Origin of the sequence: Lachnoclostridium sp. An118 (assembly GCF_002160985.1) — a bacterium.
Taxonomy (GTDB): Bacteria; Bacillota; Clostridia; order Lachnospirales; family Lachnospiraceae; genus Claveliimonas; species Claveliimonas stercoravium.
In genome coordinates this window covers 1-56766 of the sequence record NZ_NFLQ01000014.1, presented here as the reverse complement: position 1 = coordinate 56766, position 56766 = coordinate 1, and the positions used below count along the sequence as shown (strand labels likewise).

The 56766-nt window shown below is 49.9% G+C and carries 56 protein-coding genes and 7 tRNA genes (1 of these 63 only partly in view); 7 read left to right on the top strand and 56 right to left on the bottom strand.

Translation table 11 applies throughout. The annotated features are described in order from the left end of the window. Both B5E62_RS12145 and B5E62_RS12140 read right to left on the bottom strand, forming a co-directional pair. Positions 1 to 258 carry the 5' end (the start) of an ABC transporter ATP-binding protein gene (locus tag B5E62_RS12145; RefSeq protein ID WP_087174815.1) on the bottom strand. It extends 468 nt beyond the left edge of the window, so the window shows 258 of its 726 coding nt (coding positions 1-258); it begins with the start codon at positions 256 to 258; the stop codon falls past the left edge of the window. Further along, positions 251 to 1237, bottom strand: a complete 987-nt coding sequence (locus B5E62_RS12140) for an AraC family transcriptional regulator (RefSeq protein WP_087174814.1) — start codon at positions 1235 to 1237, stop codon at positions 251 to 253. Before B5E62_RS12140 ends, B5E62_RS12145 begins: the two co-directional genes overlap by 8 nt. 192 nt (positions 1238 to 1429) lie before the next feature. Here B5E62_RS12140 and B5E62_RS12135 point away from each other — a divergent pair, with 192 nt between their 5' ends. Further along, positions 1430 to 2059: a YczE/YyaS/YitT family protein gene (locus B5E62_RS12135; protein ID WP_087174813.1), complete on the top strand. Its 630-nt coding sequence runs from the start codon at positions 1430 to 1432 to the stop codon at positions 2057 to 2059. A gap of 33 nt (positions 2060 to 2092) precedes the next feature. Here the strand turns inward: B5E62_RS12135 and yfcE are convergent, their stop codons facing one another. Genes yfcE through B5E62_RS12120 form a run of 3 tightly spaced genes read right to left on the bottom strand, consistent with a single transcriptional unit; the run spans position 2093 to position 3428 of the window. After that, the gene (gene yfcE / locus B5E62_RS12130; RefSeq protein ID WP_087174812.1) at positions 2093 to 2638 is read right to left on the bottom strand and encodes a phosphodiesterase; all 546 of its coding nucleotides are present in this window, start codon (positions 2636 to 2638) and stop codon (positions 2093 to 2095) included. After that, the gene (locus B5E62_RS12125) at positions 2635 to 3243 is read right to left on the bottom strand and encodes a hypothetical protein (protein WP_087174811.1); all 609 of its coding nucleotides are present in this window, start codon (positions 3241 to 3243) and stop codon (positions 2635 to 2637) included. The genes yfcE and B5E62_RS12125 overlap by 4 nt, the downstream gene beginning before the upstream one ends. Beyond that, complete coding sequence (locus B5E62_RS12120) at positions 3243 to 3428, bottom strand: hypothetical protein (RefSeq protein ID WP_087174810.1); 186 nt, start codon at positions 3426 to 3428, stop codon at positions 3243 to 3245. Before B5E62_RS12120 ends, B5E62_RS12125 begins: the two co-directional genes overlap by 1 nt. A 340-nt stretch (positions 3429 to 3768) precedes the next feature. Between B5E62_RS12120 and B5E62_RS17685 the strand changes: the two genes are divergently transcribed. From B5E62_RS17685 to B5E62_RS17760, 3 genes are all read left to right on the top strand, one after another. After that, positions 3769 to 4920 (top strand): IS91 family transposase, encoded by a 1152-nt coding sequence (locus B5E62_RS17685; RefSeq protein ID WP_087174852.1) that lies wholly within the window; start codon positions 3769 to 3771, stop codon positions 4918 to 4920. Positions 4921 to 4960: 40 nt separating this feature from the next. Continuing rightward, the gene (locus B5E62_RS17075) at positions 4961 to 5137 is read left to right on the top strand and encodes a hypothetical protein (RefSeq protein WP_164488446.1); all 177 of its coding nucleotides are present in this window, start codon (positions 4961 to 4963) and stop codon (positions 5135 to 5137) included. Positions 5138 to 5250: 113 nt separating this feature from the next. After that, complete coding sequence (locus B5E62_RS17760; protein WP_087174851.1) at positions 5251 to 5526, top strand: helix-turn-helix domain-containing protein; 276 nt, start codon at positions 5251 to 5253, stop codon at positions 5524 to 5526. A gap of 30 nt (positions 5527 to 5556) precedes the next feature. On the opposite strand, the gene nspC is transcribed toward B5E62_RS17760, so the two are convergent. The 42 genes from nspC to B5E62_RS11900 all read right to left on the bottom strand — a co-directional run bounded on the left by nspC (position 5557) and on the right by B5E62_RS11900 (position 42510). Further along, positions 5557 to 6702, bottom strand: coding sequence for a carboxynorspermidine decarboxylase (gene nspC, locus B5E62_RS12105; RefSeq protein WP_087174809.1), 1146 nt, complete (start codon positions 6700 to 6702; stop codon positions 5557 to 5559). Positions 6703 to 6711: 9 nt separating this feature from the next. After that, entirely contained in the window at positions 6712 to 7914 is a 1203-nt protein-coding gene (locus B5E62_RS12100) for a saccharopine dehydrogenase family protein (protein ID WP_076780416.1), read from the bottom strand. A gap of 30 nt (positions 7915 to 7944) precedes the next feature. Further along, the gene (gene speB, locus B5E62_RS12095; RefSeq protein WP_087174808.1) at positions 7945 to 8805 is read right to left on the bottom strand and encodes an agmatinase; all 861 of its coding nucleotides are present in this window, start codon (positions 8803 to 8805) and stop codon (positions 7945 to 7947) included. Continuing rightward, positions 8795 to 9646, bottom strand: coding sequence for a polyamine aminopropyltransferase (gene speE / locus B5E62_RS12090; RefSeq protein ID WP_033124701.1), 852 nt, complete (start codon positions 9644 to 9646; stop codon positions 8795 to 8797). The genes speB and speE overlap by 11 nt, the downstream gene beginning before the upstream one ends. 3 nt (positions 9647 to 9649) lie before the next feature. Then, positions 9650 to 11116, bottom strand: coding sequence for an aminotransferase class I/II-fold pyridoxal phosphate-dependent enzyme (locus B5E62_RS12085; protein ID WP_087174807.1), 1467 nt, complete (start codon positions 11114 to 11116; stop codon positions 9650 to 9652). A gap of 472 nt (positions 11117 to 11588) precedes the next feature. Beyond that, positions 11589 to 12212, bottom strand: coding sequence for a DUF47 domain-containing protein (locus B5E62_RS12080; protein WP_087174806.1), 624 nt, complete (start codon positions 12210 to 12212; stop codon positions 11589 to 11591). A 31-nt stretch (positions 12213 to 12243) separates the two neighbouring features. Continuing rightward, positions 12244 to 13296, bottom strand: coding sequence for an inorganic phosphate transporter (locus tag B5E62_RS12075; protein WP_087174805.1), 1053 nt, complete (start codon positions 13294 to 13296; stop codon positions 12244 to 12246). A gap of 25 nt (positions 13297 to 13321) precedes the next feature. After that, on the bottom strand, positions 13322 to 13984 hold the full coding sequence (locus B5E62_RS12070) for a potassium channel family protein (protein ID WP_033124697.1): 663 nt from the start codon (positions 13982 to 13984) through the stop codon (positions 13322 to 13324). Between the two features lie 16 nt (positions 13985 to 14000). Then, entirely contained in the window at positions 14001 to 15314 is a 1314-nt protein-coding gene (locus B5E62_RS12065; RefSeq protein WP_087174804.1) for a TrkH family potassium uptake protein, read from the bottom strand. A gap of 28 nt (positions 15315 to 15342) precedes the next feature. Beyond that, complete coding sequence (locus tag B5E62_RS12060; protein ID WP_143468866.1) at positions 15343 to 15756, bottom strand: hypothetical protein; 414 nt, start codon at positions 15754 to 15756, stop codon at positions 15343 to 15345. 176 nt (positions 15757 to 15932) lie between these two features. Continuing rightward, positions 15933 to 16012, bottom strand: a tRNA-Leu gene (locus tag B5E62_RS12055). Between the two features lie 40 nt (positions 16013 to 16052). Further along, positions 16053 to 16125 (bottom strand) — tRNA-Lys (locus B5E62_RS12050). A gap of 10 nt (positions 16126 to 16135) precedes the next feature. Then, positions 16136 to 16207: transfer RNA gene (locus B5E62_RS12045), tRNA-Gln, on the bottom strand. Positions 16208 to 16225: 18 nt separating this feature from the next. After that, positions 16226 to 16299: transfer RNA gene (locus tag B5E62_RS12040), tRNA-His, on the bottom strand. Between the two features lie 97 nt (positions 16300 to 16396). Further along, positions 16397 to 16470, bottom strand: a tRNA-Arg gene (locus B5E62_RS12035). 42 nt (positions 16471 to 16512) lie between these two features. After that, positions 16513 to 16583: transfer RNA gene (locus B5E62_RS12030), tRNA-Gly, on the bottom strand. Between the two features lie 8 nt (positions 16584 to 16591). After that, positions 16592 to 16666 (bottom strand) — tRNA-Pro (locus B5E62_RS12025). 104 nt (positions 16667 to 16770) lie between these two features. After that, positions 16771 to 17253 (bottom strand): metallophosphoesterase family protein, encoded by a 483-nt coding sequence (locus B5E62_RS12020; RefSeq protein WP_087174802.1) that lies wholly within the window; start codon positions 17251 to 17253, stop codon positions 16771 to 16773. Then, positions 17231 to 17869: an RdgB/HAM1 family non-canonical purine NTP pyrophosphatase gene (gene rdgB / locus B5E62_RS12015; RefSeq protein ID WP_087174801.1), complete on the bottom strand. Its 639-nt coding sequence runs from the start codon at positions 17867 to 17869 to the stop codon at positions 17231 to 17233. The genes B5E62_RS12020 and rdgB overlap by 23 nt, the downstream gene beginning before the upstream one ends. Positions 17870 to 17900: 31 nt before the next feature. Further along, positions 17901 to 19055, bottom strand: coding sequence for a THUMP domain-containing class I SAM-dependent RNA methyltransferase (locus tag B5E62_RS12010; RefSeq protein ID WP_087174850.1), 1155 nt, complete (start codon positions 19053 to 19055; stop codon positions 17901 to 17903). A 115-nt stretch (positions 19056 to 19170) separates the two neighbouring features. Then, positions 19171 to 19386: a hypothetical protein gene (locus B5E62_RS12005; protein WP_087174800.1), complete on the bottom strand. Its 216-nt coding sequence runs from the start codon at positions 19384 to 19386 to the stop codon at positions 19171 to 19173. Between the two features lie 209 nt (positions 19387 to 19595). Next, positions 19596 to 21371, bottom strand: a complete 1776-nt coding sequence (locus tag B5E62_RS12000) for an IS1634 family transposase (protein ID WP_087174799.1) — start codon at positions 21369 to 21371, stop codon at positions 19596 to 19598. Between the two features lie 463 nt (positions 21372 to 21834). Further along, positions 21835 to 22278, bottom strand: a complete 444-nt coding sequence (locus B5E62_RS11995; protein WP_087174798.1) for a DUF1700 domain-containing protein — start codon at positions 22276 to 22278, stop codon at positions 21835 to 21837. A gap of 151 nt (positions 22279 to 22429) precedes the next feature. Beyond that, positions 22430 to 24541 carry a glutamine synthetase III family protein gene (locus B5E62_RS11990; protein ID WP_087174797.1) on the bottom strand — a complete coding sequence of 704 codons (2112 nt, stop codon included), beginning with the start codon at positions 24539 to 24541 and terminating at the stop codon, positions 22430 to 22432. A 104-nt stretch (positions 24542 to 24645) separates the two neighbouring features. Continuing rightward, a complete protein-coding gene (gene fba, locus B5E62_RS11985; RefSeq protein ID WP_087174796.1) occupies positions 24646 to 25509 on the bottom strand; it encodes a class II fructose-1,6-bisphosphate aldolase in 864 nt (287 codons plus the stop codon). A 255-nt stretch (positions 25510 to 25764) separates the two neighbouring features. Then, positions 25765 to 26733: an aldo/keto reductase gene (locus B5E62_RS11980; RefSeq protein ID WP_033124806.1), complete on the bottom strand. Its 969-nt coding sequence runs from the start codon at positions 26731 to 26733 to the stop codon at positions 25765 to 25767. A gap of 14 nt (positions 26734 to 26747) precedes the next feature. Beyond that, a complete protein-coding gene (gene ptsP, locus B5E62_RS11975) occupies positions 26748 to 28475 on the bottom strand; it encodes a phosphoenolpyruvate--protein phosphotransferase (RefSeq protein WP_052083825.1) in 1728 nt (575 codons plus the stop codon). Between the two features lie 5 nt (positions 28476 to 28480). Beyond that, complete coding sequence (locus tag B5E62_RS11970; RefSeq protein WP_033124687.1) at positions 28481 to 28741, bottom strand: HPr family phosphocarrier protein; 261 nt, start codon at positions 28739 to 28741, stop codon at positions 28481 to 28483. A 17-nt stretch (positions 28742 to 28758) separates the two neighbouring features. Then, positions 28759 to 29622, bottom strand: a complete 864-nt coding sequence (locus B5E62_RS11965; RefSeq protein WP_087174795.1) for a class II fructose-bisphosphate aldolase — start codon at positions 29620 to 29622, stop codon at positions 28759 to 28761. Positions 29623 to 29649: 27 nt separating this feature from the next. Beyond that, positions 29650 to 30918 carry a PTS transporter subunit IIC gene (locus B5E62_RS11960; RefSeq protein ID WP_076780405.1) on the bottom strand — a complete coding sequence of 423 codons (1269 nt, stop codon included), beginning with the start codon at positions 30916 to 30918 and terminating at the stop codon, positions 29650 to 29652. Between the two features lie 14 nt (positions 30919 to 30932). Continuing rightward, positions 30933 to 31247, bottom strand: a complete 315-nt coding sequence (locus B5E62_RS11955) for a PTS sugar transporter subunit IIB (protein ID WP_033124684.1) — start codon at positions 31245 to 31247, stop codon at positions 30933 to 30935. An 18-nt stretch (positions 31248 to 31265) separates the two neighbouring features. After that, positions 31266 to 31907, bottom strand: a complete 642-nt coding sequence (locus B5E62_RS11950; protein ID WP_033124683.1) for a class II aldolase/adducin family protein — start codon at positions 31905 to 31907, stop codon at positions 31266 to 31268. 92 nt (positions 31908 to 31999) lie between these two features. Continuing rightward, positions 32000 to 34048: a BglG family transcription antiterminator gene (locus B5E62_RS11945; protein WP_162610304.1), complete on the bottom strand. Its 2049-nt coding sequence runs from the start codon at positions 34046 to 34048 to the stop codon at positions 32000 to 32002. Continuing rightward, complete coding sequence (locus tag B5E62_RS11940) at positions 33999 to 34496, bottom strand: PTS sugar transporter subunit IIA (protein WP_033124681.1); 498 nt, start codon at positions 34494 to 34496, stop codon at positions 33999 to 34001. The genes B5E62_RS11945 and B5E62_RS11940 overlap by 50 nt, the downstream gene beginning before the upstream one ends. A gap of 160 nt (positions 34497 to 34656) precedes the next feature. Then, complete coding sequence (locus B5E62_RS11935; RefSeq protein ID WP_087174793.1) at positions 34657 to 36009, bottom strand: dicarboxylate/amino acid:cation symporter; 1353 nt, start codon at positions 36007 to 36009, stop codon at positions 34657 to 34659. A 29-nt stretch (positions 36010 to 36038) separates the two neighbouring features. After that, positions 36039 to 36794, bottom strand: a complete 756-nt coding sequence (locus B5E62_RS11930) for a LamB/YcsF family protein (protein WP_087174792.1) — start codon at positions 36792 to 36794, stop codon at positions 36039 to 36041. 57 nt (positions 36795 to 36851) lie between these two features. Next, positions 36852 to 37811: a D-2-hydroxyacid dehydrogenase gene (locus tag B5E62_RS11925; RefSeq protein ID WP_087174791.1), complete on the bottom strand. Its 960-nt coding sequence runs from the start codon at positions 37809 to 37811 to the stop codon at positions 36852 to 36854. Positions 37812 to 37886: 75 nt separating this feature from the next. Continuing rightward, on the bottom strand, positions 37887 to 39230 hold the full coding sequence (accC, locus tag B5E62_RS11920) for an acetyl-CoA carboxylase biotin carboxylase subunit (RefSeq protein ID WP_087174790.1): 1344 nt from the start codon (positions 39228 to 39230) through the stop codon (positions 37887 to 37889). A 14-nt stretch (positions 39231 to 39244) separates the two neighbouring features. Next, on the bottom strand, positions 39245 to 39685 hold the full coding sequence (accB, locus tag B5E62_RS11915) for an acetyl-CoA carboxylase biotin carboxyl carrier protein (protein WP_087174789.1): 441 nt from the start codon (positions 39683 to 39685) through the stop codon (positions 39245 to 39247). A 49-nt stretch (positions 39686 to 39734) separates the two neighbouring features. Beyond that, on the bottom strand, positions 39735 to 40688 hold the full coding sequence (locus tag B5E62_RS11910; protein ID WP_087174788.1) for a biotin-dependent carboxyltransferase family protein: 954 nt from the start codon (positions 40686 to 40688) through the stop codon (positions 39735 to 39737). Positions 40689 to 40691: 3 nt separating this feature from the next. Beyond that, complete coding sequence (locus B5E62_RS11905; protein WP_087174787.1) at positions 40692 to 41426, bottom strand: 5-oxoprolinase subunit B family protein; 735 nt, start codon at positions 41424 to 41426, stop codon at positions 40692 to 40694. 172 nt (positions 41427 to 41598) lie between these two features. Beyond that, entirely contained in the window at positions 41599 to 42510 is a 912-nt protein-coding gene (locus tag B5E62_RS11900; RefSeq protein WP_087174786.1) for a LysR family transcriptional regulator, read from the bottom strand. A gap of 145 nt (positions 42511 to 42655) precedes the next feature. On the opposite strand from B5E62_RS11900, the gene B5E62_RS11895 reads away from it, so the two are divergent. After that, positions 42656 to 43939 carry an aminotransferase class V-fold PLP-dependent enzyme gene (locus B5E62_RS11895; protein ID WP_087174785.1) on the top strand — a complete coding sequence of 428 codons (1284 nt, stop codon included), beginning with the start codon at positions 42656 to 42658 and terminating at the stop codon, positions 43937 to 43939. Positions 43940 to 44021: 82 nt separating this feature from the next. Here the strand turns inward: B5E62_RS11895 and mscL are convergent, their stop codons facing one another. From mscL to B5E62_RS11850, 9 genes are all read right to left on the bottom strand, one after another. Further along, positions 44022 to 44420: a large conductance mechanosensitive channel protein MscL gene (gene mscL, locus B5E62_RS11890; RefSeq protein WP_033124672.1), complete on the bottom strand. Its 399-nt coding sequence runs from the start codon at positions 44418 to 44420 to the stop codon at positions 44022 to 44024. A gap of 236 nt (positions 44421 to 44656) precedes the next feature. Continuing rightward, positions 44657 to 45937 (bottom strand): tyrosine-type recombinase/integrase, encoded by a 1281-nt coding sequence (locus B5E62_RS11885; protein ID WP_242957891.1) that lies wholly within the window; start codon positions 45935 to 45937, stop codon positions 44657 to 44659. Positions 45938 to 46100: 163 nt separating this feature from the next. Continuing rightward, positions 46101 to 47468 carry a DNA primase family protein gene (locus B5E62_RS11880; protein ID WP_087174784.1) on the bottom strand — a complete coding sequence of 456 codons (1368 nt, stop codon included), beginning with the start codon at positions 47466 to 47468 and terminating at the stop codon, positions 46101 to 46103. Next, positions 47395 to 48027, bottom strand: coding sequence for a CHC2 zinc finger domain-containing protein (locus tag B5E62_RS11875; protein WP_087174848.1), 633 nt, complete (start codon positions 48025 to 48027; stop codon positions 47395 to 47397). Before B5E62_RS11875 ends, B5E62_RS11880 begins: the two co-directional genes overlap by 74 nt. A 587-nt stretch (positions 48028 to 48614) precedes the next feature. Beyond that, positions 48615 to 49748, bottom strand: a complete 1134-nt coding sequence (locus B5E62_RS11870; RefSeq protein WP_076780387.1) for a YcjF family protein — start codon at positions 49746 to 49748, stop codon at positions 48615 to 48617. 4 nt (positions 49749 to 49752) lie between these two features. Continuing rightward, positions 49753 to 49944 (bottom strand): hypothetical protein, encoded by a 192-nt coding sequence (locus B5E62_RS11865; protein ID WP_076780385.1) that lies wholly within the window; start codon positions 49942 to 49944, stop codon positions 49753 to 49755. Between the two features lie 47 nt (positions 49945 to 49991). Continuing rightward, positions 49992 to 50933 carry a restriction endonuclease gene (locus B5E62_RS11860; RefSeq protein ID WP_087174783.1) on the bottom strand — a complete coding sequence of 314 codons (942 nt, stop codon included), beginning with the start codon at positions 50931 to 50933 and terminating at the stop codon, positions 49992 to 49994. After that, positions 50934 to 53741, bottom strand: a complete 2808-nt coding sequence (locus tag B5E62_RS11855; RefSeq protein ID WP_076780381.1) for a DNA methyltransferase — start codon at positions 53739 to 53741, stop codon at positions 50934 to 50936. Positions 53742 to 54397: 656 nt separating this feature from the next. Further along, entirely contained in the window at positions 54398 to 54646 is a 249-nt protein-coding gene (locus B5E62_RS11850; RefSeq protein WP_087174782.1) for a hypothetical protein, read from the bottom strand. Between the two features lie 80 nt (positions 54647 to 54726). Between B5E62_RS11850 and B5E62_RS17680 the strand changes: the two genes are divergently transcribed. Both B5E62_RS17680 and B5E62_RS11840 read left to right on the top strand, forming a co-directional pair. Then, positions 54727 to 54945: a helix-turn-helix domain-containing protein gene (locus tag B5E62_RS17680; RefSeq protein WP_087174781.1), complete on the top strand. Its 219-nt coding sequence runs from the start codon at positions 54727 to 54729 to the stop codon at positions 54943 to 54945. Positions 54946 to 55071: 126 nt separating this feature from the next. Then, complete coding sequence (locus B5E62_RS11840) at positions 55072 to 56700, top strand: IS1182 family transposase (protein WP_087174780.1); 1629 nt, start codon at positions 55072 to 55074, stop codon at positions 56698 to 56700. Positions 56701 to 56766: the final 66 nt, after the last annotated feature.

The window sequence follows — 56766 nt, the reverse complement described above, 5'->3', positions numbered from 1 at the left end:
GAACGCAAATCCAATCCCCGCCTTGGCTCTGTGGTCAATGTCGTAGTCTGAAATATCCTCCCCGTCCAGGATGATCTGCCCCGCGTCGGCCTTCTCGATCCCCATCAGCACCTTGGCAAGGGTTGATTTTCCGCCCCCGTTGGGGCCTGTGATGACCAGCATTTCCCCGTTCTCCACGGTGAAGCTGATATCCTTCACGATGCTCCTCTCCACACCGTTTTCGTTCACTTTAAAAGTCAGGTTCTTTACTTCAAGCATCTTCCTGATCTCCTTTCCGCTTTTGCTGCATATTGGTGTATGATCTATCCGCTTTTTCTGCCTCCCGCGCCATGTTCCTGTATTTTCCCGGCGAGACGCCGGTGCTCTCCCGGAACCTTTTTACAAAATAGCTCATATGATTGAACCCGCAGGAAAAACAGATATCTGTGATACTGTCGTCCGTCGTCTCCAGCTGATGCGTGGCCTGCCTGATGCGGTAGCTGTTCAGATAGCTCTTGGGGCTCTGTCCCGTGATCCTCTGAAAGCACCGGAAGCACTCGGTCCGGCTGATGTGCACCTGCCGCGCCACATCCTCCACGGAGATATCCTCCTGGTAATGGTCCTGGATAAACTGCAGGATTTTCCTGGCCCTCTCCTCATAGGCCATCTCGCGGGGCCCTCCGTCCTCTGCCTCCCTCTGCTCTTCCCGGCTTCTGATAAACAGCTCCCAGGCCTGGGAGAGCTGGTTGCGCAGGCGCATCTCTGTGAGCCACCCGTCCTCTCTGCTCATGCAGTAGATCCTCCGCAGGCAGACGAGAAGCTGCTCCTGCCACGGGCTTCCCCGGCGCAGCGGCTCTCCCCGCAGCCCGGCATCCTCCATGACCGGCTCCACAAATTTATGAAAGATAAGGTTCTCCGTTCCACCGGAGAGAAACTGGGGCAGGAAGACAATGGATATACTCTCGCTGTCCTCGTAATTCCCGAGTACCCGGTATCTGTGGAGCACGCCCGAATTCACAAATACGCCTTCTCCCTCCCCGATCCTGTACCGCCGCTCATTCAGCCCGCACTCAAACGCCCCTTTAAGCGCCACCATGAACTCCATCTCGTCATGGCAGTGCCAGTCCTCAAGATGCTCCCGGTAGTGCGGGAAATCATTGAAATATACCTGAAAAGGGAAATCCTTTGTCCCGTGCTTCTGTAATTCATACATGGTCTGATCCACCAGGATACGCTCCTGGCTGCGCAGGTGACTCACGCAGGCTCCCTCCTTTATCACATCTGGTACAAATATTACATGAATTGGTCTGAATCTGACAGACACCGGAGCATTCCGGCACTATAATTATATAGTATGTATCCGGTATGTCAAGTGGGGCAATACAATTGCAGATGCCTCCCAAAAGGATCTCCGGCATATTCCACTGTATCACAAAGGAGCGAACATGCGATGGACAACGAAAAAACAAGACGTATCCTGATGACTGTCTGCGGCATCAGCCTGAACGGCATTGCTGTAGGCATGTTCAATTTTTCTGACTTCGGCATGGACCCCTTCCAGGTCTTCGCCCACGGCCTGTGGAACCTGGCTCCCCTGGGCTTTGGCACATTCTATATGATGCTGAACCTGGTCCTGCTGGCGGGCATGTTCTTTCTGGACAGAGGGAAGATCGGGCTTGGGACCTTTATCAATCTCTTCCTCCTGGGCTACGTGGCAGAATTTTCCGGCTGGGTCTGGGACACTCTCTTCCCCCATCCCGGCCTGGCGCTAAAATGCGTCTTTCTGCTGGCAGGCATCCTGCTCATCAGCCTGGCCGCCGCCCTGTATTTCACGGCGGACCTGGGTGTATCCACCTACGATGTCATCGCTCTGTACCTGGATGACCGCACCCGGTTTCCGTTCCAGTACCTGCGCATTGCCACAGACATCATCTGTGTTGTCATTGGTTTTTCCCTGCATGCCACCGTGGGGATCGGCACTCTGGTGACAGCCTTTTTCATGGGACCTGTCATTGCCTTCTTCCGAAAATATGTGTCGGAGCCTCTGCGGTACGGGAAAGCCGGGGCGGTGTCGGTATGAAAAATGCTTCGCAGACGCAGAAGGGGCAGCGCCCTACAGCGCTGCCTCCCTGTATGCCTTTCCTGTCTCTACATCTTTCCAGGTGAACACGCCGTCCTCCAGCATCATATAGCTGTGGGCGCTGTTCTCCTTGGGAATGGACACAGAGCCGGGATTGATATAGTATTTTCCGTCAAACTCCTCCAGCACCGGCACATGGGTGTGGCCGTGCAGGAGGATGTCTCCCTCTTTCAGCATAGGGGGATGGGTCGTATTGTGCTGATGCCCATGTGTTGCAAAGATCATCCTATTCCCGGTATACAAAATGCAGTAGTCCGCCAGGATCGGAAATTCCAGCACCATCTGATCCACTTCCGTGTCGCAGTTGCCCCGAACGCACAGGATCTCCTCCTTTATATCATTGAGCATGGCCAGCACCTCTTTCGGCGCGTACTCGCGGGGCAGGTCGTTCCTTGGACCGTGATAGAGGATATCTCCCAGAAGCAGCAGCTTATCCGGCTTCTCCTCTCTGTATCTCTCCAGGAGGCTCCGGCAGTAATAAGCGCTCCCGTGTATGTCTGATGCGATCAGTATCTTCATTTCCTGTTTTCTCCTTCTTTCAGCTTGTCATATATTTTCTCTACGTCATAATCCGGGGCATAGTCCGCGGCAACTTCGCAGATTGTGTGAATCACTTCTATTTTCTCTTCCAGTGCACCTGCAATCTCCTCTACACAGATCTTTCTTTTTAACTTCGCACAGACCTGTGAAATCAGTTTTTTCTCCGCCCCGGCTGCAAGTCCTTTTTCTTCCGACTCCCGGAGTTCATCTGCAAACAACTCTCTCAGCGCTTCGCACATATTTTTCTCCTCCTTTACGTTCTCCCAGTTGGCCCTGATGATGAGGTCCATAGCAGCCTGATACCACCTGGAATGACTGTGTTCTTCATAGCGTTTCATCAGTTCCTCAATCTCGTTTCCCCTTTTCAGATTTCCTCTTAAATGCTGCATCCAGTAGTTATTCTCCGGTGACAATCGGGGCGGAATCAGAAGCTGCATGGGAACGGGATCCCCCTCCAGATAGTAGATCCCCTCCTCTATCCTTCTTGCCTTGATTTCCCGAACCTCTTCCAGATGCCGCAGAAATTTCCTTGGAAAACGGCTGCACACAAAGGTCAGTGTCAGATCCTGAGGATGGATCTCCATCACCCTGTCTGTGTCAGACTGATAAACGCAGGCATATCCATCTGTAAAGGCTTCTTAGTCAGCTGAAACTCTTCCCTTATATCCAGACGGCTGAGTTCCTCTTCCAGCTCGATACGCAGGGCAGCGGCAAATGCCGGATGCCATTGCAGCTTTTCGCTGGCTTTTTCGTTTGTCTTCTGCTCCACAGGCCCTCCTCCTTTGTTTTCGCAGGAGGCCCATGTAAGGCGTTTCCTCTTTCCATCCAGAACCTCTCTGCTTATTTTGATCGTGAAAAATAAGCATTAAGATTTCTGACAGAAATGCCGGAGAGTAACCGGCGTTCTTCTTTGACACGGCAGACACCGCATGAGAATATGAGAAAAATAATGCCTGCAAACAGAATAGCATACTTCCCCCGCCGCCGCAAGAATATGTGACATAAAATTTTCTCATGAAAAATAGGCTTCGCCTATTCAGCTCCCCCTGCCCCCCAATCATGAGGGGTTAGGGGTTCCCTTTTGTTACTTTTTCTTGCATAATGGACTTATGAATATCTTACAAAGAATCTTTGCAGACCATTATGAAGAAATTAAATATACTCTTCATCCCAGAAAAACTGAGATGGAAAATATTGATAAGATGCTCAACTACGGTGATCCCTCATTTGGCGGCGCCATGTACTCCTGCCCCCACTGTGGTAATTTCAAGTTTGTTGCTTTTCGTTGTCACAGCCGCTTTTGCCCTTCCTGCGGAAACAAATATGCTATGGAACGCACCACCAGTATGTCTTTTAAGCTCGTCAGCGTTCAACACCGCCATTGCGTTTTTACCATTGATGAAAACCTCCGCAACTTCTTCCTTCAGGACCGTTCCCTCCTCAACTGTCTCTTTCATTCCGTCTCCAGTGTCATATCCCGTATGTTTTTCAATCTGAACCATGCCAAGAACTTCACTCCCGGCTATATCATGGTTCTCCACACTTTTGGCAGAGATCTCAAATGGAATCCTCACATCCACTGCATCCTTTCCGAAGGTGGTTACAGTGATGACGGCTTCTGGCGTCATGTGAAACACTTTAACTTCAACTATCTCCGTAATGCATTCCGCACTGCCCTTCTCAATGAACTGGAAGACAGGATTGGACCTTCTTTTAAAAAAGTAAAAGCGCAATGTTACACTCAACACAAACAAGGCTTCTATGTCTATGCAAAACCCAATCTTTGCGATCCGAAAGTAGTTGCTAAATACATTGGCCGTTATCTTGGCAGGCCCGTCATAGCCACATCCAGGATCGATCGGTATGATGGAGATACCGTTACTTTCCACTATAACCGCCACGAAGATGAGCAGTATGTGGAAGAGACTTTACCTGCCATAGATTTCATCAAACGTCTCATCCGTCACATTCCGGAAAAACATTTTAAAATGATCCGCTATGGCGGTCTGTATGCAAGACACCGTAAGATTGATTCAAAACTGCACCGCGTCATTTCCAGAGAAAAACACAAGATATACCGCAGCTTCACTCAATGGAGGACCTCTATTTTCCTTTCTTTCGGTTATGATCCTCTGTATTGTCCTGAATGTAATCACAAAATGGAGTTCCTGGAACTCTATTACAACCATAAGCGCGTATCCCTCGAAGAAATGTACGAGATAGCCATGTCCAAATCTCGTGGAATGCGTTCCTCTGCATAGTACTGTTATGATATAATCCTCTCAAAGGAGGATGTTTACCATGAAACCAGATATCGAGGAACTGCGCAAAAAATACATAGAAAATCCACCGGAAGGAATGACATCCGAGGACATTCGCCATATGAGCGAGGATGACCTTCTGGATATGGATTATTTTCTAAATGAAGACGATCCTTTTGACGATTTGTTTGGTGAAGAAGGTTTTTATATCTTCTAACCTGACCATCGTCTTATTGTCATTCCCACGCACGTGTTTACCAAGCTCAAGTTTGGTGAACGCGTGTTTCTTTTACTTTCTGGAAAAATCGGAATTTCCTATAAAGTGAAAAAATCCGCATCCAGGACATTGCCGACGAGCTGTACCTGAACGCAAATTATCTGTCCGAGATATTCCGGCAGCACGAGGGTCTCACCATCACGGATTTTATCCTGCGCGAAAAGGTCGGGCTGACAAAAAACCTGCTCTCCTACTCCCCCTACTCCTACAGTGAGATCGCCGCCTACCTGGGCTTTTCTTCCCAGAGCCATCTGGGAAAGACCTTCAAGAAGCACACCGGCATGACGCTGAAGCAGTACAGGGATCAGTTTGGCGTGCGGGAATTCTGAGCTTCCCGCACGGCCACGGAAAAGGCAGGCTTACGAAAGCCTGCCTTTAAAATCTTCATAGCCGAACCGGCGCACCAGTTCCATGCTTCCGTCCTCCCTCTCAAGGACAATGTCCGGAAGGGCCATGCCGTTGAATGTATTGTTTTTTACCATGGAGTAGATGGCCATGTCCTGGAACTCCAGCACGTCCCCGGTCTCCAGGGGCCGGTCAAAGGAGTAGTCTCCGATCACATCCCCTGCCAGACAGGTGGGGCCTGCCAGACGGTATGTGAAGGCTTTCTCCCCGGGAAGGCCTGCCCCGGAAAGGGGCGGGCGGTAGGGCATCTCCAGCACGTCCGGCATGTGGCAGGCGGCGGAGGCGTCCAGGATGGCTGTCTGCACGCCGTTTTCCGTGATCTCCAGCACACTGGTCCGAAGCGTCCCGGCCTGCAGCGCCACCGCCTCCCCGGGCTCCAGATAGACTGTCCCTCCGCAGAGCTTCTGCACCCGGCGGATGCACTGCTTCAGCGTCTCCATGTGGTACCCCGGGCGGGTGATATGATGTCCTCCGCCCAGGTTCACCCACTTCATCTTCGCCATGTACACGCCGAACTTTTCCACCACCGCTTCCAGCGTCACCGCCAGGGCGTCTGCGTCCTGCTCGCACAGAGTGTGGAAATGCAGCCCCTCTATCCCCTCCAGAAGGTCCGGCGTCTCCGCAAGGGCCCTCTCAAGCTGGGAGAGGGTAGTCCCCAGCCGGGAACCGGGGGCGCAGGGGTCGTAGATGGCGTGGCCCTCCTGGGTGGAGCACTCCGGATTGACACGAAGTCCCGGGCTCCTCCCCGCCGCCAGGATCTGCCTCTTGTATCTCCGTATCTGCTGGGGGGAGTTGAGGACTACGTGTCCGCAAAGGGAGAGGATTTCGCCCATCTCCTCCTCCCGGTAGGCGGGGGAGAAGATGTGGTTCTCCTTCCCCATGCACTCCGCCCCCAGCCTGGCCTCGTAGAGGCCGCTGGCTGTGGTCCCTGCCAGATAGTTTCCTATGAGGGGGTAGACCCGGAACATGGAGAAGGCCTTCTGAGCCAGCAGGATCCGGCATCCCGTCTCCCGGGCCAGGCCGGCAAGCTGCTCCAGATTTTCCTTGAGCGCCCGCTCCTGCACGATGTAGCAGGGCGTATGTATCTTGCTTTGTCTCATCTTTCTCTCCTAGTCCACCAGCTCCGGGTCCTCGCTGACCTTCCAGGGAAGTCCCCACTTGTTCAGCGCTTCCATGAACGGATCCGGGTCAAACTCTTCCATATTATACACGCCCGGCTTCTTCCATGTGCCGTTTAAGATCATCATAGCGCCGATCATGGCCGGCACGCCTGTGGTGTAAGCCACTGCCTGGGAGCCCACTTCTTTGTAGCACTCCTGGTGATCACAGGTATTGTAAATGTAGATCTTCTTCTCTTTTCCGTCTTTCTTTCCCACAAAGATGCAGCCGATGTTTGTCTTTCCCTTTGTCCGCGGTCCCAGGGAGGAGGGATCCGGCAGCACGGCCTTTAAGAACTGCAGGGGCACGATCTCTTTCCCCTCAAACATAATGGGTTCAATGGAGGTCATTCCCACATTTTCCAGGCACCGCAGGTGGGTGAGATAGCTCTCCCCGAATGTCATAAAGAAGCGGATCCTCTTGATGCCAGGGATATTGAGAGCCAGCGACTCGATCTCCTCGTGGTGGAGAAGATACATATCCTTCGGGCCGATCTCCGGGAAGTTGTAGACCCGCTTGATCTCCATGGGCTCTGTCTCCACCCAGTGTCCGTCCTCCCAGTAGGAGCCTTTGGCGGACACCTCCCGGATGTTGATCTCCGGGTTGAAGTTGGTGGCAAAGGGATAGCCGTGGTCTCCCGCATTGCAGTCCAGGATGTCGATATAGTTGATCTCGTCAAAATAGTGCTTCAGCGCGTAGGCGGAGAACACACTGGTCACTCCCGGATCGAAACCGCTTCCAAGAAGAGCTGTAAGGCCTGCCTTCTCGTAGGCGTCCCGGTAGGCCCACTGCCATTTGTACTCAAATTTTGCCGTGTCCTCGGGCTCGTAGTTGGCCGTGTCCACATAGTGTACGCCGCAGGCCAGGCAGGCGTCCATGATATGAAGATCCTGGTAGGGAAGAGCCAGGTTCAGCACCACCTCCGGCTCCACTTTTTTGATGAGAGCCTTCAGCTCCTCCACATTGTCCGCATCCACCTGGGCGGTGGTGATCTTTGTCTTTGTAGTGCCCTCCAGCTTCTCCTTCAGCGCGTCACACTTGGACACGGTGCGGCTGGCGATGCAGATCTCTGAAAACACCTCGCTGTTCTGGCAGCATTTCTGGATAGCCACGCTGGCCACTCCTCCGCATCCGATGATCAGTACTTTTCCCATTTCTAATATCCTCCTTTTCTTCTCTCTTTTCTATTTTGTTCCAAGGGCGATGAGCATCTCCCTTATGATCTTGCATGCCGCGGCCGTGGAAGCCCCTGTGGGGTCAAAAGGCGGGCTCAGCTCTGTCACGTCACACCCGATGACCTCTGCCTTCCGGCACACTTCCGTCACGGCTCTCTGCAGCTCCATATAACTTACGCCTCCCGGCTCCGGCGTTCCCGTCCCGGGAAAGACGGAAGGGTCCATCACATCCAGATCTACTGTGAAGTACACCGGGACGCCCTTCAGTTTCTCCAGCGTCTCCCCCAGCCCCTCCAGGGTGAAAGGATGAAGATCCGTGTGTCCCTCCCGGGCCCAGGCAAACTCCGCCCTCTCCCCGGAGCGGATGCCGAACTGGTGGATGCGGCCATCCCCCAGCAGCTCCCAGCACCGCCGAAGGACGCAGGCGTGGGACAGCTCCACCCCCAGGTAATCCTCCCGCAGGTCCGTGTGGGCGTCAAAGTGCAGGATGTGAAGATCCGGATATTTCCGGGCCGCCGCCCGGACACTTCCCAGGGTCACCAGGTGCTCTCCCCCGATGAGGAAGGGCAGCTTCCCGTCCCGGAAGATCTCCCCGGCCGTCTCCTCGATCTGATCCAGCACCTTCTCCGAACTTCCGATGGCCAGCTCCAGATCTCCCATGTCAAAGACCCGGCACTCCTCCAGGCTTCTGTCCTGGTAAGGGCTGTAAGTCTCCAGCCCGTAGGAGTCCGCCCGGATGGCGCCTCCGGCAAAGCGGGTCCCCGGCCGGAAGGAGGTGGTGGAGTCAAAGGGCGCCCCGTAAAGGACAATGTCCGCCTCCTCATATGTACAGTCACATCCCATATAATCTACAATATTTTTATTCAACATCTTCCAGCAGCTCCTCCACATAGACCGGCAGGGCGAACACCCCTGCGTGCAGTCTCGGTTCATAGTATCTTGTGCGGATGCCTTTCAGCTTCCAGGCCACGGCGTTTAAATCCTCCAGGGGATGGTACTTTTTTGACGCAAATCCAAAGAGCCAGTGCCCCGACGGGTAGGAGGGCAGGTGGGCCTGGTACACCCGGCAGATGGGAAAGGTCTCCACGATCCGCTTGTGCATCCGCTGGCACTGGAAAGCCTCCTCCGTGTAAAAAGGACTCTCATTCTGGTTGACCATGATGCCGTCCTCCCGGAGGGCATTGTAGCAGTTCCCGTAAAACTCTTTTGTGAACAGTCCCTCCCCGGGTCCGAAGGGGTTGGGGGAGTCGATGATGATGAGGTCGTACCGGTCTGTCTGGGAGCGGATGAACCGCAGGCCGTCCTCGTGAAAGATCTCCACCCTCTCATCGTTGAGACTGCAGGCGATCTCCGGGATATATTTCCGGCAGACCTCCACAAGGAGCGGATCCATCTCCACCACATCGATGTGGCGGATCTCCTCGTACTTGATCAGCTCCCGTACCACACCGCCGTCGCCTCCGCCGATGACAAGCACGTCCTCCACATGGGGATGCACCGCCATGGGCACGTGGGTGATCATCTCGTGGTAAATGAATTCATCCTTCTCCGTCAGCATCAGATCCCCGTCCGCCACAAGGATCCGGCCGAACTCCCGGGAGTCCAGCACATCGATCCGCTGGAACTCGCTCTGGGCGCTGAAAAGCTGTTCCTTGATCCGGATGGACAGCTTCACGTCCTCTGTGTGTTCATCTGAAAACCACATTTCCATGGTCTACACGCCTCCCTTCTTCTCTGTGACAACATTGAGCTTCTCGATCTTCTCATCCTCCGGCCCGGTCATGGAGCAGCCTTTCTCCTTGGCGTAGAGGATGTACTCGATGATCTCGTCCGTGATCTCCTCCCCCGGCGCCAGGATGGGGATCCCCGGCGGATAGCACATGACGAACTCACTGCAGATCCGCCCCTCCGCCTCCTGGATGGGGAGCTGTTCCTTGGGCGCGTAGAAGGACTCCTGGGGCGTCATCACCACCCGGGGCGGTATGTACTCCTGGGAGAGCATACCTGTCTTGTCCTTCTGGTAACGCCGCTTGATGTCCGCCAGGGCGCTGACCAGGCGCTCCACCTCCTGCTTCCTGTCGCCGATGGACAGGTAAGCCAGCATGTTTCCCAAATCCCCGAACTCGATCTGGATGTCGTACTCATCCCGCAGGATGTCGTACACCTCAATGCCGGCCAGGCCAATGTCCAGGGTGTGGACAGACAGCTTTGTGGGGTCGAAGGCATAGACGCTGTCCCGGTTCACCAGCTCATCGCCAAAAGCGTAGTAGCCGCCGATCCGGTTGATCTCCTCCCGCGCGTACTCTGCCAGCTCCGCTACCTTCGCGAAGGCCTCCCTCCCCCGCAGGGCCAGATTTCTCCTGGAGATGTCCAGGCTGGAAAGCAGCAGGTAGGAGGCGCTGGTCGTCTGGGTCAGATTGATGATCTGCCGCACGTAGCCGGGGTGCATGTCCTTCCCCACCAGGAGGAGGGAGCTCTGGGTCAGGCTCCCGCCGGACTTGTGCATGCTCACCGACGCCATATCCGCCCCTGCGGCCATGGCTGTCACAGGGAAGTTTTCCCCGAAGTAAAAGTGGGTGCCGTGGGCCTCGTCCACCAGCACCTTCATGCCGTGGCTGTGGGCCGCCTCCACAATGGTCCGAAGATCGGAGCAGATGCCGTAGTATGTGGGGTTGTTCACAAACACGGCCACCGCGTCCGGGTTGTCGCGGATGGCCTGCTCCACCTGCTCCACTTTCATGCCAAGGGAGATCCCCAGATGCCGGTCCACATCCGGGTTCACATACACCGGCCTTGCGCCGCACAGGACAAGGGCATTGATAATGCTCCTGTGGACATTCCTCGGCATGATGATCTTATCCCCCTTTTTACAGCAGGCCAGGGCCATGCTCTGGACCGCCGATGTGGTGCCGCCCACCATGAGAAAGGCGTGGGCCGCCCCGAAGGCCTCCGCCGCCAGCTCCTCCGCCGCCTTGATCACAGAGACCGGATGGCACAGATTGTCCAGCGGCTTCATGGAGTTTACATCGATATTGACGCACCTGTCCCCCAGAAGCTCTGAGAGCTCCGGGTTCCCTCTTCCCCTCTTGTGCCCCGGCACGTCAAAGGGCACGATCCGCATCCTCCGGAACTGCTCCAGCGCCTCGTAGATGGGGGCATCCTCCTGTACATATTTTTTCATGCTTCACTCACTCCTTCCTGCAGCGCCTGCGGTCCCGCCGGAGGACTCTTATCCTGCCCGGGCGTCCCAGGGACTTTCCGGCAGAACAAAAAAACGCAGGCAGAAGGGCACCTTCCACTTGCGTTTCATCACTCTATCACAAATATACATACAGACACACCCGCAGAAAAATCCTTTCGCGTTTCCTGGTGTCATGTTATGGACAGATATGGGACCTTTTAGAGTCTATATAGCAAATATTTTTACTTTTACTACTCTTATTGACCGTTTCACAAGTTTTGTATGCCTTTTTGCACACTGGTTATAAAGTAACCAACTTATAAAATTTGAGCTTCTAACTCAATCAATAAGGCAGCCTGTCTCTCTGCTGCCGAAAAAATATTTGCATGGAAGCCATATCTGTTTTCCATACGTGTTTACTTATATCACATTTTTTGTAAACATGCAAGAAATATTTTCAGAAAAAACCGGTCTAGGAATTTTTCATCACAACCTCTTCCACCACGTCCGCCACGTGCTCGCAGGCGTCCGCGCACTTCTCCAGGTAGGTGTAGATCTCTCTCCAGGCCAGGATCTCCAGCACATCTCCTCCCTCCGTATGGAGCGCCCTCATGCTGGCAAAATAGATCCTGTCCGCCTGCTCCTCCAGGGAGTTGATGCGGATGATACTCTCATTCAGCTTTTTGGAGCGGCGGAAATCCGGGAACTCCTTCACAAGGGCGCACACCTCCTCCGTGCAGGCGATGACGATGTCCAGCATCCTGAGGGCGTCCGGACGGATGGTCTGCACATTGTTCATGTAGATGCGGATGAAGACCTCCTCCGCCTTGTCAGTCAGCTCATCGATATTGTAGCTTAAGGATATGATATCCTCCCTCTCAATGGGGGTGATGAAGGCCTTGGCCAGCCGGTCTGTGAGCTGATGCTTCTTTTCATCCGCCTCGTGCTCGATCCGGTGGATCTCCTCCATATTCTCCTCCATTTTCGCCGGGTCAAAGGCCGTCAGCTTCTCCTTCAGAAAATGGGTCGCTTTTCTTGCAAGCTCCGCACACGCGGCAAAATTATCATAATAAAACGCGTCCTGTTTTTTTGACATTGTTCTTTTCTCCTTTTCTCCTGTATTTTACCTAAAAGGCAGCCATGAATATCTTGGCCATCACAAAGCTGATAATGCCGCACCCCGGGAATGTGAAGATCCAGGTGAGCATCATGTCCTTCACCACATTAAAATTAATGGCGGACAGCCGCTTCACCGCACCCACGCCCATGATGGCGCTGGTCTTTGTGTGGGTGGTGGATACAGGGATGCCGAACACGCTGGAGAGGAGCAGACAGAAGGCCCCTGCCAGGTCGGCAGAAAAGCCCTGGTAGCGCTCCAGCTTCACCATGTCCATGCCCACGGACTTGATGATCTTCTCTCCTCCCACGCTCGTCCCAAGCCCCATGACGATACTGCACAGGAGCATGAGCCACACCGGGATCTCCATGCCGCTGACCGAATTCTGGCCGTTGCAGAAGGCGATGCCAAGGAACAGCACGCCGATAAATTTCTGGCCGTCCTGAGCCCCGTGCATGAAGCTCATGGCGGCGGCGCCCACGATCTGGGCTCCCCCGAAGAACCGGTCCGCCCTGCGCCTCTCCATGTTCTGACAAAGGACCGTGATGGCCCGGCAGATGACCCAGCCGGTGATAAATCCGAGAGCCAGGCTCAGCACAAGGCCGTAGATGACCTTGACCCACTCCGCCCCGTTGATGCCGCCCACGCCGCCCTGGATGGCGATGGCGGCGCCGGATATGCCCGCAATGAGACTGTGGCTCTCACTGGTCGGAATGCCAAAGACCGAAGCGGCCACACTGTACACCACGATGGAGATGAGGGCCGCGCACAGGGCCACCAGAGCCTCCTGGGTATTGCTGCCGAAGTCCACCATGTTGCTTATGGTGGATGCCACGGAGCTGTTGATCTGGGTCATGACAAACACACCCAGAAAATTGAAGGCCGCACTCATCATGATAGCCGTGCGGGCCGGCAGACATCTCGTCGTCACGCAGGTGGCGATGGCGTTGGGCGCGTCCGTCCATCCGTTGACGAAGATCACGCCCAGCGTCAGGAGCAGCGTAATGACAAGGACCGGGCTGCCGGACATGGCATCCAGGAAATAACTTAACGAAACATCCATAAACCTTTTCCCTCCCGCCTGCTGTTTACAGGCTTTCCTCAAATGTATTGATATTATCAGCCTTTCCGATGACTACGATGATGTCGCCGTCCTTAAGCTGGTAATCAGGCTGCACCTCTATGGTAGTCTCGCTGCCGCTCTCTATGGCAATGATGTTCAGGCCGTATTTCCGCCGGAGCTGGATCTGCTCCACGGTTTTTCCCACCATCCTCTCCGGGATGCGGATCTGTGTGATCTGCACGCTGTGGTCCAGGGGGATATAGTCCAGGAAATTCCCGGACAGAAGCCGGCGTCCCAGACGCAGTGCCATATCCCGCTCCGGGTAGACCACCTCGGCGCCCAGCTTTTTCAGCACAGCGCCCTGCTCCGGCGACAGCGCCTTGGCGATGACCCTGGGAACTCCCATCTCTATCACGCTCATGGTAGTCAGGACGCTGACATCCACCTTCTCGCCAATGCAGACGATGACCACGTCGCAGTTGTGGATACCCGCCTCCCTCAGCGCCTCCATGCTCAGGTCATTTGTCACAAAGGCATAGTCTGTATAATTTCGCATTTCCCGTATGGAGCTCTCCTCCCGGTCCATGACGATGACGTCATTGTCGGACTCTGCCAGCGTCACGGCAAGTGCCATGCCGAAGCGTCCCAGACCAATGACTCCGTATGTTAATTTCGATTTTTTCCTCATGATTTTTTCTCCTCTATCAGCCGATGGCAATATTCTCCTCTGAGTAGCGTATCTTCGGTTCCGGATGGCTGATCCAGATAGTGAGGAGCGTAAACGCTCCCAGCCTTCCGATAAACATGACAAAGATAATGACGATCTTGGCCGCCACACTTAAGCCAGGCGTGATACCCGTGGAAAGTCCTACCGTTCCAAAAGCGGACACCACCTCAAAGAACACCTGGATAAACGTGCGGTCCGGCTCCAGCACACACAGAAGGAAGGTGGCCACGCACACCACCATCATGGACAGCACAGTGATCATGCTGGCTTTTGAAATATTCTGCCGGGAAATACTTCTCCGGAACGCGCAGACATTTTTCTTCACACATGCGCTCCTGGCCGCCTGGAACAGCACAAAGAAGGTGCTGGTCTTGATACCGCCTCCGGTGGATCCCGGCGAAGCGCCGATGAACATGAGCACGCACAGGACGAAAAGCCCGGCGTTCGTGAAATCTCCGATGGCATAGGTGGAAAATCCCGCCGTCCTGGCCGACACGCTCTGGAAAAACGCTCCCAGCCAGGAAATATCCTCCGTGGCCTTTAAAAGCAGCGTGCCCGCGATGATCAGCACAATGCTGGTGGAGATGACCACCTTGGAGTGGAAGGACAGCTTTTTAAAGCACCTTTTCTTTGCAATGTCCAGAATGACCAGAAAGCCCAGGCCGCCGAATATGATCAGCCCGGCCGTGGTCAGGTTCAGAAGGACGCTGTCCTGGTAAATGGTCAGGTTCCGAAGGCCTCCCAGGATGTCAAATCCCGAGTTGTTGAAGGCCGCGATGGAATGGAAGATACTGATGCCTGCCGCGTGGAGCGGCTCATGGTCCCGGCTGAACACAGGATAGCTTAAGATGGCCCCGGCCGTCTCAAAGAGAAGCGTCATCAGGAGGACAGACCGTATGAGGCGCACCATCCCCTTGTAACTGTCCACGTTCAGGGCTTCCTTCACGAGAAGCCTTGTCTTGATACTCACCCGCTTTCCTGCCGCCAGCATCAGTCCCACGCCCACCGAGGTCACTCCCAGGCCGCCGACCTGTATCAGCAGAGCCACCAGTCCCTGCCCGAAGGCCGTAAAATGGTCCGCCGTGTCGATGGCGATCAGCCCCGTCACACAGACAGCGCTTGTGGATGTAAACAGCGCGTCGATGAAGGACACATGCGCTCCGTCCTTCACGGATACAGGCAGACACAAAAGCACGGCCCCCAGAAGGATCACTGAGGCAAAGCCTATCGCTATCAGCCGCCCGGCAGGCTGTCTCTTAAAAAATCCGATAAGTGTTATTCTGCTTTTCATTTTTTACTCCTGTTTTCTGCAAGTGATGTCACATTGTCAGCAAAACAGCTTCTCTCTTTTTTCCATCTTTCTGATACAGGATAAATAGATCGCACAGAAACCGTGCAGGAAGATATGGGTCCGGCTTCAGGAGCACCGCCTTTTTCCTCATGCGGGCGCACAGGAACAAAGCTGCCAGAGCAGGACAGCACAGCCACGTCAGCCACTGCCCTCTGCCAGCGCCATGCTTTGTACGCCCTGCCGCCGCGCTCACCAGGGTCCCCCCTGTCTTATGGCGGGCGCTGTCGTCCATACACACGTCATACAGGCTCATCCCGCAGGAGCTGTCTATATGGCAGATACCGGCGTGTGTGCCGGCGGGCGGTACATCTGAAGCCTCTCCTCTTAGAAAAAGGCTGGAAGGCGCAGCCACACATACTATGGCCATCGCTATGATCAACATGACTGTTCTGAGTTTGCGGTGCATCTTTTACAGCCCTCTCTCACAAGAAATTTTACATTCATTTTACAGTAGCAAACAATACTTCTTATATCATTAATTTTCCCGGCTGTCAAGCACCAGAACAGAAGAACGGCCGGGCACCGCGTTCCGCAGCGTCCGACCGCTCAAAAAATAAATGCGGATGACAGGAATCGAACCTGCACACCGAAGTACCAGATCCTAAGTCTGGCGCGTCTGCCAGTTCCGCCACATCCGCAGGATGAATAAAAAAACGCAGCCATCCGGCTGCGTGTCAGTGAGCGTGCGGGGATTCGAACCCCGGACAACTTGATTAAAAGTCAAGTGCTCTACCACCTGAGCTACACGCCCGCACATAAAACTGGGCTAGTTGGATTCGAACCAACGAATGCAGGAGTCAAAGTCCTGTGCCTTACCGCTTGGCGATAGCCCAATAGCCCTTTCGGGTAAAGGTGGATACAGGGATTCGAACCCTGGGCCTCCAGAGCCACAATCTGGCGCGCTAACCAACTGCGCTATACCCACCATTTTCTATTTTTTCCATACACCAGGCCTCTTATCAAGGCATTATGGACTGACCCGCCACAATAATGACACATTGTCTTTTCTGTGAACGTGCCAACGAGCCTGGGGGGATTCGAACCCTCGACCTACGGCTTAGAAGGCCGTTGCTCTATCCAGCTGAGCTACAGACTCAAAGGTAAATCCTGAGGCATGTCCATATGATCGCCTCAAGAAAGCGGGTGATGGGAATCGAACCCACGTATCCAGCTTGGAAGGCTGGTGTTCTACCATTGAACTACACCCGCATACATGATCGGGGTGACAGGATTTGAACCTGCGACCTCCTGGTCCCAAACCAGGCGCTCTAGCCAAGCTGAGCCACACCCCGAGGTCTATTCGTACATGCGCACTCACGTGGCACGAGAATAATTATATCTGAACCATCTGCCAATGTCAACAACTTTTTTTATTATTTTCAAACCGACATGGCTTCTATCCGAGGTAGCGTATCTCGCAGGACACTCTCCCCTCCCGGTCCACCTCCATCATGATATAGCTGGGCCTTCTTCCCTTCTGCCTCGGGTAGGAGATGCTCCCCGGGTTCAGGGTCATAAGATCCGGCTCTACGGTGAGCGCGGGCATGTGGGTGTGGCCGTACATGACAATGTCCGCTCCCCGTCCCCTGGCCTCGGCCTTCAGCCTGTCCTCGTTCATGCCCACGAAATAGCCGTGCCCGTGGGTGATAAAGACATGGTGGTCCCCGATAAAGAATTCCTCCTCCCAGGGCAGGTGGGAGAAGAAGTCATTGTTTCCGCTCACCATATGTACCGGGCAGCCCGCCAGAGCCTCGATGTAGTCCGCTTTTCCCTCCACATCGCCCAGATGGATCATCATGTCCACAGGGCCCTCCTTCTCAAGGACCCTCTCCAGATTCCCGTGGGCCTTGTGCGTATCACTTACGATAAGTATCCTCATTTGACAGCCTCTCCTCCATGATCCTCCTCATTTTCCTGAGTCCTTCGCCCCTGTGACTGAGCGCGTTTTTTTCCTCCGGCGGAAGCTGGGCGCTGGTGCAGCCATACTCGGGCAGGAAGAAGATGGGGTCATAGCCAAAGCCGTTTTCCCCGATGATCTCATAGCCGATGCGGCCCTCCATGGTCCCCCGCACCACTTCCTCCGTACCGTCCGGGAACTCGGCCGCGATGGCGCAGACAAACCTTGCGGTCCGCTCCTCGTCAGGCACTCCCTCCAGCCGCTCCAGGAGAGCGTTGTTCTTGATATCGTAGGACGTGTCCGTTCCCATATACCTGGCAGAGTAGATGCCCGGCTCCTTGTTCAGATAGTCTATCTCCAGCCCGGAATCATCAGCCAGGATGACCGCGTCCCGGTTCTCCTCCATCTTTGCGGCGATCCTGCGCACTGCCCGGGCCTTGATGAGTGCATTTTCCTCAAAGGTAGTGCCGTCCTCCTCCGGGTCCGCCTGGATCCCCGCCTCCTTCTGGGAAAGGATTTCCATGCCCAGATCCGAAAGGATCTGGCGGATCTCCACCATTTTATTCTCGTTTCCTGTGGCAAATATGATCTTTCTCATCGCTTGTGCGCTCCTCTTTTTTATATTCCTCTCATCTCTCCGGATTTTTCCTTGGCGGCTTCGGCCCCGGGAACTGATAGAAATAAGTCTTCAGCATCCCGTTGTATATCTTCCGGTTCTTCTGGGCCTTCCTGCCGAAGTACCGCTCTGCGTCCTCATAGCTTGTGATCATATAGGCAGACCAGCTGTCCAGCCTCCGGAAGCTCTCGCCAAAAGCCCGATACAGCTCCGGAAGGTCCCTCTTGTCCTCCAGCCTCTCCCCGTAGGGCGGGTTTGTGATGATGAAGCCGTATTTCTTCGGATGACTCAGACTCCTCACATCCCTCTCCTGGAAATGGATCAGATGGTCCACCCCCGCCTCCCGGGCATTCCGCCTGGCTACCTTTATGACAGAGCCGTCAATGTCGTAGCCCTGTATATCCGTCACCACGCCACTCCGGATGCGGGAGGAAGCCTCGTCCACAGCCTCATACCATGCCTTCCTCGGGATCAGGTTCGTCCACTCCTCCGCCGTGAAGGAGCGGTTCATGCCCGGCGCGATGTCCGCCGCCATCATGGCCGCCTCTATAGGAAAGGTTCCGCTGCCGCAGAAGGGGTCCACCAGGATGCGGTCCCCGCGCCAGGGCGTCAGCATGATCAGCGCCGCCGCCAGCGTCTCCGTGATGGGAGCCTTTCCCGACACCTCCCGGTATCCCCTCTTGTGGAGAGATACCCCGGAGGTATCGATCCCCACCGTGACCACATCCTTTTTCAGGAATACCCGCAGGGGATAGGCAGCCCCGTCCTCCTTAAACCAGTCCGTGCGGTAGTGCTCCTGGAGCCTGCGGACCATGGCCTTCTTCATGATGGACTGTATGTCCGAGGGGCTGAACAGCCGGCTCTTCACAGACGCGGCCTTGGCCACCCAGAACCTTCCGTCAGAGGGTATGTACTGCTCCCAGGGGATCTCCCTGGTCCTCTCAAACAGCTCGTCAAATGTCTCCGCCCTGAATTCCCCCGCCTTGAGGAGCACTCTCTCCGCTGTCCGCAGGAAAATGTTGGCCCGGCAGATGCCGGCCGCATCTGCATAAAATGTCACTCTTCCATCCTCTGTCCCGGATATCTCGTATCCCAGGTCCAGTATCTCTCTTTTCAGCACCGCCTCCAGGCCGAAATGGCAGGGCGCGATCAGTTCTATCCTCTCCATGATCCTCTCCATCCGCTTATCTTTAACTAACATCTTATGGTCAAAAAGGAGATTTGTCAATGGAAAAGCGGGGATCCCGCCCGGAACCCCCGCCTTCGCGCCTGTCAAAAGCCGCCTAGTACTTGTCTGTTGTGTCGCTGTAATTGTAGCTGTCTGTCGTCTGATTCCTGGATGCGTTTTTGCCGGATGCATTTTTTCCAGCTGTGTTTTTTGTGGACGCATTCTTGTCATAGGCATTTCTGGAAGCGTTCTTGCTGTACCCGCTCTTTTTGGACTCATATGCGTTTTCAGAATTTCCCATGTTGTTTGAATTATTGCAATTCTTTGCCATATTTAATTCCTCCTGTTCATTTGATACACTGTTAGTGTGTCCGAAAACAGGCTTTCTATGTGCGCATTTATATATTAAGTTTTTTTTAATTTTTTTCTTGCTTTTTCCAGCTCAGTATATTCCCATCTTTGACAGTATAAGTCCGTAGATAGCCTTTAAATCAAGCTTTCTACGGACTTTTTTATAACCTAAAATGTAGCTATATATTATTACTTTTTCTTCTTAGTTTCACGGATTATTTTTCGCATATTTATGTCTGATATGATCTGATAGTCTGTACGGAATCCTGCTGTTTCATGGAGTGCGTCTGTCAGGTCAGTCCTTGTATAAACCGGCGTATATCCAAGCTTTTCTCCAGGGCGAGCCATCCACATATTCCTCAGGGTATCTATGATCTCTTCGCAGGTAAAAGTTTCCTTCAGTTTTTTTTCAAGGATCCTGTAGATCATAAGAGCAATAAAGCATGTAAGGAAATGGGATTTGATATGATCCTCAGTCTGCAAATATACTGGCCGTGCCTTAAAGTCTGTTTTCATGATCCGGAAACATTCTTCAATCTCCCAGCGCTTCTTATTGATCTTTACGATCTCATCTACACTCATGTCGCTCAGATTGGTAGATACGGCATAGAAACCATCATAGCGTTCTTCTTCCAGGATAACATCTGTATCCAGGTAAACCAGTTCTTCCGAACAGATTTCACCATCCTTTGTCGCTTTTTCCCTCACAATAAATCTGTGAGGGTCATTCTGGTTTTTCGGCCGCTGCTTATAGTTCCCGCTGTCGATCAGCTTCTGTGCCCGATCGATCTGGCCTTTCCGTATCTTTCTTTGATAGTTTTTATACTTTGGAGAAAAAGAGACGATCAGATGCTGTTCCAAAGGCTTTGCCCCATTTTTTATTTTTCTTTGGGAAAGATCTTCTTTGATCCAACGGTCTTTATAAAAGACCTTGTGATAGTCTGTCTCTTCATCAATTTCATCCAGGCAGAAAGTTTCAGAATAGCCTGGCAGATGCCATCCTTCCGGATTCAGCGCAAACTCCTTGAGGTATTCCGGAAGCTGTTTTACAGACTGGGTGGTGATAAAGCTGCGGATCTGCACACCATCAATGGTCCTGTCGTTAAACTTTCTGTTTGTCTTTGAAGAAAGACCCGCATCTGTACAGACAATGATCTGTTCCATTCCGTAATCCCGTATCACTTTTTTCTCCAGAGGTTTCAAAGTGGGCTGTTCATTTTTGTTCCCAGGATAGATGTCAAAGGCTAAGGGAATGCCATCATGGTCCATGAATAATCCCATGCCTACGATGGGGAGGGGCTGGTGCTGTTTGGATTTCCCATATCGGCGCAGTTCATCTGCTTCTTCCAGTTCGAAGAAGTAATTCGTGCAGTCATAATAGAGGATGTCTTTCCGCCGTTCAATGACTCTCTGACTGTTTTTATAGAGTTGTGCCTGGATAAAGTCGTTTTCTTTAGCAAGGACAGAAAGCGAACGGTAAATATCATGAAGTTCAAAGGAGGGCTGCTCAATTAGTTTCTTCGCCTGTTTGTTGGAAGACAGTTTGGAAGATGGAAAGAGGATTCTGGTATAGATCAGCTTTGACAGGATATCATTCAGGTCATATTCAAACAGATGACGGCCAGAAATATCCCGGCAGATCTTATCCAGTCCCAACTGATAATAAATCTTCTGCAGGAAAAGATAGCCGCAGTTAAAAAGCTTCTGCTCCCCCTTCTTAAGAAGTTTAGAGGGAGAATAGCTGACAAGGATTTCCTTATTTTCATCGTACTCCTTACGGTTTAATTCGTTGACGTATTCCTGGGCCCATACATAAGGATCTTTTCCGCAGGCTTTGGCAGTAACCTCGGTCAGGTTCCCCAGCTTTTCAATGGTGACCGTAGTAACTTTCCCATCGGGTTTCCGGATAGTTTTCTGTACATAAAAGGATGCGGAATTTTTGGATTTGCTGACAGTGAGTTTCATGGCAAGTACCTCCTCCCTCTATTATACTATATATAGCTATAAATAGCTACAATAATTCGCATAAAATTTGACAAAAAAATACAGGCTTTATGGGGCCTGCAAGTGTTTTTCGATTTATTGAACTGTCAAACTTCCGATAGCTATAAATAGCTACAATAATTCGCATAAAATTTGACAAAAAAATACAGGCTTTATGGGGCCTGCAAGTGTTTTTCGATTTATTGAACTGTCAAACTTCCGCTTTCTATGTGCGCATTTATATATTAAGTTTTTTTTAATTTTTTTCTTGCTTTTTCCAGCTCAGTATATTATACTAATGCATGTAGAAAGAATACTTTCTACAACCCCTTATTAATTATTTATACTCCCCTCAAAAGACCGATGGCTCCCCCATCGGTCTTTTACCTTTGTCCGTTTCTTTGTTATATCTCCTTTATATCTCCGCCCGGCTCCGGGCTCCGCCTCACCGTCTCGTTCCGCCGATCAGCCTCAGGATAAAGGCGACCACCAGCACCGGCACGAGGATGGGCATCAGCAGGGAGAAAATCCCTCCTATCACCGCGATCACAATGAGGAACACACCGACAACGCCCAGGACGAGAAGGATCTTCTTCCACCACGCACTCAGCGGGGAGGCTCCGCCCTGCCTTCCGCCGTCATGCCCTCTGCCCCCAGCCGCGTCATAGGCGTCCTCCGCTCCCAGGCTGTCCGCGGACATACCGATGACAGAGCGGGCAATGACCCATGGGTCTCCCAGCTCCGCGATCACGTCGCTCTCCGGTCTCCCTTTCGCTGTCTCTTCTATAATATAGGAGCTGTAATAATCCACATTCTCCTGCACGGTCCTTCGGTCCAGCTCACTCTCCAGCGCATCCCTGAGCCTTGCCAGAAATTCCTGTCTTGTCATGCACCTGTCCTCCTGCCCTTTTCTTGCGGATACACCGGTATCCTGCCGGGATATAAAATACCCTGCACCTAGGATAGCATATCTGTCTGGCTATTCCAAGTGCAGGGGTATGAACATTTTATTATAACTTTATTAAGTCACGGTATGACTCTTACACTTCAAACATAAGATCCCCGTAGGATGGCATGGGCCATGCCTCCTTGTCCACGATCATCTCCAGCTGGTCCACCGGCGCGCGGAGCGCCTCCATGGCCGGGAACACCGTATCGTGGTAGAATCTTGCCTGTACCTCTCCCTCTTCCATAGCTGCCGCCGTCTCCGTCTCCTTTGCCAGGATATCCAGCGCCTTCTTCGTCTCCCCGAGGAGAGCCGAGATTTCTGCCAGAAGCTGGGACTGGACAGAGAAGTCCGCACCCGCCTCGCGCACGGAGTTCACTGTGTCCGCCAGTGTCTTTGTGTACCTGATGATAGCCGGGATGATCTGCTTGCTGGCCATGTCTATCATAGTCCTCGCCTCTATGTTGATAGCCTTCGCATAGTTCTCATACTTGATCTCCGCGCGGGACTCAAGCTCTGCCCGTGTAAACACATGGTACCTCTCAAAGAGGGAGATCGTCTTCTCTGTCACCAGAGCCGGGATGGCGTCCACCATAGACCGGATGTTGGGAAGCCCTCTTCTTTCCGCCTCCTGTATCCACTCATCCGCATAGCCGTTTCCGTTGAACACGATGCGGTAGTGCTCGGTAGCGTACTGCTTGATCAGGTCGTGGACCGCTTTCTCAAAGTCCTCCGCCTTCTCCAGCACATCGCACGCCTGGGCGAAGGCATCCGCCACGATGGTATTGAGAACGATGTTGGAGGCTGCCACAGAATCCCTGGAGCCCACCATGCGGAACTCAAATTTATTGCCCGTGAAGGCAAAGGGCGATGTCCTGTTCCTGTCAGATGTGTCCTTTGCCAGGTCCGGCAGCGTCCGCACGCCGGTCTGCAGCTTTCCGGTGTTCAGGCTGTGGGTGGCCTCGCCGGTAGTGATCAGCTGCTCCAGCACATCCTCCAGCTGCTCTCCCAGGAAGACGGAAATGATAGCCGGCGGAGCTTCGTTGGCTCCCAGTCTGTGGTCATTTCCCGGGTCCGCCGCAGACTCCCGCAGCAGGGCCGCATGCTCGTCCACCGCCTTCAGGATACAGGTGAGGACAAGGAGGAACTGGATGTTTTCATGGGGTGTCTTGCCCGGATCGAGCAGGTTCTTTCCATCATCTGTGGTAAGCGACCAGTTGTTGTGCTTTCCTGACCCGTTGACCCCCGCAAAGGGTTTCTCATGGAGGAGGCACTTCATGCCGTGCTCCGACGCAATCCTCTTGAGAGTCTGCATGACGATCTGGTTGTGGTCTACCGCCACATTTGCCTTTGCGTAGATGGGAGCCAGCTCGTGCTGGGCAGGCGCCACCTCATTGTGCTGGGTCTTTGCCGTCACGCCCATCTTCCAGAGCTCCTCGTTGACATCCTTCATAAAAGAAGCGATCCGCTGCCGGATGGTTCCGAAATAGTGGTCGTCCAGCTCCTGCCCCTTGGGCGGCATGGCCCCAAAGAGAGTGCGGCCTGTATAGATCAGGTCCTTCCTCTCATGGAACTTCTTCGCATCCACCAGGAAATACTCCTGCTCTGCCCCAACGGAGGGAGTCACCTTCCTGGCCGTGGAATTCCCAAACAGCCGTATCAGGCGCAGGGACTGCTCTCCTATGGCCTCCATGGAGCGCAGCAGGGGGGTCTTCTGGTCCAGGGCTTCACCCGTGTAGGAGCAGAAGGCTGTGGGGATGCACAGTGTGGCTCCCGCCGCATCCTTTCTCACAAAAGCGGGAGAGGTGCAGTCCCAGGCCGTGTATCCTCTGGCCTCAAAGGTAGCTCTCAGTCCGCCGGAGGGGAAGGAGGAGGCGTCCGGCTCTCCCTTGATGAGTTCCTTGCCGGAAAAACTCAGCAGGACCTTTCCGCTCTCCATGGGGGCAGAGATAAAGGAGTCGTGCTTCTCCGCCGTGGTCCCCGTCAGAGGCTGGAACCAGTGAGTGTAGTGGGTAGCCCCCTTCTCAATGGCCCACTCCTTCATTTCGTGGGCAATGACGTCCGCGGTGGCAAGGTCAAGCTCCTTGCCCTCCTCGATCATCTTCTTCAGATCTTTATAGACCTTCTTCGGCAGGCGCTCCTGCATGGTGGCGTCGTCAAATACATTTTCTCCAAAGATCTCCGCAATATTAATCAATTCGCTCATATTCTATATAGTATCCTTTCTATCCCTGTATGACCAGAAAAAGGCACTCCGGCCCTCACCGGGCCGGAACACCTTTGCTCTTCTCGCTATATGGCCGGCTCTTCTTAGGCTTTGCCTACGGAACCGAATAACTCCATCTTCTCTTTTACAGTTGCCATGATCGCCTCTGCGCCCGGTTTCAGGAGCTTGCGCGGATCAAATCCTTTGCCCTCCAGGTCTTTTCCTGCCTCAATGTACTTGCGTGTAGCGTCAGCAAAGGAAAGCTGGCACTCTGTGTTTACATTGATCTTTGCCACGCCAAGGTCGATCGCTTTCTTGATCATATCCTCCGGGATGCCTGTGCCGCCGTGAAGAACGAGGGGCATCTTGCCCGTCAGCTTCTGGATGGCATCCAGAGTCTCAAAGCTGAGTCCCTGCCAGTTTGCAGGATATTTTCCGTGGATGTTTCCGATACCTGCTGCCAGCATGGTAACGCCCAGGTCAGCGATCATCTTGCACTCCTGGGGATCTGCGCACTCGCCCATGCCCACAACGCCGTCTTCCTCGCCGCCGATGGATCCTACCTCTGCCTCCAGGGACAGTCCTTTCTCCGCACATACGGCAACAAGCTCTTTTGTCTTAGCCACGTTCTCCTCGATGGGATAGTGTGAACCGTCAAACATGATGGATGAAAATCCTGCCTCGATACATTTATAGCATCCCTCATATGTTCCGTGGTCCAGATGAAGCGCAACCGGAACTGTGATGTTCAGCTCCTCGATCATAGCCTTCACCATGGCAGCAACTGTCTTGAAACCTGTCATATATTTTCCCGCGCCCTCGGATACACCCAGGATCACAGGAGATTTCAGCTCCTCTGCTGTCAGAAGGATGGATTTTGTCCACTCCAGATTGTTGATGTTGAACTGGCCTACCGCATAGTGGCCTTCTACTGCTTTTTCAAGCATTTCTTTTGCTGATACTAACATGATAGTCTCCTCCACTTCCTTATTTTGCACTGCCGGGAGTACTCCCATAAAGGCAGTACAGGCTTCGCTTTTTTTATTATAGCTCAATCACATAAAAATGACAATCTTTTTTACAGCTCTGCACTTTTGCCTGCGCTCCTCCCTGATCCACTCCCGTGATAGCCGCCTCCTCCAAAAGGGCAGAAGAAAGCACCACATATCATCATAAAATCAAAAACAAGCTTATAGTTCAATCATATAAAACATCAATCTTTTTTAAATCTCTGAGACCTTTCTCAACCAGTCAATGTCATTTTTTTCCAGCTTGACAGACAATGCCCTGGCATTTTCTTCAAGCTGCTCCACCTTGGAACAACCGGTCAGCACATTAATGTAATCTCCCTGACCCATGAGCCATGCAAGCGCCAAATCCGCCTTCGTACATTTGTACTTTTCACATAGCGGCTCCCACGTTTCCAACATATCAATAACTCTTCCCATATTTTCCTTCTGGAACCATTTTTTACCGGACTGGGATGCTTTAGGCACATAGTCCTTCTTATATCTGCCGCTTAAAAGTCCCTGTTCCAAAGGAGAATATGCCTGAAAGGTAATGCCGTTCTCGCAGCAGAACGGGATAAGCTCCTCCTCGGCCTGTCTGTCCAGGATACTGTACTTTCCCTGCACAACATCCAGTTCACCAAAGGACAGATACTGCCGTATATGATCCACAGTCACATTGGCTGCTCCCACAGCTCTTATCAAGCCTTCCTCTTTCATTTTCATAAGTTCCCCCATGGTCTCTTGTATGGGGGTAAAATACGGCTCTACTGACTGCCAATGGGTCATATACACATCTATGTAATCTGTTCCAAGCCTCTTAAGACTATCCTCCACCTCTCTTCGGAGCGAGTCCGCGGAAAGATTTTTGTAAAGCTGGACATCTCCCACTTTATTAAATAGGCTTCCTTTTCTGTCCCACACAATCCCGCACTTTGTAATGATCCGCACTTTAGAGCGGTCCATTCTTTGCAGAGCCTTTCCCAGAATCCTCTCACTGTTGCCAAAATTATACGCCGGCGCGGTGTCTATTAAATTGATCCCCTTTTCCGGGGCCTGTACAATCGTCTCAATACACTGTTCTTCATCTCTGTCGCCCCAGGCCGGTCCACCGCCGATCGCCCAGGTACCCATACCCAGACGGCTAATCTCTATTTCACTTCTTCCCAGTCTGATCATTTCCATCTCTTTTTCTCCTCCTAAAGCCATGACCTGTACTCTTCATCCAAAAGAGCCATCGCCTCCTCCTTGATCTGGCGTCTGTCGTCCATCTCAAGCATACACTGTACATCATGTTTGATCTTTTTATACTCACATTTTGAGAGAAGATACTTTACCAAAGGAACCGCCGATGGGTTTACACTGAATTTTTTCAGTCCCATACCCAGAAGAACCGGAACTGCGAGCGGATCTGATGCCATCTCCCCGCAGAGACAGCATTCCTTATTCTCTTGTTCACATGCCCGAATCACAGTGTATATCAAGTGGAGCACACCGGGATCAAAGTAATCATACAGCCCGCAAACCTTTTCGTTCTGTCGGTCCACTGCAAGTGCATACTGTGTCAGATCATTGCTCCCTATGCTGAAAAAATCCACCTTTTTGATGAACCGGGAAGCCAGGATTGCTGTAGAGGGCACCTCCACCATCATGCCTGTCTGTATATCTTTATCATATGCTATCCTTTGCTGATCAAGCTCGTCTTTTGCCTTTTGCAGACAGGCAAGGGCTTCTTCAAGTTCAGCCATACTGCTGATCATAGGAAACATCACCCGCACATTCCCATATGCAGATGCCCGCAAAACAGCCTTAAGCTGGGTAAAAAAAAGTTCCTTTCGTTCAAGACAGATGCGAATCGCACGATATCCCAGAAAAGGATTTTCCTCTGCCGGAATTTCCAAAGCCTCAGACTGCTTATCTCCTCCTATATCCATAGTGCGTATCACAAGAGGCTGTCCTTGCAGCATCTCTGCCGCTTTTTTGTATGCCTGAAACTGTTCTTCCTCTCCCGGTAAATCTTTTCTTCCCATATAGAGAAATTCAGTGCGAAAAAGCCCGACTCCTTCCGCCCCCATCTGTTTTGCCTGCTCTGCCGCCTGGGCATCCATGATATTCGCCATAATCTGCACAGAAACCTTGTCCTTTGTCTGACCTTTTTTCTCTGTATATTTCTCCAAAATTTTCTGTTTTTCCTGATAGCTCACTGTCTCAGCCAATGCATCAGCCCGGGCGGCCTCATCCATTTCCCAGGCAGCTTTCCCTGCTGTCCCGTCCACAAAGACCATATCCCCATCCTTGATCTTCTCTGCACCGATGCATCCTACAACCGCAGGAATTCCCATATTGGCGGCAAGTATGCACACATGGGCTGTTCGGGATCCCTTTGCAAGCAGAAGTCCTTTTACTTTTCCCTTTTTCGCTCCAGCCAGCACGGAGGGTGAGATATTTTCTCCTGTCAATATCACATCCTCCTCCAGTTTCCCAAGATCCGGATACCTTTTTCCGAGAAGCCTGCAGATGATCCTGTTTCCCACATCCCGGAAATCGTCCGTGCGCGCTGCAAGATATGCATCTCCAATAGCTTCCAGCATACGGCACTGGGCCTCGATACATCTGGCCACAGCACTCTCAGGTGCATATCCCTCTTCCAGTTCTTTTCTGATACTGTCATGAAAAACAGCGTCTGACAGCATAGTATGCTGCATCTGAACAATCTCAAGACGCATTGCTTCCTCTTCGCCTTCAAGGCGTGTTTCCTCATCCTTCATCTCTTCAGCGATAGAGTCTATAGCCTCTTTCACTCTTTCCACAGAATGTAGCAGATTTTCTTTACTCTTTTTCTCCAAGTCTATCTGCTGCTGCGTCTCTGCAGCCATTGCCCTTGCCAAGGCTTTTCCCCTGGACGCTGCAATTCCTCTGCCAATCATACGCCTCACTCCTTTAGATCTTCAATAAATCTGCACAGGCTGTCCACAGCCTCCCTTTCATCCGTCCCTTCCGCCTCTACTGTGATGGCGATTCCCTGGGAAAGTCCCGCTGCCAGTACATTAAAAATGCTCTTAGGATTGATCACCATATTCTCTTTTATAATCCTGATCTCAGACTGATATTTCTCCGCTTCTCTTACAAGCTGTGTGGCAGGCCGTGCATGCAGGCCTGTGGGATTGTTAATTGTCACTTCTTTAGCGTACATCCTCATCTCTCCTTATTTTATCTCCAGCCAGCCCCTTCTTCACCGCGGCAGGTGACAATGCATTCTCTCAGCACTTTTTTCACTTCCTTTTTAGCCTCTGACATAATATCCGCAGTGTGTGTCTCGGCCCCCATCATCCTGATAGCTTTCTCCACTGATTTCATATAGGTATATCTAATCTGTGTACCTACATTTACTTTCCGGATACCGCCGGCAATGGCTCTTCTGACATCTTCTCTTGGGATACCTGATCCCCCGTGAAGGACCAACGGGAGCTGCAACGCCTTGTGTAATTTCTCCAGCAGTTCATAATCCAGCCGGGGAGCATGGCTGTAAAAGCCATGCTCACTTCCTATAGACACTGCCAGGGCATCCACTTTTGTCTCCTCCGCCAGACGCCGGGCATCCTCCAGGGCCGCCAGCTCTCCTTTTGGAGTGTAGCCCTCCTCCCCAGCACTTTTGATTTTTCCTATCTCTGCTTCCACGTGGACATTTCTCTTATGTGCATAATCCACCACTTTCCTGACAGTCTCAATATTTTCCTCCAGAGGAAGATCCGCTCCGTCAATCATTACAGAGTTGTACCCATTATCCACCGCTTCCATGCACATCTCAACGCTGTGACAGTGATCGAGATGATAGATTACCGGCACACGGCTTTGTTCCATCGTGATCCTGGCCACTGCTCCCAGCTTCTCTATGCCAATTGCCTGTATAACCTTGGGCAGACACGCAATAATGACTGGTGAATTCTCCTCCTCAGCCGCCTCTGTAATAAAAGACATGTCCCAAAAATCCGAATGATTAAAATGAGGGATCGCAATTTGTTTTTTGTCGGCTTCCGCAAATAACTTTTCTATCTCTTCTCTTCCTGTTACCATGTTTTTCCTCCTACTACCCTCGTCTTTTTAAGACGGGAAGAAGATTTTCAGTATCTGAAGCAGCACAAATCCTACATGCTCACCTGTATTAAACAACGTATAGTTGCCTCCCGCTTCCACCAGTCCTGTCTGTATTCCGAGTTCTGTAATGAGCGGACACATGGCGGATGCCATGTAGAACACAAGTACGACCATCACAATGCCTATGAGCAGTCCCCGGAACATATTTCTTTTAGATGCAATAACCGGAGCCATCATCATATAGGACAAGTTGGTCAGTCCCACCAGAGGAAGGACCCTGTTTCCCGGCAGTATTACTGCAAGCAGCAGCGAAATAGGCACAAATATCATTCCCAGTGTAATCATATCTGTATCACCTACAAGCAGGGCAAAATCCATGCCAATGCGGAACTCCCTGTTGGGGAAGCGGGTAGCCATAAATTCTCTTGTAGCAGTTGCGATAGGAGACAGCCCCTCCATCAGGATAGAAATCATCCTTGGAAGAAGGAACATGGCCGCTGCCATCGTCATTCCTACATTCAGGCACTGGTCCCAGCTATAGCTTGCAAGAAGCGCCAGGATTGCTCCGATTATAAAGCCTATCATGATCGGCTCTGTAAAAAATGCCGCTTTCTTGGGAACTTTCTTTAAATTGAAATCTATCTTCCTCACACCCGGTATCTTGTCAATAACCCAGTCTATTGCCCTGCCGATTGGGAGCAGAACCGGGAAAGCCATAGTACAGAAGGAAAGACCTCTGTACTGCTCCCCGCACACCTCACAGATCAGCTCCTGATTACGGTCTGCGAGCAAAAGGTTGATAGCTGAATACACAACACCAACCAACAGTCCAATCAGGATATTTCCTGATATGATCGTCGCCAGACTCCCTATGAAAAGATAATGCCAGAAGTTCCATATATCTACATTAAGCGTCTTCGTCAAATTCAAAAGAAGCATCACTGCATTAACTAAAAGCACGCCTCCAAACATCATAAGAACGAACCTGCCATCGCTAAACGACATCGTAGATACGACAGGCACACCAAGATCCACAGCGTCTAACGAAAGTCCCCACTGCTCCTGAAGTTGGGTAATCAGAGGCGTCATCGTTTCAGTAATCAGCCCGGCGGCAAGGGATATACCTTTAAATCCAATTCCTACGGTGATACCTGCTCTCAGTGCATCGCTCGGTTTCATCCGGAATATCATTCCCATGACAAAGAGAATGACCGGCATCATTACAAAAGCTCCAAGATCCACTACCTTGTTAAGGACATCCAATACAATCGTCATATCTTTGTCCTCCTCTACTTCTTATCCAGTTCGGTCAGATAGGCTGCTATTTCATCCAGCACCTTGGCCGAACCGACACCTGTCAGCAGTGGTACTCCAGAATAAACAGGTGTCCCTTCCGGAGGCTGTATAGAATTTACAGACACAGTAGCTAGAATCACGTGAGGTTTATACTGAAACATAACACCATTTGACTCTGCAACGCTGCAGGTGCGTATCTGCGTCTCAATTCCTCTTTGCTCCAGTCCGTTCTGTAGGGTCTTTGCAACATGGGTAGAAGTAGCCAGTCCCGCTCCACAGACTGCCAACACACGATACATTTCTGCCATATTCTTCTCCCCCTTTCCTTATACTGCAATGCCCTTAAGCATTCTGTCTTTCAGTGTCTCAACATCCTTGGCCGGAATCGGCGTCATCTTACCTGCCATCAGTGTAAGGTAAGCAAGCTGTGCGCACTCCTCTATGTATTCCGCAGCCGAGAAAGCTCTGTCCAGCGTTGGGCAGGCAGCCAGTAGTCCATGGTTCTGCAGAGTACATACCATCTTTTCCTCTCCCAGAGCCTCTACTGCAGCCTGCGCCAGCTCTTCGGACCCCGGAAGATGAAAGGGTGCTACAGGCACTGGAGCGTAAGGAGTTGACGGCGGCATCATCGGCGGAATCTCCTGTTCCAGGATAGAAAATACAGTTGCATACATAGAGTGTGTATGGACAATGCCATTCAGATTTTTCCTGGCTCTGTACACAGCTGTATGCATCGGAGTTTCTGAGGAGGGCTTAAACTCTCCATCCAGCAGCTCACCTGTCAAGCTTACCGCCGGAAGTTGCTCTGGCTTCAACTGATCGTATGGTATTCTTGTCGGTGTAATGATCGCCACATCCTCGCCCGGTACTCTCATGGACACATTCCCTGCCGTTCCATGAATCAATCCTTTTTCCAGACATTTTACCGCAATTTCTAAAACTTTTTCTCTTGTCTCCTGATACTTCATTGTTGTTTCCTCCTATCGTTTTTTTGTTCTTGTTTTTCTATAATTCGATTATACACGCTATATTTTCAGATTAAAAACTGTCAACTTCCGCATCACATAGGAACAAGCTCACCTATAAATTTTTCAAAATCTTCCGTCTCCAGAAGCGTCTGCACCTTCTTTTTCCGCGTCACAAGCTTTGCTGTAATGTCAAAAAAACCACTGATATATTTCATATCTTTGCTGCGCACGATAAGAAGAAAGACCAGTCTTACGACCTGCTTCTGCTTCCCCCATACTACTCCTTTTTTCAGAGTAGCCACAGCAATCACCGTCTTGTATGCACACATATGGATCGGATGGGGCATAGCCATATAATTTGAAAATGTGGTGGGAGCGATTCGCTCCCTCTCCATAATATCTTCCAGCAGATTTGTAGGAGCATACCCTTTCTCAACAATCTTTGACGATAAAAACTCCAGCACTTCCTCCCGAGACTCCATCTCCATCCCTGGAAAAAACAGTTCTCTCTCAAAATACTGTTCGATCCCCTGTTCCAGACTCAGCACAACTGTCTTTTGTTTTAGTGATTTTATCTTTTCATTAATGGCCTGTATATCCGCCGACTCCAGCATAGGAGAAATGGGAATGACAGGTACGGGGAGCTCATCGAACACCCCGTATAAATTTGTAGTAAGGATCAGCCCCGGCTGCCCCTTCATCATATCTTCCATTTCATAAAGCGGATAGGGACCTGCAATGCTGATCTGCCCCCTGTAAACCGAATGTAGCTTTGCCATCAAAAGCCTCACGATCCCCATACTCATATTGCTGCATACAGCAATCTTAAAATCGCTTCCCGTATCTGTATTCTCCAGCCGTTCTAAAGCAGCTCCCAAATGTGCCGCCACATAGCCGAGCTGCACTTCATCCATCTCTATCCCCAGGACGTCCCATATCCTTCCGAAAATGTAAGTAGACAGCTCAAAGACAAATGGATACCTGTCCTTGATTGTATCCAGAAGAGAGGCCTCCTGACTAACTGTACCGCCACTGGTTCTGATTGAAAAACGAATATGCATGACAAGATCCGCAAAGAGGGCCTCGTCCTGGGTAAAATCGATCATAAAACGACTTTTGATATCATTAAGGAGCTCCTCCACGATAACGATATAACACGGTTCCACCATGTTCATAATCTCTTTCTTCGTAAAGCGCTCCTCTTTCATCAGGCGGATATTCCCCAGATACTCCGCAAATTCCACAATCTCCTCTTTTGGATACAAAAGTTCTGTACCCTCCTGCATACTCTTTGTCATTTCCTCAGACAAAATGCGTATGGTCTCCGGAATAGTCTTTTCTTCTCTTCCCGCTCCTTCTTGTTCCCGCAGCACTTCTCCGGACAAAAGGCGCTGCTTCTGTATATAAAGCCACAAAACAATCTCTGTCATATCCCGGTCCGTGACTTTCAGTTTATGCTTCACAAGCACCCCTCTCACCTTTCCCATGATCCTGCGTATATCGCCTGCGTTCAGAAATCCATATTCATCCTGCATTTTGCGGCCCATATCTTCTTTTGTAATAAAGAGAAAAGAGCGCATCAGTTCCCGCTTTTCCCTCTCTGTACATTCAGCCTGAACTGCATTTTTTCTATGTCGTATAACTGCTCCCACACCTTTTGCCGTGGATGTATCATTAATCTGGCGGATAGCTGCCTCCAGTGTCGTGCGGCTAATGAAAAATTCATCCTCCAAATCCTCCAGTGAAATCGGATCTTCCGATTCAAGGATTTCCAGTGCAAGATGTGCAATCCTTGCTCTGGGCGTCTCGCTGCTACTGCCCCCTTCCATACGATTAAAAAGCTCATCCCTGTCTGCCGTTCTCAGGAGATACCCCGTTCCTCTGATAGACTCTATATAACAATTGGGATATTTCTTTAACTCTTCATTAATATCCCTTATGTCCTTCCTCACTGTCCGGTCTGTTATACCAAGCCTTCTTGCAATTTCCGCTCCTGTAATCCATTCCTTTGATGTCAGGAGAAGTGTCAGTATCTTTTTCTGTCGTTCAATCAGGTACATCCCGTTCTCGTCCTCCTTCCTTATGTCTGCATTATGTATCTGATCTTTTTGTACCTTTCCCTCCCTCAGTAAGCAATTCATAGATTTCCTCTTCGCTGTCTGCATCCACTATACAGCTCATAAGGGACTCATCACTGGCTATCCTCATAATATCCTGCAATACATCCGTCTGCTTTTCCTCGCCTGCTATAGCAATGCAAAATATAATCTTTGCTCTCACTTCTCTGTCCGGCTCTACCATATCCCTAAATACGGCCCCCCCTTTCAGCCGCACCACCCCTACACAGGGTTTATACACATGCCCCTGATCCGCATGGGGAATAGCAATTCCATAAGGCTGCATCTGCAGGCCTGTCGGAAATACCCGTTCTCTGTCTTTCAGCGCCTTGGCAAAGCTTTCTTTTGCATAGCCCAGAGCAGTCAGGCTCTCTCCTATAAACTCCAGGATTTCTTCATACGAATACTCTTCTTTATCGTTCAAGAAAAAAATTGTATTCCTCTTAAATAATTGTTTCCCATTTTCCATCATTACATCTCTCCTTACTTTTTTATATCCGGATCATCTATAGACAATATAAAATGAAGACAGAGACAAAAACAAGCTGGTTCCTTCCTATACCCATAGGAAAGAACCAGCTTGCCGCAATCCTGTTATATTCTCATAATAAGATTATACTTATACAGTTGCTTTAGCTGTTATATACGTCCAGGTTGATCTCTTTTTCCTTGGCGTTTACGATGACGTTTGTAGCCGCGTCGCCGATAACGTTCAGAGGCAGGAGAGCCATCTCAACAGGACGGTTGATAGCTACGACAAGCGCGTAGGCGATCATGCACAGATCGGATGTCCAGCCCATACCGGAGAGGATAGTCACGATCAGGGTCGTGCCTGCGATCGGGATAGCCGGGCAGCCCATAGCCGCGCAGATGGAGAGGAATGCCACAACGATCAGGTTGGCAGGCGTCACGTCGATGCCGGCGCTGGTCGCGATGAAAGTCACGGCAAACATGTGCATGACTGTCGTACCGTTCATGTTGATGGTCATACCTGTCGGCAGGACAAAGCTTGTGATCTCGTTGCTGCAGCCCAGCTCCTCCAGGTTTGTCTTTGTGTTCAGAGGCAGAGTCGCCGCGGAGGAGTTTGTGGAAAATCCGAACACACCTACCTTGGCGATCTTCTTTAAGAACTTGAAGGGGTTCAGCCTTGTTGTCAGCCAGATACCGATGGGGTAGATGGTCACAACCAGAATGAACAGGGTGATCATAGCGCCCACGATGTAGGCCGCCGCCGGCGCCAGGTACTCAGCGCCGTAGATGGCGAAGGTACGGGATACCAGACAGAAGATAGCCACAGGGCCCACCTTGTTGATGAGGAAGGTCAGGTAGAAGTTGATGACCTCGCTTCCCGCCTCCAGCACATGCTTCAGGGGATCTGTCTTCTCTCCCAGCACGTTCATGCAAAGGCCGATGACGATGGACACTACCACAACTGCCAGGATGCTGTTGTTGCTGCTCATGGACTCGATGATGTTGGACGGTACGGCTGTCACGATGGTGGCCAGCGGGTTGAACTGGTCGATGGTGGCCGCGTCTGTGACCGCCTCAGCAGGCAGGTCTACATTGAAAAGTCCGGCTGTCTTCATAGCGTAAGCCACAAGGCCTGCAAAGAAGGCGCCCACGATGTAGAAGCAGACAAAGCCAAGGACTGTGCGCCCTGCGATCCTTCCCAGCTTGGAGGAGCTGGAGATACTGCACATGGCAAGGCTCAGGGAGCAGAGCACCAGCGGTACGATGGCTGCCTGCAGACCCCTCATAAAGAGCTGTCCGATGATGTAGAAAAGACCAAGCGCCGCGGTTCCGTCAGCTGCTGTGATATCCTGGAACAGGATCTTGTTGATAATGTCCCATGTGCCTTCATTTCCGGAGTCCAGCAGGGAGCTGCGGATAAACATGAAGATCAGTCCGACTACAAGTCCGCCGACCAGGGCGATGATCATCTTCTTGACAACGGACATTTTTTCCTTTTTCTGTGTATTGCTCATTTGTTCTTCACTCCTTTACGATACGTCTTTTACAGATGTTTGATCTCAATCCCCTCTTGTGCAAATCTTTCACGGATCTTCTGAACGAACGCCAGAGCCTTCGGCCCGTCGCCGTGTACGCACAGCGTGTCGCCCTTGATGTCCAGATCCTTTCCGTTGATCGATGTAACCTTTCCTTCCTTGATCATGCGCACGCATCTGTCAATGGCAATGTTCTCGTCTGTGATCATGGAGCCCTCCATCTTTCTCGGGACGAGGGAGAGATCGTCCATATAGGCTCTGTCAGCGAAGATCTCGGAGGCTGTGCGAAGTCCTCTGCTCTCAGCGATCTGTCCTAAGACAGCGCCTGCGCAGTAGTAGACGATAAGGTCCTTGTCCACCTCGCAGATGGCGTCCACGATCGCTGTGGATACTTCCTCGTCATACTGGCACTGATTTCCCATGGAGCCGTGGGGAGCCACATGCTGCAGCTTCATTCCGTAGCTCCGTGTGAAGGCGGAGAGAGCTCCGATCTGATATTTCACGTAGTTCTTGATCTCAGCGGGAGCCAGGACCATTTTCCGGCGTCCAAAGCCCATCAGATCCGGATAGCCCGGATGAGCGCCTACCATAACGCCCTGCTCCTTTGCCATGCGGACTGTCTTGTCCATTACCATGGGATCTCCTGCATGCCATCCGCAGGCCACGTTTGCTGTTGTCACGTACTTGATGATCTCCTCATCGCCGCCCAGCTTATAAGCGCCGAAGCTCTCACCCATGTCGCTGTTCAAATCCACCTGATACATAGTTTTTTCCATCCTTTCTTTTTTGTTTTGCTGTGTTTGCATCCGTCTTGAAATTATTTATGCATTTACGACATTCTGCGGTTTGCCGTCCACGTAGCACTTCAGGTTGTCAACCGCGATGTCCATCAGCCTCTGTCTTGACTCCTTGGGAGCCCAGGAAATGTGGGGGGTGATGATCACGTTCTTCGCTCCGATCAGCGGGTTGTCCATCTGGATGGGCTCTGTGGATACAACGTCCACGGCAGCTCCTGCCACCTTTCCGCTGTCAAGGGCGTCCCGCAGATCCTGCTCTACAATGAGCGGCCCTCTGGAGTTGTTGATGATCATAACGCCGTCCTTCATCTTTGCGATAGTGTCTTTATTGATAATGCCCTCTGTGTCCGGGAAGAGCGGGCAGTGAAGGGCGATCACATCGGACTCCCCAAGCACTGTGTCCAGATCCGCGTAGTGGCAGGTCTCGCTCTCCAGCTCTTTTTTCGGGAAGGAGTCGTATGCCAGCACCTTCATGCCGAGAGCCTGGGCGATCTTTCCTGTGTCCTGTCCGATGCGGCCAAATCCGATGATACCCATTGTCTTGCCGTCCAGCTCCACAAGGGGATATTTCCAGAAGCACCAGTCCGGATTGCTTGTCCACTCGCCGGCCTTTACCGCGTCAGAGTGCTCTCCGATGTGGTGGCACAGCTCCAGGAGAAGTCCGATGGCGAACTGGGATACAGCCGCTGTCCCGTATGTAGGGATATTGGATACCGGAATACCCTTTTCCTTTGCAGCCGCCGTGTCCACGATGTTGTAGCCGGTAGCCAGCACGCCGATAAATTTCACATTAGGGCAGGCGTCCAGCGTCTCTTTTGTGATGGGAGTCTTGTTTGTGTAGACAACCTCCGCGTCGCCGATGCGCTCTGCCACGTCCTCGGCCTTTGTCCTATCATAGACTGTCAGGTCGCCAAATGCCTCCATCCCCTCCCAGGAGATGTCTCCCGGATTTAATGTGTAGCCGTCTAATACTACGATCTTCATACTCATTTCTTCCTTTCTTGTCTTGAAACTTTGCCGGCCCGATGTCCGGCCTCTTGTTGATAGTGACTCTATATCCTACAGCTCATAGTGTCTCTCTATGAAGTCTGTACTGAACATACCGCTCTGGAAATCCGGATGATTGAGCACATCGTAGAGGAAATCCAGGTTGGTGGTCACGCCCCTGATCCTGAACTCTCCCAGAACGCTGATCATCTTCCGGATGGCGCTCATCCTGTCCCTGTCGTAGGCAATGATCTTGACGATCATGGAGTCATAGTAGGGCGGGATCGTGTAGCCGGGGTAAATGGCCGTGTCCATCCGCACCCCGTTGCCTCCCGGCAGGTAGAGCTTCTCCACTGTCCCCGGGCAGGGCATGAAATTATGTATAGGATCCTCCGCGTTGATCCTGCACTCCAGGGCATGTCCCCGGAACAGGATATCCTCCTGCTTGACGCTCAGCGGAAGTCCTGCAGCCACATGAATCTGCTCCCTTATCAGGTCCACGCCGGATACCAGCTCGCTGACCGGGTGCTCCACCTGGATCCTTGTGTTCATCTCCATAAAGAAGAACTCGCCGGACTGATCCAGAAGGAACTCGATGGTCCCCGCGTTCTCATAGCCCACAGCCTTCGCCGCCTGCACTGCTGTGGCGCATATCCGCTCCCTCGTCTCCGGGGAGATGAAGGCGCAGGGCGACTCCTCTATCATCTTCTGGTGCCTTCTCTGGACCGAGCAGTCCCTCTCGCCCAGGTGGACCACATTGCCGAATTTGTCGGCCATGATCTGGACTTCAATGTGGCGGGGAGACTGTACGTACCGCTCCAGGTACATGCTGCCGTCCCCGAAAGCGTTCACCGCCTCCTGCTTTGCCGCATGGAAGAGGGCCGGGAATTCCTGGCTGTTCCAGGCAAGGCGCATACCCTTGCCGCCGCCCCCCGCGGAGGCTTTGATCATGACCGGAAAGCCGATGATCTCGGCAGCCTCCAGGGCCTCCCCCGCCTCGTACACCGGGCTGTCGGTACCCGGCACCACCGGGATACCCGCCTCCTTCATGGTGTGCTTGGCCTCGGATTTATTTCCCATCTTGTCGATCAGTTCACCGGAGGGTCCGATAAACGCGATGCCAAACTTGGCGCATTTGTCCGCAAAAGCCGCGTTCTCCGAGAGAAAGCCAAATCCCGGATGGATGGCCTCCGCCTTTGTGGCCAGGGCCGTGCTGATAAGCCGGTCCATATCCAGGTAGCTGGCCGAGGGCGCCGCCGGCCCGATGCAGACCGCCTCGTCCGCCAGCCTCACGTGCATGGCGTCCTCGTCCGCCTCGGAGTACACCGCCACAGTGCGGATGCCCATCTCCCGGCAGGCCCGGATGACGCGCACGGCGATCTCGCCCCTGTTTGCAATCAGTATTTTTCGAAACATCTTTTCCCTGCTCCCTATCCTTCAATGACGAAGAGAGGCTGTGCGTACTCTACCAGGTCTCCGTCCTTCACAAGCACCTCGGACACAGTTCCGTCGCATCCTGCCACCACGTCGTTCATCATCTTCATTGCCTCGATCGCTCCCATTACCTGTCCCTGCTCGACTCTGCTGCCCACTGTCACAAGGGGCTCCGTGCTCTGGCTGTCGGAGGCGTGGAAGATGCCTACAAGAGGCGAGCGGATAATGGTCCCTTCCTGGATGGACACCGCCTCCTGCTCCCGGGGCGCCTCCTGCGGGCTCACAGCCCCGGAGGCCGTCTGGCATGTGTTCTCCCCATCCGCGGCCGCCGCCGTCTTCCGGATGGAGAGGCGGAAGTCCCCGTCCTGTACCTCAAATTCTGTCACGCCTGTCCTGTCCACCTCGTGGAGCAGGGCCGTGATCTTCTCAAGCTTCATTTTCTTCTTTCCCTTCTTTATGTCTGCCGCTATGCGGCGGCAGTGTCCGTCAGCTTCTCTGTCCCAGATATCTCTCCAGGTTCTTCAGCTCTTTTAACTGGCGCAGGTACAGCTCCTGTGCCAGCTGGATGCCCACTCTCACAAAGTGCACTCTAAACCCGGGCTGGGCCTGAGCCAGCTTGGGCAGATCCACGGAAATGACGGTTCCGATCTTCGTGTATCCTCCTGTTGTCTGCCGATCCGCCATCATGATGATGACCTGTCCGTTGGTAGGCACCTGGATAGACCCGAATGCCACGCCATCGGTCAGTATATTTCCGTCCTTGATATGGTGCAGGGGCTCCTCCCGCTCCAGACGGATCCCCATTCTGTCAGATTCATTGGTAATGGTGGCGCTGTACCAGAAAAATTTCCTCACTTCCTCTTCCGTAAAGGCGGTGTCCTGGGGGCCAGTCACCACCCTGACCGTAATATCCTTCTGGGGGAACTTTTCCGGCTCCAGCTTCCGCAGCTCCATCTTCGGCAAACTGGTCTTCGGGTTCACAAAACCGATATGATCGCCTTTCTCCAGCTTGCGTCCTTCAACTCCGCCCAGCTTGTTCCTCATGAGCGTAGACTTGCTCCCCATAACAGCCGGGACATCCAGCCCTCCGCAAAAGGCTATATAAGCCCTGCTGCCGCCGTTTGCCACGCCAAAGGAAAGGGTGTCTCCCGCATGGACAAGCACTGCCTGGTACATGGGGATCGGCTCACCGTTCACTGTGGGGGACACGTCTGCTCCTGTCACCGCAATGATATTGTCTTTCTCAAACTTCAGCGTGGGTCCCATAAAGGTCACCTCAAGGGCGCTCTCCCCTCTCTTATTTCCCGCCAGAATATTGGCAAGGAAAAAGGACTTTGTATCCATGGGCCCTGCCGGCGACACGCCGTACTGCTGATATCCGAAACGCCCCTCGTCCTGTACAGTCGTCTGTATTCCTGGATTTTCAACAACGATTCCCATCTTCTATTTCACCGCCTTTTTTACATATGTTTCCAGCTTATAGGTTCCTCTCTCCACATCCGCACGGATCTGATCATACTCCTTCCTGCTGACAGGCTGGTATTTCACCCAGTCCCCCGCATTGACCAGGAAAGGCTCCTTCTTGGAATAATCGCAAATATTTAAGGGGGTGCCAGCCACCACGTTCCATCCGCATGGCTGATCAAAGGGGATCAGGTTGGACTGGTTCTCGGCTGCCACGATAGAACGGCCATTAATCCTCACTCTCGGTTCAGTCCTCCTCTTAAAATGGAAGGGCTCCTCGAACCTTGCCATATAGGCATGTCCCGGAGCAACACCCAGCATATACGCATAGTATTCATGTTCCGAATGCATGCGGATAAACTCCTCCACAGAAACCTTCTCAAAGGCCGCACACTCGTCCAGATCCAGGGCAAACTCCCTGTCATAACAGATGGGGAGCACCTTTACAATCTGGGATACCTCTTCCTTCTTTTCCCCTGTCTCCACCATGCGTTTTTTGATTTCCCCCACCAGCTGGGCATACAAGATCTTCTCAGGCTTATAGTGGATCATCAGTGTAGCGTATGTAGGAACCATCTCCGCAATTCCGTCAACCGGATCCGCCTCCAGCTTGTGCATCAGATCCTTCACCTTCTGGTTGACCTCCAGGCTGATCTCATCGCCGAGCTGTACATAGACCGACTCATCGCCACCTGTCAGAAATTTAGCCTCCATCTCCTCCGCTCCTTTCGTTTGTTTACGTTTTGCTTTCTTTCGGTAAATTGTCTCAATTTCTCGTTCAATTTACACGTTTCTTTATTAATTATTTACAGTATAGCACAAGGGTTTTCTTTCATAAAATAAATTATTTTTGTGGTATATATTAATTTTTTCTATATTTCTCCCTCTATTTGCCCACAAAGCCCCAGTCCTTTGTCCGCAGATAGGCGCTGATCTTCTTCTCAAAGGCGTTCACCGCCTTCAGAGTGGCCTCGTTCGGATACTTGTGCTTGATCTTGTAGGTGATCCTCTCCGGGGGCGGGCTGCTGTTGGCAATCTCGCTGATATGAACCGGCCGCAGGCTGGCGATCCGCTCCGCCACGGAGACGGGCACGATGGCCCACAGTGTCTCGTCCGACAGCAGGTGGAAGAGGAGTTCAAAGGTGTCCACCTGGATCCTGGGCCACTCTCCCTTGCTGATGGTCTGGTCATGCCAGATCTGATAGTTGGCCTCCCAGCTCACGAAGATTTCTTTCTGGGGATCCAGGTCATCCGTGTGGATAGCGTTTTGCTGGGACGCCATCCGCGCGGACTGCAGGATGTACATCTTCTCCCTCATGATGGGCTCTGTCACGATATTTTTAAAGTGGAGATGGTGGTACACAAAGCCGATGTCGATCTCATGGTTCTCCAGGAGTCCATAGAGCTCATAGGAGTAGTGCGTTTTAATATGAAGGTTTATCACATGGTCCTTCTCTTTTAAGATCTGCCTGTACAGGTCAAAGAAAATGGCGCTGTTCATGGTATCCGTACACCCCACTGTCAGGTACAGCCTGTCCTGGGTATGCTTCAGAAGCTGCATCTCCTGCCAGATAGAGACCCACCGCTCCGCAATGGGGATAAACTCCTCCCCCTGGGTGGTCAGCTCAATCTGCTTGTACCCCTTCTTTCTTGTGATGAGCTTTACATCCAGCTCATCCTCCAGGGATTTCAGCCTGTGGCTCACGGTGGGCTGGGACAGGAACAGATTTTCCGCTGTCTTTGTAATGTTTTTTGTCTTTACGATCATCAGGAACGTCTCAATCTCCGCCAAGTTCATGTTCTTCCCCTCCTTTTGCGCCGGCAAATATAAATTTTTTCAATATTATACAACAAAAATATTCATTTCACAATTTTTTTTGTGCATGATATGATAAAGGCAACAAACAAAGGGGACTTAATCCTGATGAAAAGGAGGAAAAACTATGAACGCAGAACATGGAATTTTATTCCCGGAAGACTATCAGAAACACCTGAAAGCTCAGTTCTGTTACGCTGATGCGGATCCGCTCTACGGACCCCGTCTTTTCTTTGAGAACTCCGGCGGATCACTTCGCCTGAAAGCAGCCGTTGAGGCCAAGATGGCTGCAGAGCAGTTTCCGGACTGCCCGGAGAGGAACTATGCCAGAGGGCTGAAGCTGGCTCACTATGTATCCGAGGGAACAAAGGAAATACTGGAGGTTATCTTCGGCGCGAAGAGCGGCGCTCTCGTGACAGAGCTGTCCGCTTCCCAGACTATGTTCCAGATCGTGGATGTCATCTTAAGCAATGTAAAATGGGGAACAAATGCTGTTACATCCTGCCTGGAGCACCCGTCAGCACACGATGCTGTCGAGTACGCCTGCACAAAGACAGGAAGAGAGTTCCGGGAGGTTCCGGCCAACAGGACCACCGGCGGAATTGACGCGGACGAAGTGATGAAATATGTAGACAAGGACACCTGTCTTGTCAGCATCATGGCCGCCTCCAATATTTCCGGAAACATCATGGACATCAAGGAGATCGTTCGCAGGGTAAAGGAAGTCAACCCGGAGTGCTATGTGATCACGGATACTGTGCAGCACGCGCCCCACGCTGTCATCGACGTGGAGGACTGGGGCGTGGACGCCGCCAACATCGCGCCCTATAAATTCTTCGGCGTGAGAGGCTGCGGATTTGCCTACGTATCTGACCGGGTAGCTACCATGATGCACCACAAGCTGACCTTCAAGGACGCCAACGTGTGGGCGCTGGGAACACCTACCCCCGGCAACTTTGCCGCCATGATGGCTGTCATCGACTATGTATGCTCCATCGGCGAGCATTTCATCCACAGCCAGGACAAGCGCGAGCTCTTTGTGGAGGGCATGACCCGCATCCATATGCAGGAGCGTGCTCTTCTGTACCGTATGCTGGAGGGAACCCCGGGGACCCCGGGTCTTCGCCACATCCCGAACGTGGAGGTTTACGTGGACATGGAAGACCTTACATACAAAGACCTGATCGTTGCCATGGGCATCAAGGGGATCGACTACCCCGACTGCGTGGTCGAGTACATGAAGCGCGGCGTCACCGTATTTGAGCGCGTGAGAAGCAGCATGTACTCCAAGAGGATCGTGGATACGCTGGGGATTCCCGGAGCGATCCGCGTATCACCGCTTCACTGCCACGGCACAGAGGACATCGACAAATTCCTGAGGATCACAAAGGAGATTGCCGAGTCCGTATAAATATGCTCCACTCTTTACTCATTTCATGATATACATTGAGAGGCCCGCAGACATTCACAGTGTCTGCGGGCCTCTCGCCGTATTATTCCGCAAGCTGAGAAGTGCAGTGCGGGCAGCGGGTTGCCGCAATATCGATCTCGCTCATGCAGTAGGGGCATTTCTTTGTTGTCGGCGCCGTCTCCGCCTCCGGCTTTTTCCCAAGGCTCATCAGCTTATTGACTCCCTTCAGCAGGCAGAACAGCACAAACGCCATGATAAAGAAATTGACCAGAGAGGACAGAAAGGCAGAGGCAAATCCTGCCACATCCTGCAGGCTGTACAGCCGTCCCCCTGTAACCACATTCAGGATGGGGTTGATAAAATTGTCCGTGAGCGATGTGACGATCCCGGAAAAGGCACCGCCGATAATGACACCAATGGCCATATCCATCATATTTCCCCGGAGGGCAAATGTCTTGAATTCCTCGATAAACTTCTTCATTTTCTTCCTTTCTTCTTTTGTCCTGCCCGCCTCTGAGGCGGAGCGTTTTCCGCAGGGGGCGAATGCCCCTTACAACAAAAAAAGATCTTCGAGACTGCATGACTGCACTTCGAAGATCCTTCAGTGACTCCGAGGGGAATCGAACCCCGGCCTAAAAGCCCGCAATCCCTTGTGGTTACTGCGTTTGCGGCACATTGCATTTGATACACTTTGATACACTTTTGATACACCTGACATCAGAGACCCGCCACCTGATCGATCGCTTCGATCTTCTGTCTCATGCTCTTCCGATCCTTGTAGTAATAATTCTTTGTAGTCTTAATATCCGTATGCCCCATCTGAGAAATAATAAAAGATTCTTCCGCACCGCTGTCCAGCAGGATCGTCCCGTATGTTTTCCGGATTTTGTTCAGCGACCTGATCGGAATATCCAGTTTCTGGCAGATGGACTTCAACCGCCACGTAAAACTGTAAGTCCGGATCCGCTTCCCGTTCTTCATAAACACATATTCGCCAAACGGATTTTGCCTCTTAATCTCTTTTACAATCCATAACGCCTGTTTCGGGATCAGTACGGTTCTTATGCCGGCTTCTGTCTTTGGAAAATCCCGTACCTCATACACATTTTCGCCATCCTCATTTTGATAATGGATCTCTGTTCTGTGTACATCAACACTTCTATCCAAGAGATCTTCCTTCTTCAGTGCGGCCAGCTCACCAGGTCTGACACCCGTCTTAAACGCCAGAAGGAGTCCGAGATTAATAAGATCCAGCTGCGAAGAAATAATGTACTGAATGATCTGGTCAGTTTCTTCCTCGGAAAACACCAGTGCCTCATCCGGCTGCTGATTTCTTCGGAATGCTTTTCTTGAGATTTCCATATCAGAGATCACTTCTGTGATACTGAAATCAATGTACTTTTTCTTTTTTGCCAGCTTAAAGATCCCATAAATAAGTGTCCTGAGATTACTGTACCCTTTTGCAGTCAGATTCTTTTCATGGATAATGTTCAGAATGAAATCTTCAATTTCATATTCTGACACGGATTTTATTTTACGCCTGCCGAACACTTCCATACATTCTGAAAATTTTCTGTCATATCTGTTTTTGGTGGCAACAGATATTTCTTCTCTGGAAAGTTTCCCTGTAATCCACTGTTCGTAAACATCCTTCACCGTCGGGTTTTCCATCTGTGCCTTCCAGTAATCCGCAACAATATCTTCTATTCCCTGACGCGTACTGCTCCTCTTGTGTATCCGTTTTTTCTCAGCATCCGGCAAATAGGTATGCCAGAGTCCCTCTTTGCCTTTCCATATACTATATGGATGTTTTTCTATCAATTCCTTTCGTTTATTCAAAGCAATCTGCTCTTGAACGTATTTCACATCAATCATACCGTTTTCAAGAGCGTACTGCAATACATCATTCAGTTCTTTTCTCTCTATTTGCCGGTCACCTCCTTTACGCAGTTTCCCTCCAAACAAGGACAGGGCCTGTATGCTGTCAGGCAGTTTCAAGGCAGCCTTCAGGCAGTTTGAAAGTTACGGTTTTTCTATATTTTTCAGGACTTAGGCAGTTTAGGCAGTTTATTTCACTTCTCAAACAGAAATAAACTATAAAATAAAAAAAGAAGTCATTTTTACCCGCCTGGGCCGCCTGAAGTGCCTGGATCATTTTCTGTTACTCTGTACGGACTTCCACATGGATCCCGCGGAAGCCTCGAACGGTCTTCCCATTTCTGCCGGGAAGATTCTTATCATAGGTCAGCCCCAGTGTTTCTGCATTCTCATTCAGATACTTCTTGAAAGTATTCTCTGCCCTGGGCCTTTCCAGATTGTCCTCGCACCATTTCCGGTAGGCAGCGTAAAGCCGCCTGGAACTGGCATAGGTTCCGTCTTCCCTTCTCACGTATCCGGCAGAATTCAGGAATGAAATGATATTGTTCTCATTCTCCATCAGATCTTCCAGGTTCTTCCTTGCCCGGTCGCTGATGCTGAATTCAAATCCGTTCCGGACCAGTCTGTGCAGTCCTTCCAGACACCACAGTACGATCCCTTCTGTCTCCCGGATCAGCTTATCCCCCAGATACCGGTCATCCTTCCGGTCGACAGGCCGGTCTTTTGTCGTCAGAAGGATCTGTCTGCGATAGAACCCATAGGACTGATCATGGAGAGATTTCAATGATCCGTTGCCAAAACCGATGATCCGAGAGAACAGATAGCCTTGTACGCTCTGTTTTCCCTTCCGTTCCAGATCGATCTTATCTTCCATCGTGACAATGCTCTTGATATTGTTGGTGGATGGCAATGCTTCCATCCGCATATCATCGTCCATGAACAGAAGTTTCCCTTCCTGATCGGCGCGGTTGAACCGGTCATTCTCCAGCTTCTGGATACTTCCGGTGTTCATGTTATCGCCCAGGATCGCGCGCAGTACCCGTCCGATCCGGCTTTTCCCCTCGCCGCCTTTTCCGATGATCAGGAGCATCTTCTGGGCCCGGTTGCTGGGGATCATCGTATAACCCATGAATTCCTGCAGAACCGGAATATCCTCTTTCTCCAGCAGATCATTCAGAAATTCCAGCCACTTCTCCGGTTTTGGCACGTCCGGATCATATCGTACCTGAAGGCGGTTCATCGTCCATTCTTTTTCTTCTGTAAAAGTTCCGTCCAGATAATACGTTCCATTGGAAAAATGAACCCGGTCTTCTTTTAACGGAGGCATTTCACACTGGCACATCAGCTTCAATGTACCCAGGATCCGATCCACCATCTTTGCCACATTGGTTTTCTGATAGGGCCGGATCTCATCCAGGATCTCTTTGCGGATCACCTCATCACTGATTTCTCCGTCCAGATCATAAAGTTTACCGTGGATGCATTTCCGTTCTTTCTTCCGCAGCAGATACTCACCGAAGGCGATCTCATCAATCTGCTTCCCGTCAAACCAGTCCGAAACATCAGGAAGCTGTACATTATCTGACTCGCCCAGCAACTGTTTCAGGGCTTCCAGCTGTTCCGGTTTCAGGCTCTTGAAGTTTTCCTGCATACCCGAGGATCTCCTTTCCGGCGGACAGCAGAAGTTCCACCCGTTCTTCCAGAGGAGCGCACAACAGAATATCCTTCAGATACTCCACTCTGGGAATCCGATCCAGTGCTTCACAAAACCTGGGATCCCAGTCCGTATCCGGTTCTTCCGGTGCATACTGTTTTTTCCAAAACAAAAGATGTTCCCGATACTGCCCAAGTATGGAAAAGCACTGTCTTTCCAGTTTTTTATAGTTCTGTTCCAATGACGCTGCTTTTACCTTCTTTTTTCGTTTCCCACGATTCGGCGGCCGCTGCTTCTCATACCGGATTCCAAAATCATCTGCCAGTTTCAGGGCCGCTTTACGGACAGACAGGCTAAAATATCCCGCCACGAAATCAATCACATCTCCATCTGCCTGACACCCGAAACAATGAAATCTCTGATCCAGCTTCATGCTGGGATGCCGGTCATGATGGAACGGACAGCGTGCCATGCCCCTGCCTGTCACTTTGATCCCGTAATATTCCGCCGCCTGCCTGGTGGTCACTGTGCTTTTGACTGCTTCATACACATTCATTTCCTATCCCTTCCTTTCGCTCTGCAACAGTCTTTGAAGGGAAGTGATCACCCCTTCATCTATAGAAAGGAAATCGAGCGATTTTACAGCGTGGAATTGCAAAAAATATATTTTCTATCAAAATTTTATATGTTTCGCAAAAGATCTACCACTCAACACCCAATTATTTTCCCTTCACCACTCACACAGGAGAGGGGAAGTTATACAATGTAGACCAAGTAAATTTGCACAAAAAAATACAGTCATCAGGTTTGTATTCCTAATGACTATATAATAATTTAATTATTCATCTAAATAGAAATCATCAAAAACACATGTAATAATGCATTTTCTTTCGGTATTCCCTTGCCAACAAAGATGCTATTCGTCCCTATTGGAATCTCCGAGCCAAAGGGCAATTTCCTTTGAAAATCAAAATTTCTATAAAGACCAGAACGAAAATTGAGGTACAACCAAAACATAAAGCTAGTCCCGCCCGCCGGATTTAATTCCGATGGGCAAAAGATATTTTATCGTTATGGACTGAAGCGAGAAGGGCCTTGTCGAATTATATCACTCAAACCTCTTGCAGCAATTTCAATGTTTTCTTATCTCTTCTTTTTCAATTCATGTTTAAATAGGGCTGCCATCTGATCTTTTCCTCTTTTAGTGTCAAGATCATCAATTTCCATTTCACCATTAAACACCATCGTCATAATTCCTATGTATGCTTCTCCAAGTGCTGCTGTAAGTATACCTGCTGTTGCCGCAGAAATAGCACCACCTGCAGCAGTTCCAATCCCAGGAATAAATTTAACCAAATTGGATACTACAGTTTTTCCTAATAGCGTCGCACCTCCTGATCCTAATGTTGATGAAAGGAACGCGGTAAGAATGCTTTTATTGATGTCGAAACCAAATATAACCGTAATTGATGCAATCATGCCAAGCTGAGTCGGGATAAGCAATGCGCAATCCGAAAACGGAATCGGTGCTGCACCTTCTCCCGCAGCCGCCAGTGTCGCCGTAGCTATCGCAGCTTGCGCTCTTTTCTTTTTCTCAGCCAGACTCGCTATCTGAACATTTTGCAGAGTATCCATCAGCTCATCCGGCAATGCTTCCCCCATTACATGAATCAAGACATCTAGTCCATAAGATTTTGCGACATACTCTTCGTCAATCTCGTAATCCTCTGCTAATACGGGAACAACCTGAACTACGTCTAAATTTTCGTTAAGAATCATCTTCCTCATTGCGTCCGCATTCTTTTTGGAAAAAGACTGTGTCAATACAACAATTATTGGAACCTGTGTTATCTGATTCTCTTTTGAAAGTTCCTTTAACCACTCGATCTCTTCTGGTTCCACACGATTTGATGCAGTATTAATACAATACCAAATACAGTGAATCGCCTTATTAATGTCCTTAGTCGCAAGTCCATTACTAATAGTTTCCATAACTTCCTGTTTGACTTGCTGCTGTACTTCTTTTCCGAGTTCAAATCCTCTTGTGTCGTATATAGCAAGAGGAATTCCTTTCTTGCTTATTTTACGCATATGATCTGTCACTGGTTTTCCCATACCAGTCTCAGCAAGTTTGTCACGAAACACAGCATTGATAAGCGTACTTTTACCCACTCCTGTCTTACCAGCCACTATAATATTTAAAGAATTCAAATTCTTAATCTTCTCAGCTATTGCGTCTATGGCCTCCTGTGCTACCTTATCTGTATCAATAGTCATTTGCTTATTCCCCCTTAATTTTTTCTTTCTTCAGAACTTCGGGTCCCATGTTCTCAAAATCAATTTTGTCCTTCTTAAGCGAAAATTTATAGAGCTTGTTACTATATTTCTTCATCAGTGACGGAATCACTAAAAAACCTATGGTCGTTACAGTCGCAAGTCCAATAAACCAGTAAATTATCTTTCCTTTACTCATGACACTGCCTCCCGTCTTAGTCAGAACTTTTTTATAAAGAATATTTTTTATTCATCCAAATAGAAATCATCCAAAACGTATGTGGTAACAGGGGTAATAAAAAGTTCATACTTAATCACTAATCTGATCAGATCGTTTCCGTCAATCAGAGTAATCGGTGTGCCTTCTCTTGCAGCTTCCCGTGCTTTATTGGTAAATCTGCTGTTTGTAATAAAAACACCGTAGTCTGCTTGAAACTTGTTCATTGCTCCGAGAAATTGATTGATTTCCGGTTCGCTTACCGGATTTGTATTATATCTCTTGCATTGAATCACCACCCTGGTGGTTCTGAAATCCTCTTCATCCACATGATATCCATATCCGTCAATACCACCGTCATTAGATATCTGAATACCTTTGTTGGTAAACTGAACTCCCATTTTTGTGAGCAGCGCTCTGGAAAACTGTTCAAATTTAGCCGGTGACATACTAGCAATCGCACTTTGCAGTCTCACTTTGAAGTCATCTACAATCCCATCCTCTGTCGAAGTTTCCTCTTCACCGTCTTCCACAGTTTGACCTTCAGGCACTGGATTTTTATTTTTGTTTTTAGCAGACTGTTCCGCCCAATACTCCTTGGCTTTATCATGCACCTCTATTGCCGCATCAAAAGAGTCAAGAACAATGCCTGCTCCTTTTTGCGTAAGTGTAATTTTAGGATTGTACTTGATATAAGAGATGATCCCAACATAACTTAATTCTTTGATAGCAAAATTAAACTTAAAATCAAACTTTTTATATTGATTTCCGGTTTTGCCAGACGTGTACAGTTTCTGTTCAAACTCCGCAATCCTCTCGTCTTTTTCTCCAATCCGATCTCTGATTTCTGATCGTTCCAGCTGTCCGCCCGCTTCCTGGAGAACTTCAATAATAGGTTTGATCAGATAAGTTACCTGTTCCTCAGAATTTAACTTATCAAAATACACCTTTTCGACACCTCTTTTCGCCATTTAAGTATTTTTCTTTGTAAGCATCTGATAAAGTTTCATCAGTTCCGCAACACAATCCTCTTCTGACATATTGCGGACAGAGAATCCATAAGCATTCATAACAGCCTTATCATTCTCCGCATGCGCTTTCCGCAATTCAGGCGGCATAGTCAGAGGATCATATAGATCCGCAAGAGAATCATCCGGATATAATTTCCGCGCATCTAAAATCTGCCGTGCTGTCTGCTCAATTTTCTTTCTCTGTTCTTCCGTAGGTGAAGGCCATGGAAAATTATTATAAACCACATCTTTGGAATATCGATAGTCACTTTTTAGCCTTCCACATACCGCTCTCATCCAGGCCATATGAACATTAGATGTCAAAATTCCAAAATGATATAGTGTCGCATCCGGTACAATTTTCACAAGATTACTACAAAGTACTTCTGGAGTCATAAATCCCATTGGTACATAGCGGCGTCGTTCAGAAGACACCTCTGGGATAAGAATATAATTTGTTCTTGGCATATTCTCAACATGAAAATGTGTTGGATTAGCAGCAAGCTTTCTTGTACCTGCACTTGTACTTTCCAATCTAAATCGTTTTACCGCTTCTACCCTTTTTAAACATTCTGGCATAGAACGCAATTCTTTTGGAGAACATTCTCCAAGCCATAAGCAATACCTAAAATATCCATTGATAAATTCTTTTGAACCGAGCCATTTTTTGAAATATTGTTTGGCTTTTGGTTCTTTTTTTACAAATTCTACCATTTCATCTTCAGTAAACAAATAATACCCCCCATCAATAGGCTTATTCCCTATACCAATCTCTGGAATATCGCAAAGTGGTTTTGTGCGACTACCGATAAATATATTTTCAGCCTCAACAAGATAACCATTTATATTATCAACAATTTTAACTTTTCCTTTATCATACAACCGCTTCCCTTTATCATTAGGTGCAACACTAAAACCAACAATAACGCAATGAACATGTGCTTTCAAACTTGCTTCACTATCCCACAGAAAAGTTCTATATGCAAAATCAATATGTACGCCATTTCCCATAAGATTTTTCCAAAGAATAGATACCTGTTCTCCTTGTGTAATGCTATTTGTTGAAACAAGCGCTGTTCTAATTGATGTTCCCTTCATCATATCAGTTGCTTTTTGATACCAACATGACACGTAATCAAGATTTCCGTTATTTTTCACACTATTAAAAATAGCAAATACGTCTTCTTTCTGCACCGCAGACATAAGCCTTGCCCCTACAAACGGCGGATTTCCCATGATATAGGATAATCTCTCTGCCGAAATCACGCTATTCCAATCAATCCTTAACGCATTCCCCTCAACAATATGCGCATTAGTCTTCAATGGAAGGAAATCCAGATTCATATGTACCACATCTTCCGTCTCTTTCATCATCTGACTTTCCGCAATCCACAGAGCTGTTTTTGCGACAGTGACGGCAAAATCATTGATCTCTATTCCATAGAACTGAGAGATGGATACTTTGATCGGATTATTCATTGTCTCATCAGCAAAAGATATCTGCCCGGACACCTGTCCTTTCTCCATATCGTACAGCATACGGATCACACGGTTTTCCAGTCTCCGGAGGCTGAGATAGGTTTCCGTCAGGAAGTTTCCGCTCCCACAGGCCGGATCAAGGAAAGAGAGTGAAGCAATTTTATTCTGGTATGTTTCCAATTTCAGTCGCTTTGTCCGGATCACATCGATCGACGTGATCTCATCCAGTTCTTTCCTGAGATCATCCAAAAACAGAGGATCGATAACCTTATGGATATTTTCTATACTTGTATAGTGCATGCCACCAGAACGACGTGTCTCTGGATTCAGTGTACTTTCAAACACCGCACCGAAGATTGTCGGCGATATTTTCGACCAGTCAAAATCATCACTGGCATTCTCTAAAATCAAACGAAGAATTTCATCCGTCAATGGTGGTATCTCAATGTTTTCATCCGAAAACAAACCGCCATTAACGTATGGAAACGATGCAAGTAACGGATCATCATCTGCAAGATACTCATCCCGCTCTTCCTGCTTCTGGTCAAGCACCTGAAAAAGCTCTCTCAATCCTTTACGTGCTGTATTTGCAGAAAACTGCCGCATATAATCATGGAACATGTTGCGGCGTCCAAAAATCCCGGCATCCTCGGCATACAAGCAGAATACGATCCGGACACATAGCTTATTTAGGCTTTTCAGAGTTTCCGAATTGTCTGGTTCTTTATATTGCCGAAGAAACGCATCATATAACCTTCCTACAATCTCACCAGCCTGCAGCGAAATCTCCATCTCAAGATTAACTTTTTGAACTTCTTTCTTTATCAAAAAATCCAGACTAGCATACTGCGCCTGCAGGTTATCAAGCTGCAGTTTTACCGGCTCTGGCACTTTTGCATTCATGTCATAAATCCAGATTTCTGAGAAATTGGACGTAACAATCCATCGCGCCCGCTCATCATACGGCAGATTATCATTATATCGCTTTGCCTGCTCATAAGGCGTGAGCATAATACCTCCGGACTGATTGATTTTTTTATCCAAAGGAATTCCCAATGTTTTCTGCTCGATCAGAACGCCAGTCTCCGGAATGTAAGCATCAATCCGTTTTGTGTTTCCATCCACAACAACTTTCTTCTGAAAATCAATATGATCTGTTGCATTCTCTACCCCAAGAATACGTTCCAATATATCCAGCCAATAGGATCTGTCATCCTCGTCTTCTCTTCCTCTTCCTGCCCATTTATTATAAAACTGGCGGGCAGCCTCTCTTCTTTCAGCGTCTGTCATAATAGAACCCTCGAATTATAAAATTAGTATACCGTCTGACTGTCTATAATCAAACAACACCTTAAACATACATAAATTCTATCATGGAACAAATAATTTTCAAAGAGCAAGATCCACCCCGTAATACAAAAGCAGCATTTCTGTCTTTTGCATTCTCCGTGGTCTTGCTCTTGATGGGAATTCCGCTTCCCATGCCCTCGGTGTTTTCTTTATGTTATCAGATACCGCGATCATTCAAACACGGAAAACATTTTGGCTCCCGACTGCAGTCGGTCGCAGCAGATACATTCAGACAGAAGGCTTATCCCGACTCAATGTACAGCCAGTTCCGCATTGTTCCCGTCTTGCAATTATGGATTATTTTAAAAGACATTTGCATTTCATATCAGGTTAAATTTTCAGCAGAGCAAGATCCACCCCGGTAATACCAAAACAGAAACTCTGCCATTTGCATTTCACGCGGCAGTACTCTTGCTGGGAACTCTACCTTCCCATACCTGCATATATCCGGCTTGTGATTGAAATCCCTGCAATATCCAAACGGCTGATCAGATCATCCAACTGGGCCCTGAGTTCATTGAGGCAATGTTTCTATCGCCTGTCTCCTTTGAACCTCAAAAAAGTCTCATCGCGATGGTACAAAATAAAGGATGCAATCAATATTTTTCTCTTTCGCCCGTTTCATATTTCTTGATCTTTCTCATCAAACCTCTGTACATGGGATCCCTTAACAGATGTATCATGTTACGGCTGATAGGGTATTCAGACATAAACTCTGGATTCTCCGCGAAAAATTTTTCCTGTTCCTCATCTGTCAAATGGATCGTGTATTCCTCGTAAAAATCCATATCATCGCCCAATATAAATTTTTCAAATCTTTCCTGTTGTTCTTTTGTCCATTTCATTTCTCTAATATTGTAGTCTTTTTAGCGACTATAGTCAATAAAACAACCACATACTATCCTTTAACCATAGGAGGTATGCCATGATTGATTACAGTCCTTTCTGGGAAACATTAAAGAAATCAAACGAGTCAACATATACATTGATCAACAAACACCATATCTCCAGTTCTACGATAGATAAGCTGCGTAAGAACAAACCGTTGAATACTACAACGCTGAATGATCTCTGCCGTATTCTGAATTGTGATATTCAGGAGATATGCAGGTATATTCCAAGTGATACAGACCAGTCATTATAAAATTCATTTTACCAGCGAAAAAGGGGGCTGTCGCACTAAGTGATTAGTGCGATGGCCTCTTTTCTTTTCCAAAATAAACCAAATGCCGGGCTAAACAAAGCCCGGCAAAAGGTGTAAAATATAGTTATGGAAAAATTAAATATTTTACAAAAAGATTATACCCTGAATCAAAACGGTTATCAATTAAAACTTCCGTTAAATATTGACTGCATGATCCCGGCAGATGATTCTGTGCGGCTGCTGAGTCAGTTTGTGGAGGAGATGGATTTATCTGACTTATATTCGACGTATCAGAGGATACCCGAAAATCCGTCGCCGCGCACCATCCTTAAGATTGTGCTTTATGCTTATATGAACGGGGCCTTTTCTTCCCGTGATATGGAGGAGGCCTGCCGCAGGGATATCAACTTTATGTTCCTGTTGGAAGGCGCTCCCGTGCCTGACCATGCAACTTTTGCCCGTTTCCATACCCTGCATTTCGCATTGTGTTCGAAAAAGATCCTGGCCGCCGTCACGAAGTTCCTTTACAGTATTGGGGAAATTTCAGGAGAAGACATCTTTATTGACGGAACAAAGATCGAGGCTTATGCGAATAAATACACTTTTGTCTGGAAAAAGGCGACAACAAAAAACCTGGAAAAACTTCTAAAGAAGCTTGCAGCCTTTGTAGAATCCTGCGAGGAAATGTATGGCCTAAAGATTGTTTATCAGAATAAAGTCACCGTAAAACACCTGAAAAAGCTCCGGAAAAAGCTGTACAGGCTGAAAGCGGACGAGGGGATCGAGTTTGTACATGGGACAGGGAAAAGGAAATCCCCATTGCAGAAAAGTATTGAAACACTGGAGCAATATCTGGAGAAGCTCAAAGAGTATACACAGAAACTTTATGTGTGTGGAGACAGGAACAGTTATTCTAAGACAGACCATGATGCAACTTTTATGAGGATGAAAGAAGACGCAATGGGGAACGGTCAGCTTAAAGCCGGATATAATATCCAGCATGGTGTTGATTCAGAATATATCACCTGGCTTACCGTAGGACCGCAGCCTACAGATACTACAACACTGATCCCATTTTTTAAGGATCTGGAAGAATACGTAGATGATTTTAAATACCAGAGAGTTACGGCGGATGCAGGATATGAAAGTGAAGAGAATTACGCTTATCTGGAGAAAGAAAAGAAAGAGGCATTTATCAAGCCGGCGAATTATGAGATCGGGAAAAAGCGTTCTTATCAAAACGACATCGGCAGGGTAGAAAATATGAAATATGATCCGCAGTCGGACACCTACACCTGCCACAAGGGGAAAAGACTGAAAGTCAGTAAGATAAAGAAAGAAAAAACAAAGACAGGATATGAGAGAAAAACGACCATTTACAGTTGTGAAGACTGCAGCGGATGTCCCTACAAAAAAGAATGTATCAAAGGGAACCACAGTAAGGTTCCGTTCGAAGACAGGACGAAAAATTTGTATGTTTCCCGGAAGTTCAATCAGTACCGGGAGGAAGACCTGAAGAGGATTACCAGTGAAGAGGGGATTCTGCTGCGGGTGAACCGGAGTATCCAGTCCGAGGGAAGCTTTGGTGATCTGAAAGAGGATACAGGCTTCCGAAGATTCCGATACCGTGGAAAAGCGAATGTAGAAGCACAAAGTATTCTGTTGGCGATTGCGCATAATGTCAGGAAACTGCATCAAAAAATCCAAAACGGAAAAACCGGGACACATCTGTTTGCGTTAAAGAAGAGCGCATAAATTTAGAAAGTTCAAAACGCTAAACAGACAGGAAAGGGGAGGTCTGCGCTTTTTCAAGCAGAAAAG

What these genes read in the sequence shown, in the direction of transcription:
- B5E62_RS12135 (WP_087174813.1), top strand. Translation starts at nt 1,430, where the DNA reads ATGGACAACGAAAAAACAAGACGTATCCTGATGACTGTCTGCGGCATC.
- yfcE (WP_087174812.1), bottom strand. Translation starts at nt 2,638, where the DNA reads ATGAAGATACTGATCGCATCAGACATACACGGGAGCGCTTATTACTGC.
- B5E62_RS12125 (WP_087174811.1), bottom strand. Translation starts at nt 3,243, where the DNA reads ATGGAGATCCATCCTCAGGATCTGACACTGACCTTTGTGTGCAGCCGT.
- B5E62_RS17685 (WP_087174852.1), top strand. Translation starts at nt 3,769, where the DNA reads ATGAATATCTTACAAAGAATCTTTGCAGACCATTATGAAGAAATTAAA.
- B5E62_RS17075 (WP_164488446.1), top strand. Translation starts at nt 4,961, where the DNA reads ATGAAACCAGATATCGAGGAACTGCGCAAAAAATACATAGAAAATCCA.
- nspC (WP_087174809.1), bottom strand. Translation starts at nt 6,702, where the DNA reads ATGAGACAAAGCAAGATACATACGCCCTGCTACATCGTGCAGGAGCGG.
- B5E62_RS12100 (WP_076780416.1), bottom strand. Translation starts at nt 7,914, where the DNA reads ATGGGAAAAGTACTGATCATCGGATGCGGAGGAGTGGCCAGCGTGGCT.
- speB (WP_087174808.1), bottom strand. Translation starts at nt 8,805, where the DNA reads ATGTTGAATAAAAATATTGTAGATTATATGGGATGTGACTGTACATAT.
- speE (WP_033124701.1), bottom strand. Translation starts at nt 9,646, where the DNA reads ATGGAAATGTGGTTTTCAGATGAACACACAGAGGACGTGAAGCTGTCC.
- B5E62_RS12085 (WP_087174807.1), bottom strand. Translation starts at nt 11,116, where the DNA reads ATGAAAAAATATGTACAGGAGGATGCCCCCATCTACGAGGCGCTGGAG.
- B5E62_RS12080 (WP_087174806.1), bottom strand. Translation starts at nt 12,212, where the DNA reads ATGTCAAAAAAACAGGACGCGTTTTATTATGATAATTTTGCCGCGTGT.
- B5E62_RS12075 (WP_087174805.1), bottom strand. Translation starts at nt 13,296, where the DNA reads ATGGATGTTTCGTTAAGTTATTTCCTGGATGCCATGTCCGGCAGCCCG.
- B5E62_RS12070 (WP_033124697.1), bottom strand. Translation starts at nt 13,984, where the DNA reads ATGAGGAAAAAATCGAAATTAACATACGGAGTCATTGGTCTGGGACGC.
- B5E62_RS12065 (WP_087174804.1), bottom strand. Translation starts at nt 15,314, where the DNA reads ATGAAAAGCAGAATAACACTTATCGGATTTTTTAAGAGACAGCCTGCC.
- B5E62_RS12060 (WP_143468866.1), bottom strand. Translation starts at nt 15,756, where the DNA reads ATGTTGATCATAGCGATGGCCATAGTATGTGTGGCTGCGCCTTCCAGC.
- B5E62_RS12020 (WP_087174802.1), bottom strand. Translation starts at nt 17,253, where the DNA reads ATGAGGATACTTATCGTAAGTGATACGCACAAGGCCCACGGGAATCTG.
- rdgB (WP_087174801.1), bottom strand. Translation starts at nt 17,869, where the DNA reads ATGAGAAAGATCATATTTGCCACAGGAAACGAGAATAAAATGGTGGAG.
- B5E62_RS12010 (WP_087174850.1), bottom strand. Translation starts at nt 19,055, where the DNA reads ATGGAGAGGATAGAACTGATCGCGCCCTGCCATTTCGGCCTGGAGGCG.
- B5E62_RS12005 (WP_087174800.1), bottom strand. Translation starts at nt 19,386, where the DNA reads ATGGCAAAGAATTGCAATAATTCAAACAACATGGGAAATTCTGAAAAC.
- B5E62_RS12000 (WP_087174799.1), bottom strand. Translation starts at nt 21,371, where the DNA reads ATGAAACTCACTGTCAGCAAATCCAAAAATTCCGCATCCTTTTATGTA.
- B5E62_RS11995 (WP_087174798.1), bottom strand. Translation starts at nt 22,278, where the DNA reads ATGACAAGACAGGAATTTCTGGCAAGGCTCAGGGATGCGCTGGAGAGT.
- B5E62_RS11990 (WP_087174797.1), bottom strand. Translation starts at nt 24,541, where the DNA reads ATGAGCGAATTGATTAATATTGCGGAGATCTTTGGAGAAAATGTATTT.
- fba (WP_087174796.1), bottom strand. Translation starts at nt 25,509, where the DNA reads ATGTTAGTATCAGCAAAAGAAATGCTTGAAAAAGCAGTAGAAGGCCAC.
- B5E62_RS11980 (WP_033124806.1), bottom strand. Translation starts at nt 26,733, where the DNA reads ATGGAAATGATCAGACTGGGAAGAAGTGAAATAGAGATTAGCCGTCTG.
- ptsP (WP_052083825.1), bottom strand. Translation starts at nt 28,475, where the DNA reads ATGATTGGCAGAGGAATTGCAGCGTCCAGGGGAAAAGCCTTGGCAAGG.
- B5E62_RS11970 (WP_033124687.1), bottom strand. Translation starts at nt 28,741, where the DNA reads ATGTACGCTAAAGAAGTGACAATTAACAATCCCACAGGCCTGCATGCA.
- B5E62_RS11965 (WP_087174795.1), bottom strand. Translation starts at nt 29,622, where the DNA reads ATGGTAACAGGAAGAGAAGAGATAGAAAAGTTATTTGCGGAAGCCGAC.
- B5E62_RS11960 (WP_076780405.1), bottom strand. Translation starts at nt 30,918, where the DNA reads ATGACGATTGTATTGGATGTCCTTAACAAGGTAGTGGATCTTGGAGCT.
- B5E62_RS11955 (WP_033124684.1), bottom strand. Translation starts at nt 31,247, where the DNA reads ATGGCAGAAATGTATCGTGTGTTGGCAGTCTGTGGAGCGGGACTGGCT.
- B5E62_RS11950 (WP_033124683.1), bottom strand. Translation starts at nt 31,907, where the DNA reads ATGAAGTATCAGGAGACAAGAGAAAAAGTTTTAGAAATTGCGGTAAAA.
- B5E62_RS11945 (WP_162610304.1), bottom strand. Translation starts at nt 34,048, where the DNA reads ATGAATTGCTTACTGAGGGAGGGAAAGGTACAAAAAGATCAGATACAT.
- B5E62_RS11940 (WP_033124681.1), bottom strand. Translation starts at nt 34,496, where the DNA reads ATGATGGAAAATGGGAAACAATTATTTAAGAGGAATACAATTTTTTTC.
- B5E62_RS11935 (WP_087174793.1), bottom strand. Translation starts at nt 36,009, where the DNA reads ATGAGCAATACACAGAAAAAGGAAAAAATGTCCGTTGTCAAGAAGATG.
- B5E62_RS11930 (WP_087174792.1), bottom strand. Translation starts at nt 36,794, where the DNA reads ATGTATCAGGTGGATTTGAACAGCGACATGGGTGAGAGCTTCGGCGCT.
- B5E62_RS11925 (WP_087174791.1), bottom strand. Translation starts at nt 37,811, where the DNA reads ATGAAGATCGTAGTATTAGACGGCTACACATTAAATCCGGGAGACATC.
- accC (WP_087174790.1), bottom strand. Translation starts at nt 39,230, where the DNA reads ATGTTTCGAAAAATACTGATTGCAAACAGGGGCGAGATCGCCGTGCGC.
- accB (WP_087174789.1), bottom strand. Translation starts at nt 39,685, where the DNA reads ATGAAGCTTGAGAAGATCACGGCCCTGCTCCACGAGGTGGACAGGACA.
- B5E62_RS11910 (WP_087174788.1), bottom strand. Translation starts at nt 40,688, where the DNA reads ATGGGAATCGTTGTTGAAAATCCAGGAATACAGACGACTGTACAGGAC.
- B5E62_RS11905 (WP_087174787.1), bottom strand. Translation starts at nt 41,426, where the DNA reads ATGGAGGCTAAATTTCTGACAGGTGGCGATGAGTCGGTCTATGTACAG.
- B5E62_RS11900 (WP_087174786.1), bottom strand. Translation starts at nt 42,510, where the DNA reads ATGAACTTGGCGGAGATTGAGACGTTCCTGATGATCGTAAAGACAAAA.
- B5E62_RS11895 (WP_087174785.1), top strand. Translation starts at nt 42,656, where the DNA reads ATGAACGCAGAACATGGAATTTTATTCCCGGAAGACTATCAGAAACAC.
- mscL (WP_033124672.1), bottom strand. Translation starts at nt 44,420, where the DNA reads ATGAAGAAGTTTATCGAGGAATTCAAGACATTTGCCCTCCGGGGAAAT.
- B5E62_RS11880 (WP_087174784.1), bottom strand. Translation starts at nt 47,468, where the DNA reads ATGCAGGAAAACTTCAAGAGCCTGAAACCGGAACAGCTGGAAGCCCTG.
- B5E62_RS11875 (WP_087174848.1), bottom strand. Translation starts at nt 48,027, where the DNA reads ATGAATGTGTATGAAGCAGTCAAAAGCACAGTGACCACCAGGCAGGCG.
- B5E62_RS11870 (WP_076780387.1), bottom strand. Translation starts at nt 49,748, where the DNA reads ATGACTATTGATACAGATAAGGTAGCACAGGAGGCCATAGACGCAATA.
- B5E62_RS11865 (WP_076780385.1), bottom strand. Translation starts at nt 49,944, where the DNA reads ATGAGTAAAGGAAAGATAATTTACTGGTTTATTGGACTTGCGACTGTA.
- B5E62_RS11860 (WP_087174783.1), bottom strand. Translation starts at nt 50,933, where the DNA reads ATGGCGAAAAGAGGTGTCGAAAAGGTGTATTTTGATAAGTTAAATTCT.
- B5E62_RS11855 (WP_076780381.1), bottom strand. Translation starts at nt 53,741, where the DNA reads ATGACAGACGCTGAAAGAAGAGAGGCTGCCCGCCAGTTTTATAATAAA.
- B5E62_RS11850 (WP_087174782.1), bottom strand. Translation starts at nt 54,646, where the DNA reads ATGAAATGGACAAAAGAACAACAGGAAAGATTTGAAAAATTTATATTG.
- B5E62_RS17680 (WP_087174781.1), top strand. Translation starts at nt 54,727, where the DNA reads ATGATTGATTACAGTCCTTTCTGGGAAACATTAAAGAAATCAAACGAG.
- B5E62_RS11840 (WP_087174780.1), top strand. Translation starts at nt 55,072, where the DNA reads ATGGAAAAATTAAATATTTTACAAAAAGATTATACCCTGAATCAAAAC.